The sequence below is a fragment of the Nonomuraea sp. NPDC050540 genome (assembly GCF_044457485.1).
Lineage (GTDB): Bacteria > Actinomycetota > Actinomycetes > Streptosporangiales > Streptosporangiaceae > Nonomuraea.
This window is the reverse complement of the sequence record NZ_JBITHA010000012.1, coordinates 222,759-278,183: the sequence shown is the minus strand read 5'-3', so window position 1 is coordinate 278,183 and position 55,425 is coordinate 222,759. Positions and strand designations below refer to the sequence as shown.

53 protein-coding genes (2 of these 53 running past the window's edge) are annotated in these 55,425 nt (G+C 72.8%); 32 read left to right on the top strand and 21 right to left on the bottom strand.

Annotated elements, in window-relative coordinates; translation table 11 throughout:
• On the top strand, window positions 1-131 hold the final stretch of the coding sequence (locus tag ACIBI5_RS35470; protein WP_397253184.1) for an aminotransferase class V-fold PLP-dependent enzyme. It extends 1,039 nt beyond the left edge of the window; the window shows 131 of its 1,170 coding nt (coding positions 1,040-1,170); the start codon falls outside the window, past its left edge; it ends in the stop codon at window positions 129-131.
• A gap of 273 nt (window positions 132-404) precedes the next feature.
• Here ACIBI5_RS35470 and ACIBI5_RS35465 read toward each other — a convergent pair whose 3' ends face one another.
• Genes ACIBI5_RS35465 through ACIBI5_RS35445 form a run of 5 tightly spaced genes read right to left on the bottom strand, consistent with a single transcriptional unit; the run spans window position 405 to window position 7,020 of the window.
• On the bottom strand, window positions 405-2,747 hold the full coding sequence (locus ACIBI5_RS35465; protein WP_397253182.1) for an Ig domain-containing protein: 2,343 nt from the start codon (window positions 2,745-2,747) through the stop codon (window positions 405-407).
• A gap of 21 nt (window positions 2,748-2,768) precedes the next feature.
• A complete protein-coding gene (locus ACIBI5_RS35460) occupies window positions 2,769-4,049 on the bottom strand; it encodes a Gfo/Idh/MocA family protein (protein ID WP_397253180.1) in 1,281 nt (426 codons plus the stop codon).
• Window positions 4,046-4,855: a carbohydrate ABC transporter permease gene (locus tag ACIBI5_RS35455; RefSeq protein ID WP_397253178.1), complete on the bottom strand. Its 810-nt coding sequence runs from the start codon at window positions 4,853-4,855 to the stop codon at window positions 4,046-4,048. Before ACIBI5_RS35455 ends, ACIBI5_RS35460 begins: the two co-directional genes overlap by 4 nt.
• Entirely contained in the window at window positions 4,852-5,751 is a 900-nt protein-coding gene (locus tag ACIBI5_RS35450) for a carbohydrate ABC transporter permease (RefSeq protein WP_397253176.1), read from the bottom strand. The genes ACIBI5_RS35455 and ACIBI5_RS35450 overlap by 4 nt, the downstream gene beginning before the upstream one ends.
• Window positions 5,752-7,020 carry an ABC transporter substrate-binding protein gene (locus tag ACIBI5_RS35445; protein WP_397253174.1) on the bottom strand — a complete coding sequence of 423 codons (1,269 nt, stop codon included), beginning with the start codon at window positions 7,018-7,020 and terminating at the stop codon, window positions 5,752-5,754.
• A gap of 54 nt (window positions 7,021-7,074) precedes the next feature.
• Here ACIBI5_RS35445 and ACIBI5_RS35440 point away from each other — a divergent pair, with 54 nt between their 5' ends.
• The 3 genes from ACIBI5_RS35440 (at window position 7,075) to ACIBI5_RS35430 (ending at window position 12,789) form a co-directional block, all read left to right on the top strand.
• Window positions 7,075-8,211, top strand: a complete 1,137-nt coding sequence (locus tag ACIBI5_RS35440; RefSeq protein WP_397253172.1) for an ROK family protein — start codon at window positions 7,075-7,077, stop codon at window positions 8,209-8,211.
• A gap of 179 nt (window positions 8,212-8,390) precedes the next feature.
• Entirely contained in the window at window positions 8,391-11,186 is a 2,796-nt protein-coding gene (locus tag ACIBI5_RS35435; protein WP_397253170.1) for an AAA family ATPase, read from the top strand.
• 127 nt (window positions 11,187-11,313) lie between these two features.
• Window positions 11,314-12,789 (top strand): trypsin-like serine protease, encoded by a 1,476-nt coding sequence (locus ACIBI5_RS35430; RefSeq protein WP_397253168.1) that lies wholly within the window; start codon window positions 11,314-11,316, stop codon window positions 12,787-12,789.
• A gap of 39 nt (window positions 12,790-12,828) precedes the next feature.
• Here ACIBI5_RS35430 and ACIBI5_RS35425 read toward each other — a convergent pair whose 3' ends face one another.
• Window positions 12,829-13,005, bottom strand: a complete 177-nt coding sequence (locus ACIBI5_RS35425) for a hypothetical protein (RefSeq protein ID WP_397253166.1) — start codon at window positions 13,003-13,005, stop codon at window positions 12,829-12,831.
• Between the two features lie 105 nt (window positions 13,006-13,110).
• On the opposite strand from ACIBI5_RS35425, the gene ACIBI5_RS35420 reads away from it, so the two are divergent.
• The 3 genes from ACIBI5_RS35420 (at window position 13,111) to ACIBI5_RS35410 (ending at window position 17,578) form a co-directional block, all read left to right on the top strand.
• Complete coding sequence (locus ACIBI5_RS35420) at window positions 13,111-13,554, top strand: MarR family winged helix-turn-helix transcriptional regulator (protein ID WP_397253164.1); 444 nt, start codon at window positions 13,111-13,113, stop codon at window positions 13,552-13,554.
• A gap of 122 nt (window positions 13,555-13,676) precedes the next feature.
• A complete protein-coding gene (locus ACIBI5_RS35415; protein WP_397253162.1) occupies window positions 13,677-15,011 on the top strand; it encodes a flavin monoamine oxidase family protein in 1,335 nt (444 codons plus the stop codon).
• Window positions 15,012-15,166: 155 nt separating this feature from the next.
• On the top strand, window positions 15,167-17,578 hold the full coding sequence (locus ACIBI5_RS35410; RefSeq protein ID WP_397253160.1) for an ExeM/NucH family extracellular endonuclease: 2,412 nt from the start codon (window positions 15,167-15,169) through the stop codon (window positions 17,576-17,578).
• A gap of 52 nt (window positions 17,579-17,630) precedes the next feature.
• Here ACIBI5_RS35410 and ACIBI5_RS35405 read toward each other — a convergent pair whose 3' ends face one another.
• Window positions 17,631-18,446: an NmrA family NAD(P)-binding protein gene (locus ACIBI5_RS35405; RefSeq protein WP_397253158.1), complete on the bottom strand. Its 816-nt coding sequence runs from the start codon at window positions 18,444-18,446 to the stop codon at window positions 17,631-17,633.
• Window positions 18,447-18,684: 238 nt separating this feature from the next.
• Here ACIBI5_RS35405 and ACIBI5_RS35400 point away from each other — a divergent pair, with 238 nt between their 5' ends.
• The gene (locus tag ACIBI5_RS35400) at window positions 18,685-19,353 is read left to right on the top strand and encodes a formylglycine-generating enzyme family protein (protein WP_397253156.1); all 669 of its coding nucleotides are present in this window, start codon (window positions 18,685-18,687) and stop codon (window positions 19,351-19,353) included.
• Here ACIBI5_RS35400 and ACIBI5_RS35395 read toward each other — a convergent pair.
• The 3 genes from ACIBI5_RS35395 to ACIBI5_RS35385 all read right to left on the bottom strand — a co-directional run bounded on the left by ACIBI5_RS35395 (window position 19,331) and on the right by ACIBI5_RS35385 (window position 22,011).
• Window positions 19,331-20,425: a glycoside hydrolase family 26 protein gene (locus tag ACIBI5_RS35395; protein ID WP_397253154.1), complete on the bottom strand. Its 1,095-nt coding sequence runs from the start codon at window positions 20,423-20,425 to the stop codon at window positions 19,331-19,333. The two genes, ACIBI5_RS35400 and ACIBI5_RS35395, sit on opposite strands and share 23 nt — an antisense overlap.
• A 136-nt stretch (window positions 20,426-20,561) precedes the next feature.
• Window positions 20,562-21,302, bottom strand: coding sequence for a GntR family transcriptional regulator (locus ACIBI5_RS35390; protein ID WP_397253152.1), 741 nt, complete (start codon window positions 21,300-21,302; stop codon window positions 20,562-20,564).
• Between the two features lie 10 nt (window positions 21,303-21,312).
• Entirely contained in the window at window positions 21,313-22,011 is a 699-nt protein-coding gene (locus ACIBI5_RS35385) for an HAD family hydrolase (protein ID WP_397253150.1), read from the bottom strand.
• Between the two features lie 117 nt (window positions 22,012-22,128).
• Between ACIBI5_RS35385 and ACIBI5_RS35380 the strand changes: the two genes are divergently transcribed.
• Both ACIBI5_RS35380 and ACIBI5_RS35375 read left to right on the top strand, forming a co-directional pair.
• On the top strand, window positions 22,129-22,374 hold the full coding sequence (locus ACIBI5_RS35380; RefSeq protein ID WP_397253148.1) for an SCO4226 family nickel-binding protein: 246 nt from the start codon (window positions 22,129-22,131) through the stop codon (window positions 22,372-22,374).
• 14 nt (window positions 22,375-22,388) lie between these two features.
• Window positions 22,389-22,751 (top strand): cupin domain-containing protein, encoded by a 363-nt coding sequence (locus ACIBI5_RS35375; RefSeq protein WP_379624162.1) that lies wholly within the window; start codon window positions 22,389-22,391, stop codon window positions 22,749-22,751.
• Window positions 22,752-22,808: 57 nt separating this feature from the next.
• Here the strand turns inward: ACIBI5_RS35375 and ACIBI5_RS35370 are convergent, their stop codons facing one another.
• On the bottom strand, window positions 22,809-23,447 hold the full coding sequence (locus ACIBI5_RS35370) for a TetR/AcrR family transcriptional regulator (RefSeq protein WP_397253146.1): 639 nt from the start codon (window positions 23,445-23,447) through the stop codon (window positions 22,809-22,811).
• A gap of 130 nt (window positions 23,448-23,577) precedes the next feature.
• On the opposite strand from ACIBI5_RS35370, the gene ACIBI5_RS35365 reads away from it, so the two are divergent.
• The 3 genes from ACIBI5_RS35365 to ACIBI5_RS35355 are packed head-to-tail and all read left to right on the top strand — an operon-like array spanning window position 23,578 to window position 26,353.
• Window positions 23,578-24,567 (top strand): sugar ABC transporter substrate-binding protein, encoded by a 990-nt coding sequence (locus ACIBI5_RS35365; protein ID WP_397253144.1) that lies wholly within the window; start codon window positions 23,578-23,580, stop codon window positions 24,565-24,567.
• Entirely contained in the window at window positions 24,564-25,598 is a 1,035-nt protein-coding gene (locus ACIBI5_RS35360) for an ABC transporter permease (RefSeq protein ID WP_397253142.1), read from the top strand. Before ACIBI5_RS35365 ends, ACIBI5_RS35360 begins: the two co-directional genes overlap by 4 nt.
• Window positions 25,595-26,353, top strand: coding sequence for an ATP-binding cassette domain-containing protein (locus ACIBI5_RS35355; RefSeq protein ID WP_397253140.1), 759 nt, complete (start codon window positions 25,595-25,597; stop codon window positions 26,351-26,353). The genes ACIBI5_RS35360 and ACIBI5_RS35355 overlap by 4 nt, the downstream gene beginning before the upstream one ends.
• A 2-nt stretch (window positions 26,354-26,355) precedes the next feature.
• Here ACIBI5_RS35355 and ACIBI5_RS35350 read toward each other — a convergent pair whose 3' ends face one another.
• Both ACIBI5_RS35350 and ACIBI5_RS35345 read right to left on the bottom strand, forming a co-directional pair.
• Window positions 26,356-26,592, bottom strand: coding sequence for a hypothetical protein (locus ACIBI5_RS35350; protein WP_397253138.1), 237 nt, complete (start codon window positions 26,590-26,592; stop codon window positions 26,356-26,358).
• A gap of 25 nt (window positions 26,593-26,617) precedes the next feature.
• Window positions 26,618-27,511, bottom strand: a complete 894-nt coding sequence (locus ACIBI5_RS35345; RefSeq protein WP_397253136.1) for an LLM class flavin-dependent oxidoreductase — start codon at window positions 27,509-27,511, stop codon at window positions 26,618-26,620.
• Between the two features lie 50 nt (window positions 27,512-27,561).
• Here ACIBI5_RS35345 and ACIBI5_RS35340 point away from each other — a divergent pair, with 50 nt between their 5' ends.
• From ACIBI5_RS35340 to ACIBI5_RS35315, 6 genes are all read left to right on the top strand, one after another.
• Window positions 27,562-28,041 (top strand): MarR family winged helix-turn-helix transcriptional regulator, encoded by a 480-nt coding sequence (locus ACIBI5_RS35340; protein ID WP_397253134.1) that lies wholly within the window; start codon window positions 27,562-27,564, stop codon window positions 28,039-28,041.
• Window positions 28,042-28,127: 86 nt separating this feature from the next.
• Window positions 28,128-28,490, top strand: coding sequence for a nuclear transport factor 2 family protein (locus tag ACIBI5_RS35335; RefSeq protein WP_397253132.1), 363 nt, complete (start codon window positions 28,128-28,130; stop codon window positions 28,488-28,490).
• Between the two features lie 133 nt (window positions 28,491-28,623).
• The gene (locus tag ACIBI5_RS35330) at window positions 28,624-29,931 is read left to right on the top strand and encodes an MFS transporter (protein WP_397253131.1); all 1,308 of its coding nucleotides are present in this window, start codon (window positions 28,624-28,626) and stop codon (window positions 29,929-29,931) included.
• Window positions 29,928-30,899: a hypothetical protein gene (locus ACIBI5_RS35325; protein ID WP_397253129.1), complete on the top strand. Its 972-nt coding sequence runs from the start codon at window positions 29,928-29,930 to the stop codon at window positions 30,897-30,899. The genes ACIBI5_RS35330 and ACIBI5_RS35325 overlap by 4 nt, the downstream gene beginning before the upstream one ends.
• Complete coding sequence (locus ACIBI5_RS35320; protein WP_397253127.1) at window positions 30,896-31,921, top strand: DUF917 domain-containing protein; 1,026 nt, start codon at window positions 30,896-30,898, stop codon at window positions 31,919-31,921. The genes ACIBI5_RS35325 and ACIBI5_RS35320 overlap by 4 nt, the downstream gene beginning before the upstream one ends.
• Window positions 31,918-33,441, top strand: coding sequence for a PucR family transcriptional regulator (locus ACIBI5_RS35315; RefSeq protein WP_397253125.1), 1,524 nt, complete (start codon window positions 31,918-31,920; stop codon window positions 33,439-33,441). Before ACIBI5_RS35320 ends, ACIBI5_RS35315 begins: the two co-directional genes overlap by 4 nt.
• Window position 33,442: 1 nt before the next feature.
• Here ACIBI5_RS35315 and ACIBI5_RS35310 read toward each other — a convergent pair whose 3' ends face one another.
• On the bottom strand, window positions 33,443-34,309 hold the full coding sequence (locus tag ACIBI5_RS35310) for a hypothetical protein (RefSeq protein WP_397253123.1): 867 nt from the start codon (window positions 34,307-34,309) through the stop codon (window positions 33,443-33,445).
• Window positions 34,310-34,464: 155 nt separating this feature from the next.
• On the opposite strand from ACIBI5_RS35310, the gene ACIBI5_RS35305 reads away from it, so the two are divergent.
• The 5 genes from ACIBI5_RS35305 to ACIBI5_RS35285 all read left to right on the top strand — a co-directional run bounded on the left by ACIBI5_RS35305 (window position 34,465) and on the right by ACIBI5_RS35285 (window position 42,125).
• Window positions 34,465-36,759 carry an ATP-binding protein gene (locus ACIBI5_RS35305; protein ID WP_397253121.1) on the top strand — a complete coding sequence of 765 codons (2,295 nt, stop codon included), beginning with the start codon at window positions 34,465-34,467 and terminating at the stop codon, window positions 36,757-36,759.
• A gap of 35 nt (window positions 36,760-36,794) precedes the next feature.
• Window positions 36,795-37,202 (top strand): hypothetical protein, encoded by a 408-nt coding sequence (locus tag ACIBI5_RS35300; RefSeq protein ID WP_397253119.1) that lies wholly within the window; start codon window positions 36,795-36,797, stop codon window positions 37,200-37,202.
• An 88-nt stretch (window positions 37,203-37,290) separates the two neighbouring features.
• Window positions 37,291-38,406 carry an epoxide hydrolase family protein gene (locus ACIBI5_RS35295; protein ID WP_397253117.1) on the top strand — a complete coding sequence of 372 codons (1,116 nt, stop codon included), beginning with the start codon at window positions 37,291-37,293 and terminating at the stop codon, window positions 38,404-38,406.
• A gap of 72 nt (window positions 38,407-38,478) precedes the next feature.
• On the top strand, window positions 38,479-40,506 hold the full coding sequence (locus ACIBI5_RS35290; RefSeq protein WP_397253115.1) for a hydantoinase/oxoprolinase family protein: 2,028 nt from the start codon (window positions 38,479-38,481) through the stop codon (window positions 40,504-40,506).
• Window positions 40,503-42,125 (top strand): hydantoinase B/oxoprolinase family protein, encoded by a 1,623-nt coding sequence (locus ACIBI5_RS35285; protein ID WP_397253113.1) that lies wholly within the window; start codon window positions 40,503-40,505, stop codon window positions 42,123-42,125. Before ACIBI5_RS35290 ends, ACIBI5_RS35285 begins: the two co-directional genes overlap by 4 nt.
• 22 nt (window positions 42,126-42,147) lie before the next feature.
• On the opposite strand, the gene ACIBI5_RS35280 is transcribed toward ACIBI5_RS35285, so the two are convergent.
• A complete protein-coding gene (locus ACIBI5_RS35280) occupies window positions 42,148-42,738 on the bottom strand; it encodes a TetR/AcrR family transcriptional regulator (protein ID WP_397253111.1) in 591 nt (196 codons plus the stop codon).
• 89 nt (window positions 42,739-42,827) lie between these two features.
• Here ACIBI5_RS35280 and ACIBI5_RS35275 point away from each other — a divergent pair, with 89 nt between their 5' ends.
• A complete protein-coding gene (locus ACIBI5_RS35275; protein WP_397253109.1) occupies window positions 42,828-43,628 on the top strand; it encodes a class I SAM-dependent methyltransferase in 801 nt (266 codons plus the stop codon).
• On the opposite strand, the gene ACIBI5_RS35270 is transcribed toward ACIBI5_RS35275, so the two are convergent.
• Window positions 43,618-44,826: an alpha/beta hydrolase gene (locus tag ACIBI5_RS35270; RefSeq protein WP_397253107.1), complete on the bottom strand. Its 1,209-nt coding sequence runs from the start codon at window positions 44,824-44,826 to the stop codon at window positions 43,618-43,620. The genes ACIBI5_RS35275 and ACIBI5_RS35270 overlap by 11 nt on opposite strands.
• A gap of 164 nt (window positions 44,827-44,990) precedes the next feature.
• Between ACIBI5_RS35270 and ACIBI5_RS35265 the strand changes: the two genes are divergently transcribed.
• Together ACIBI5_RS35265 and ACIBI5_RS35260 are read left to right on the top strand one after the other, a co-directional pair.
• Window positions 44,991-45,611, top strand: a complete 621-nt coding sequence (locus ACIBI5_RS35265) for an IMPACT family protein (protein WP_397253105.1) — start codon at window positions 44,991-44,993, stop codon at window positions 45,609-45,611.
• A 44-nt stretch (window positions 45,612-45,655) separates the two neighbouring features.
• Window positions 45,656-46,690: a DUF4037 domain-containing protein gene (locus tag ACIBI5_RS35260; protein ID WP_397253103.1), complete on the top strand. Its 1,035-nt coding sequence runs from the start codon at window positions 45,656-45,658 to the stop codon at window positions 46,688-46,690.
• A gap of 109 nt (window positions 46,691-46,799) precedes the next feature.
• On the opposite strand, the gene ACIBI5_RS35255 is transcribed toward ACIBI5_RS35260, so the two are convergent.
• The gene (locus tag ACIBI5_RS35255; RefSeq protein WP_397253101.1) at window positions 46,800-47,312 is read right to left on the bottom strand and encodes a hypothetical protein; all 513 of its coding nucleotides are present in this window, start codon (window positions 47,310-47,312) and stop codon (window positions 46,800-46,802) included.
• Window positions 47,309-48,109, bottom strand: a complete 801-nt coding sequence (locus ACIBI5_RS35250; protein ID WP_397253099.1) for a MerR family transcriptional regulator — start codon at window positions 48,107-48,109, stop codon at window positions 47,309-47,311. The genes ACIBI5_RS35255 and ACIBI5_RS35250 overlap by 4 nt, the downstream gene beginning before the upstream one ends.
• A 177-nt stretch (window positions 48,110-48,286) precedes the next feature.
• Between ACIBI5_RS35250 and ACIBI5_RS35245 the strand changes: the two genes are divergently transcribed.
• From ACIBI5_RS35245 to ACIBI5_RS35235, 3 genes are all read left to right on the top strand, one after another.
• The gene (locus tag ACIBI5_RS35245; RefSeq protein WP_397253097.1) at window positions 48,287-49,693 is read left to right on the top strand and encodes an MFS transporter; all 1,407 of its coding nucleotides are present in this window, start codon (window positions 48,287-48,289) and stop codon (window positions 49,691-49,693) included.
• A 95-nt stretch (window positions 49,694-49,788) separates the two neighbouring features.
• Window positions 49,789-50,112, top strand: coding sequence for an ArsR/SmtB family transcription factor (locus ACIBI5_RS35240; protein WP_379624212.1), 324 nt, complete (start codon window positions 49,789-49,791; stop codon window positions 50,110-50,112).
• Window positions 50,090-50,875, top strand: a complete 786-nt coding sequence (locus ACIBI5_RS35235; RefSeq protein ID WP_397253095.1) for an SRPBCC family protein — start codon at window positions 50,090-50,092, stop codon at window positions 50,873-50,875. The genes ACIBI5_RS35240 and ACIBI5_RS35235 overlap by 23 nt, the downstream gene beginning before the upstream one ends.
• A 246-nt stretch (window positions 50,876-51,121) precedes the next feature.
• Here the strand turns inward: ACIBI5_RS35235 and ACIBI5_RS35230 are convergent, their stop codons facing one another.
• Entirely contained in the window at window positions 51,122-52,297 is a 1,176-nt protein-coding gene (locus tag ACIBI5_RS35230; RefSeq protein ID WP_397253093.1) for an MFS transporter, read from the bottom strand.
• 28 nt (window positions 52,298-52,325) lie between these two features.
• Between ACIBI5_RS35230 and ACIBI5_RS35225 the strand changes: the two genes are divergently transcribed.
• Window positions 52,326-52,709 (top strand): MerR family transcriptional regulator, encoded by a 384-nt coding sequence (locus ACIBI5_RS35225; protein ID WP_397253091.1) that lies wholly within the window; start codon window positions 52,326-52,328, stop codon window positions 52,707-52,709.
• 142 nt (window positions 52,710-52,851) lie between these two features.
• Here the strand turns inward: ACIBI5_RS35225 and ACIBI5_RS35220 are convergent, their stop codons facing one another.
• Both ACIBI5_RS35220 and ACIBI5_RS35215 read right to left on the bottom strand, forming a co-directional pair.
• Window positions 52,852-54,375 carry a PH domain-containing protein gene (locus ACIBI5_RS35220; RefSeq protein ID WP_397253089.1) on the bottom strand — a complete coding sequence of 508 codons (1,524 nt, stop codon included), beginning with the start codon at window positions 54,373-54,375 and terminating at the stop codon, window positions 52,852-52,854.
• Window positions 54,372-54,851 (bottom strand): PH domain-containing protein, encoded by a 480-nt coding sequence (locus tag ACIBI5_RS35215; protein ID WP_397253087.1) that lies wholly within the window; start codon window positions 54,849-54,851, stop codon window positions 54,372-54,374. The genes ACIBI5_RS35220 and ACIBI5_RS35215 overlap by 4 nt, the downstream gene beginning before the upstream one ends.
• A gap of 132 nt (window positions 54,852-54,983) precedes the next feature.
• Here ACIBI5_RS35215 and ACIBI5_RS35210 point away from each other — a divergent pair, with 132 nt between their 5' ends.
• A protein-coding gene (locus ACIBI5_RS35210; RefSeq protein WP_397253086.1) for a TetR family transcriptional regulator crosses the window boundary here: on the top strand, window positions 54,984-55,425 show its 5' portion. It continues 209 nt past the right edge of the window; only the first 442 of its 651 coding nucleotides appear in the window; the start codon lies at window positions 54,984-54,986; the stop codon falls past the right edge of the window.

Sequence of the window (55,425 nt, the reverse complement as noted above, 5' to 3'; positions counted from 1 at the left end):
GCTTCCGCCACTTCGCGCAGTTCGACTTCGGCGACAAGGACGTCGACTGGTGCCTGCGCCTGTCGCCGCACTACTACAACACCGAGCAGGAGGTGGACCAGGTCGTCGCGGCCGTCGCCGGCCTCGTCTAGATGTACTGACCACGGAGGTCGGGTACGCGGGTGGCTGGTGGGTGGCCGCTGAGTGATCGCGTCCCGGCCCTGGTCGGCCGATACGGCGTAGTCGATCGCGTCGCAGCGCAGGCCGTCGCCGAACGGCCGCGGGGTGAACTCGTTGTGCGCCAGGCCGTGCCAGTCGCCGGTGTCCGGATCGACCCACAGGCCGGTCAGCCCGCAGATCCCGGCACTTCAGGGACTTTGCGCCCCGCGCTGTTGCCCTTTCCGGGGTGACCGCGACGACGCTCTCTAGCGGCGCACGGTCAGTTCATAGGTGGCCTTCGCGGGGGCAAGCCCTGCCGTGCTGTGGGCGGTGACGGTGAAGGTGGCCTTCCCGGTGTGCCGGGGAGTGCCGATGATGCCGCCCGTGTCCTGGTTGAGGGACAGGCCCTCGGGCAGGGCGCCGCCGGTGAGCTCGTACCTGATCGTGGCGGGGGTGTTGGTGGTGAGTCTCGCCGCGTAGAGCCGGTGGCGGGTGGCGGCGGGCAGGGCGGTGGTGGTCAGCGCCGGGGCCGGCACGGTGACCTGCTGGGGTGACCCGATGGGCCGGCCCGACGCGTCGAGCTCCTGCAGCGACCACTTCTGGCCGGCGGTGACGACCGAGAGGCGCCAGTTGGTGCTCTTGTCGAGGAAGCGGGTCTTCTGCTCCTCGGTGAAGGCGCCGAGGTTGCGCGCCGTCTCCCATTGGTTGATCGCGTCGAGCACCTTCCTGGCGTTCTCGCCGCCGGAACGGAGGCTGGACAGCGAGGTCTGGAACCCGGCCCCCGCGTTCAGCCCGGCGCCGCGTGCCAGCTTGCTCTCGATGCTCAGCAGCGGCTCCGATCCCTTGAGGCTGATCCAGCCGAGCATGCCGGGCAGGAAGTTGGCCCGGTAGAAGGCGTTGTTGACGAAGACCTGGTCCATGCTGGTCACGCCGACCTCGCCCCAGCTCGCCCGGGTGAGGGCGTCCCAGGTGTTGGAGGTCATGCGGCTGGTCTCGGTGATGTAGCCGTCCTTGGCCTTGAGCTGGCGGAAGTTTCCGTTGATCAGCCGGGCCTGGCCGTAGTTGCCCCATCCGGACTCCGAGGCCGACTCCACGCCGTCGTAGGAGTGGGACATGATGCCGGTGGTGTTCCAGGCCGTGGCCAGGCGGGTGGCGATCTCGTCGATGACGCCGAGGCCGCCGATGGCCCCCGCGTACGAGTTCATGATCATCCTGGCGGCCTTGTCCCCGGCGGCGTGGGAGGCGGCCGGCGAGCCGGCCTGCGCTCGCTTCAGGCCGCTCACGACCCACTCGTCGCCGTCCTGGCGCGCCTCGCCGTAGGTGAGGAGCTCATCGCCGATCCGCAGCGCCTTGAAGTGCAGGCCGGGGGCGAACGGCGCGCCGGAGTCGACGTACATCGTGGTGTCGGCGGCCGCCAGCGGGCGGGTCAGCCGGGCACGCTGGCCGGAGGCGAGCCTGCTGTCGGCGGGCGCGGGCTGGACGTAGCGGTCATCGAGGCTGATGAAGTCGGAGATGGTGTGGACGCCGAGCCGTACGCCTTCGGCCTTGGCCAGATCCACGGTCCGCTTCGCGCCCTCGTCGGAGCCGCCCATGCCCGCGTCGAACCGGTAGTGCCCGGTCGTTTTCCACGGCCCCACGGCGTTGGGCAGCGAGTAGAGGTAGCCGATCCCCGCCGCCTTGGCGTACGTGGCCGCCTCCTGGACGTTGTGCGTTCGCAGGTCGCTCAGGACGAGGAAGGACTGGCTGTTGGCCTGCGCCGTCTTCTGCCACTGACCGTTCTGCGTGGGGTACGGCAGGCCCTCGCCCTTGGCGATGTTCGCCAGGACCGTCGGGGTGAGCTCCGGCGCGGCTCCGAACAGCGCGATCTCCGACCCGGTCACCTTCCCCTCGTCGCCGGCCAGCGGGCCGACGGGAATGGGGTAGCCGCCGAGGTTATGCCGCTGCCGTTCCCTGGTGTAGTCGTAGGTGAAGGCCCGCAGCACCGAGCCCCAGCCGGTCCTGCCCGCCGCGCTCCACTCCTCGTGCGGCGCGACCTGCAGGTCGGAGGGGTTGCCGGCGACCTCGCTCTCCCAGCCGAGCTCCTGGTACTCCTGCGGCCAGGCGCCCTCGGTCCGGTCGGCCAGCGGCCGCAGGCCCACGGCGAACGCCTCGTCGCGGACCACGCCGACGGTCTCGCCGACGGTGCGCGTGATGGAGGTGGCCAGCGGGCCCCACAGCAGGGTCTGCACGTCTCCGTCGGCGCGGACGTCGGTCGCGGTGAGGGTGGTGTAGCCGGGCTTGGCCACGACCTTCACCTCGACCGTGAAACCCTCGCCTCTGAAGGTCAGCCGGTCGTGCCCGCGCCGGTGGACCCGGGTCGGCCGCAGCTGCCTGCCGTCGACCACCAGGCTGACCAGGGAGGCGGACTTGCCCGCCGCCAGGTAGTCGGTGCCGGTTCTGGTGTCGCGCAGCCCGGTCACGGTGCCGGCGCGGTCGAGCTCGATGCCGAGGTAGCCGGCGGTGATGCCCGGCGCGCCGCGGCCGGTGCCGGCCGCGGCGGCGTCCGTCATGATCAGGGGCAGCGCTCCGGCCGCCAGTACCGCGGTGGCCAGCTTTCCAAGATGACGCATGAACTTCTCCTTGCTGGGGGATCAGAGGTGTTCGAGCCGCCCCAGGCGGCGGGCACGTTCGGCGGCGAAGACGACCCGGTGGCTGTCGACGCTCTCCTGGATGCCGGACAGGATCAGGTCGGGGCGGCCCTCGTGCAGGGCGGTGACGAAGGATTCGATGAGTGACTCGTCGCCGCCCGCGTGGCCCTCGGCGGTGGTGGATCCGCCGCGTGAGGTGTCGACCGTGGTGGTCCGTTCGGACGCGAAGTCGTAGACGTGGATGAACCGGCCGTCGCCGGTGAGCTGGCCGAGCGTGCCGAAGATCTTGGTGTGGCGGTTCTCGAGGGGCGTGAAGGCCGTCATCGTGAACGAGGCCGTGGCGCCGCCCTCGAACTCCATCCCGACCACCTGGTGGTCGACGACGTCGTTGTCGCTGGCGTAGACGCACCTGCCGTACGGCCCTTCGGCCAGCGCCCGGGTGACGGCCTCCTCGGTGAGCACCCCGCCGGACATGACCCGGGTGAAGTACCGCTTGGTCCCGCCGTGCCGCAGCCCGTCGCGGTAGAGCGTGACCGCCGAGTACGCGCAGCTGTCGCGCAGCGGGCAGTCCAGGCACCGCTCGGCCGCCCCGGCGGGCCGGTTGGCCGCGGTGAAGTGCTTCAGCCCTCCGAAGGAGGAGACCGTGGTGACCTTGCGGCCCACCACGGCCGTCAGCCAGTCGATGTCGTGGCAGGACTTGGCCAGCAGGGCGAAGGCCGTCTCGTCGGCACGCCGCCAGTTGCCGCGGACGAAGGAGTGCGCGAAGTGGTAGAAGCCGATCGGTTCCAGGTGCTCCACGCTGACGATCTCGCCGATCCGCGGGAGCAGCTCGCGCAACGTCCTGGTGTACGGGGTGTAGCGCATGACGTGGCAGACCGCGATCGTGGCGCCCGTCCTGGTGGCCGCCTCGCCGACCGCGAGGACCTGCTCCTCGACCGGGGCGATGGGCTTTTCCAGCAGGATGTCGTAGCCCTGCCCGGCGAAGACCTCGGTGGGCTCCAGGTGGTCGGCGTCGAGGGTGGCGATGATCACCGCGTCGGCGACGCGGCCCTGGGCCGCCATCGTCCGCCAGTCGTCGAAGATCCGGTCGGGCTCGAGCGCGTGCCGTACACCGAATCGATCGCGGACGGCGGCGCGCGGCTCGGCCACGGCGACCACCCGCACCTTGTCCGGATGACGCGCGGCCAGTTCGGCGTAGGCGGCCCCGCGGGCGCCCGCGCCGGCCACGGCCAGCGTGACGGGCCGGTCGAGCCGCTTCCCGGCATGGTCCTTCAGGTTGATCATCCTTTGACCGCTCCCCCGGTGAGTCCCTTGACGAAGTGCTTTTGCAGCAGCAGGTAGAAGATGAGGATGGGCAGCGCCGAGAGCATCATCAGGCCGAACATGCCGCCGTAGTCCCGCTGGAACTGGCCGAGCGCCCGGTAGACGCCGACGGTGACGGTGGTGCCGCCGGCGGGGCCGAGGATGATCAGCGGGTTGAGGAAGTCGTTCCAGATCCACACGCCCAGGAAGATCAGCACGCTCGCGGTGGCCGGTCGCAGCAGGGGGAAGACCACCCGCCAGAACGTGCCGAACCGGCCGGCGCCGTCGATCGCGGCGGCCTGCTCCAGCTCGATCGGGATGGCCCGGATGAAGCCGGAGAAGACGAAGACGCCGAACGGCACGTAGTAGCCGACGTTGAACAGCACCAGTCCGCTGATCGTGCCCATCAGGTGCGTCAGGTTGAGCACCTGGGTCACCGGCACCAGGATCACCTGCGGCGGGATCATCAGCCCGGCCAGCAGGACCAGCAGCATGACCCGCGCGAAGCGCGAGCGGGTGCGGCAGACGTAGTGGCCGAGCATCGCGGAGACGATCGTCAGCAGCACGATCGACAGCACCGTCACCGTGACGCTGTTGATCAGGCCGTTCCAGAAGAGGCCGTCGGGGCGGGTCAGGGCCTGGGTGAGGTTGTCCAGCGTGGGCGGGATCGGCGGCGCCGCGGGGGAGGCCGTGATGTCCGGGCCGTGCTTGAACACGTTGGCGACCACCAGATACAGCGGCAGGAAGAAGGCGGCGGCCACGCCGATCGCGAGCACCTTGCGGATCACAGGTCCACCTCCCGGCGGTTGAGCACCCGCAGCACCACGCCGGAGACGATCGTGATGATCACCAGCATGAGGACGGCCATGGCCGACGACTCGCCCGTGCGGTTGGCGGTGAAGCCCACCTGGATCACGTTGAAGGCCACCGTCGCGGTGGTGCCGACGCCGGGACCGCCCGCGGTGAGCACCTGGATGTGGTCGTAGGCCTTGAATCCGGTGATCAGCAGCATGACCGTGTTGGTGGTCAGCGCGGGTGCCAGCAGCGGCCAGGTCACCTTGCGGAACCGGATCCACGCGCTCGCCCCGTCGATCGAGGCGGCCTCGTGCAGCGACTGCGGCACGCCCTGGAGCGCGGCCAGGTAGACGACCGAGCAGAAGCCGAGCATCTGCCAGCTGATGATCATTCCGATCGAGTACAACGCCAGATCGGGATCCGACAGCCAGCCGATCCGGGCGCCGAGCAGCCGGTTGATCAGGCCCTCGTCCTGCAACATCGCCATCCAGACGACGCTGACCACCACCGAGCTGAGCACCACGGGGACGAAGAACACGCTGCGCAGCGCGTTGTAGAGCCGGCCCTTGCGGTCCAGCAGGACGGCGACGCCGACCCCGGCCACGTTCGGCACGATCACGATGATCAGCGTGAGGATCGTGGTGACCTTGAGCGAGGTCAGGAAACCCGAGTCGGTCAGCAGCCGCAGGTAGTTGTCCAGGCCGACGAAGCGGGCCGTGGGAGTGAACAGGTTGGCGTTGGTCAGGCTGTACCCGAGGCTGAGCAGGATCGGCGCCAGCACGAAACAGGCGTAGACCAGCAGTCCCGGGGCGACGAAGCTCAGCAGGTAGGCCAGCCTGTCCCAGGGGACGGCCGCCTTGCGGGCGGCCGCGGGAGCGGTGCGAAACATCTACCGGCCGCCCGCCTTGGCCCACTCCTCGTCCAGGACCTTGGCCGCCGTGTCGCCGTCGGTCTCGCCCGCGATGATCTCCTGGGCGAGGGCGAAGACCTTGTCGCCGACGCCGGGCAGCAGGGCGTCGTCGCCCGTCTCGACGGTGAAGGCGTTGACGACGGTTCCGGACCTGAGCACGTCGAGGGTGGCGTTGTAGACCGGGCCCATCGGCGGCGGCTGGTAGCCCTTGACGGCGATGATCGCGGCGTCGGTCTTGACCAGCACCGCGTTGTTGCCCGGGTCCTGGTTGAACTCCAGCGCGAAGGTCCTGGCCGCTTCGAGGTTCTTGGACCTGGCGTTCACGATCGGCCCGCCGCCGGTGAAGGCGGGAACCACGACCTTGCCGTCGTCGGTCGGCCAGGCGAAGACGCCGACGTCGAAGGCGGGCTTGTTGGCCTCCGCGGAGGCGGCGAACCACGAACCCATCGGGTACATGGCTCCCTTGCCGTCCAGGAACGCCCTCTCGGTCGAGGGATAGTCGCGGCTGAGCCCCGCCTTGTCCACGTATCCCCGCTTGACCAGGTCGGCGAACTTCCGTGTGGCCTTCACGAAGAGCGGGTCGCTGAAGCGCACCTGCCCGGCCCGGCGCTTGAGCAGGAAGTCGGGCTGCCGGGCGTAGACGTCCGAGCCGACGAGCGCCATCCAGAGGTAGCCGGCCGCGAAGGCGTCCTTGCCGCCGCCGCCCACGACGAACGGGTTGACGCCCTTGTCCTTGAGCTTGCCGGCGATGTCGAGCAGGTCGGCGTACGTCTTGGGCGGCGCGCCGACGCCGGCCTCGGCGAACAGCTTCTTGTTGTAGTAGACCAGCGGCGTCGGCTGGGTGTTGTAGGGGAGCTGGTAGATCTTCCCGCCCAGCGGGTTCGACCGGGGGAAGTCGTAGTTTTTCAGCTCCTCGTCGCTCCAGGCGTACAGGTTGCCGCTCTCGGCGAACCCGCTCGGCGCGATGGCCTGCATGACGTCGGGCAGTTGCCCGGAGGCCAGGAGTTGCTTGGCGTAGGCGTTGCGCTCGCCGGCGCTGGGCGCCACCAGCTTCTTCACCGCGATGTCCGGATGCTTGTCGGTGACCCGCTTGATCGCCGCGTCCCAGTACTGCGGGGTCAGGTTGGGCGTCTCGAACGTGAGGAAGGTGACCTCCTTCTTCCCGCTGGGCACCGGCTGTTGGCTGCCCGCTGGGGCACACGCGGCGAGTGCCAGTGCGGCAGCGGTGAGGACCATGGCCTTCTTCATGGTGGATATTTTTAGTAGGTCTTCAAATAATTCACAATGCCCTACCATCAAATCGTGACCTTGACCGGACAGGACCCAGCCCTGCTGCGCCGCCTCAACGCGGCAGCCGTGTTGCGCGCTCTCCATGGCGCCGAGGAGCTCACGCTGACCCAGATCGTCAAGACGACGTCGGTGTCCAGGGCGACGGTGGAAGACGTGCTCGCGGGCCTGCCCGACCTGGTGGAGGAGGTGGTTCCCCCGCCGGGCGGCCCGCGCTCCGTCGGCCGTCCCGCCAAGCGCTACCGCTTCAGGGCCGAGGCGGGGCATGTCGTCGGCCTCGACATCGGCCCGCACAAGGTGCTGGCCGTCACCGCCGACCTCAAGGGCACGATCGTCGACACCCGCAGATCGGCCGTCACCCCCGGCACCGACCCCGCCGCCAGGATCGCCGCGGCCAAGGCGGTGGTGCGCAGATCCCTGCGGTCGGCGGGCGTCTCGTCCGTGCGCGCGCTCGGTGTCGGTACGACCGGTGTCGTCGATCCCGCGGCGGGCAAGGTCGTGCTCAGCGACCGGCTGCCCGCATGGACGGGCATGGACCTGCGCTCCGCCCTGGACGGCCTGGCCGGCGGCCCCGTCCTGGTGGGCAACGACACCAACCTGGCGGCCGTCGCCGAACGCTGGCGCGGAGCGGCGGCGGGCGCCGACGACGTGCTGTGCATCCTGGTCGGCAGGAGCATCGCGGCCGGCCTGCTCATCGGCGGCAAGCTCCACCAGGGCCGCAACGGCGCGGCCGGCGAGATCGGGGTGATGCGCGCCTTCGGCTGGTACACCGCGCTCGACCGTTTCCTGGCCTACGCCGGCCACGACCCCGAGCGCGAAGGCTCCGCCAGGAGCGCCGCCGAACGGGTCTTCGAGGCCGTCCGCCAGGGTGACGAGGAGGCCGCGACGATCGTCCGCGCCTTCGCCAAGGACCTGGCCAAGGGCATCGGCGCCGCGGTGCTCACCGTCGATCCCGAACTGGTGGTGGTGGGCGGGGGCATGTCGGGCGCGGGCGAGTTGCTGGCGGCGCCGCTGCGTGCGGAACTGGCCGGGATCTGCCTGTTCCCGCTGCGGGTGGAGGCCTCGACGCTGGGCACCGAGTCCGTCGCCCTGGGCGCGGTACGGCTGGCACTCGACCACGTGGAGGACGAACTCTTCGGCGTCCGGGCCTGAAAGCGGAGAAGGGCCGGCAGGGGTCCGCGACGCGCCATTCCCCAGGCGGGCACCAACCCCTAAACTCGGCATTTCACGGCCTGTTATCCGGCGTTGTCCAACCGAGCACGTGAACGGGACACGACATGACCGCAGCCTTGGGACAGTCGGCGGTGACGCGGATACGGACGAGGTCGCCCGTGCTCGTCGGACGGGAGCAGGAGCTGGGCGACCTGCTCGCGCTCGTGTCGGCCCGGCCCGCGGTGGCGATGATCGAGGGCGAGGCGGGGGTCGGCAAGAGCCGCCTGGCCGGGGAGCTGATCGCCCAGCCGGACCTCGCGAGCTTACGGATCCTGACGGGCTACTGCCAGCCGCTGCGCGAGCCGTTCCCGTTCGGTCCCGTGCTGGAGGCCGTGGACGGCCTGCGCGGCTTCACCCACCCCTTCCAGCGCGCCCGCCTCAGCCCGGTCACCGGCATGCTGCGCGATCTGCTGCCCGAGCTGTCGGAGCACCTGCCGCAGTCACCGGCCCCCACCGGCGACCCCCAGGCCGAGCGTCACCGGTTGTTCCGCGCGGTCCGCGAGGTGCTCGGCGCCGCGGGACCGGCGCTGCTGCTGATCGAGGACCTGCACTGGAGCGACGAAGGCACCCGCAACCTGCTGTCGTTCCTGCTGTCGAACCCGCCGGCCAACCTCGCCGTCGTGCTGAGCTACCGGCGCGAGGAGGTCGCGGGCGGCGTGCCGCTGGGCCGCGCCTACCGTCCGCCGCCCCGCGCGGGCAGCATCGTGGTACGGCTGCGCCCCCTGACCCTGGGCCACGTCCGCACCCTGGCCTCCTGCATCCTCGGCGGCTCCGTCCCCCTGGACTTCGCCACGCGCCTGTACGAGCGCACGGCCGGCCTGCCGTTCGTCATCGAGGAGACGCTCCGCGCGGTGCGCTCCTCGGCGGGCGGCCTCCCCCTGGACGGCGCGGCCGCCCGCCGCCTGCTGGAGAACGCCGAGGTCCCCGTGCTGCTGCGCGAGGCCATGGCCGAACGGCTGGCGAGCCTGTCCGGCGACGCCATCGCGCTGGTGCGGGCCGTGGCGGTCCTGGGCACACCCGCGACGCTGGAGCACCTGCGAGAGGTGTCCGGCCTCGACGACCAGCGCTGCCGGAGCGCGCTGGGCGCCGCACTCGACCGGGGAGTCCTGCACGAGATCGACGGGTGCGTGTACGGCTACCGCCACGCCCTGGCCCGCCAGGCCGTCTACGCCACCATGGCCGGATACGAGCGCCGCCGCCTGCACCTGCGGGTGATCGAGGTCCTGCGCCGCCTCGACCCGCCGCCACTGGTCCGCCTGGCCGACCACAGCAGTCATGCGGGCCTGGCCGAGGACGCGCAGCGCTACGGCGAGGCCGCGGCCGACGCCGCCGTCCGGGTCGGGGACATCGCCACCGCCACCCACCTGCTCCAGCGCCTGCTCAACGACCCGGGGTTGCCCGCCGGAGACGTCGACCGGCTGGCCATCAAACTCGGCGAGATCGCGCACACCGGCCTGGATCAGCGCGACCCGTCCACCACGCTCACCCGGCTCCTGGACGACCCGCGCCTGTCGGCCGCGGCGAGAGGGGAGGTGCGGCTGTTCCTCGGCTGGATGCTGATCCGCCAGGCCGAAGGGCTGGACGAGGGCCGTGCGGCGATCGCCCAGGCCGTGGACGAGCTGGAGGACCGGCCCGACCTGGTCGCCAGGGGGATCGCCTCGCTCGCCCTGCCCTACCTCGGCACCACGCCGCTGGCGCGGCTCCACCCCTGGACGCAGCGGCTGAAGGTGGCGCTGAAGAGGGTCCCCGAGGGGGAGCTGCGCATGTCGCTCCTGGCCAACTACCTGCCGTCCCTGGTGACCGTCGGCGACCCGGGCGCGCTGCGGGTACCGGACCAGGCCTCCGGCCTCGGCGCCCAGCGGCATCTGGCCCGCCTGCGCTGCAACCTCGCCGACTCCTGCGTCTGCACCGGCCGCTACGAGCAGGCCGGGCACCTGCTGCGCGACGGGCTGAACCTGGCCGCGCGGGTCGGCGCCACGTTCGTGACCAGCACCGGGCAGGCCACGCAGGCCCGGCTGGACTGGATGCTCGGCCGCTGGGAGGGCCTGGACGAGCGCACGCTGCGGCTGCTGGAGGAGTACCGCGACCTGCTGCCGGTCGCCAGCGAGCTGTCGCTGGTGCTGGGCTGGCTGGCGACCGCCCGGGGCGAGTGGGAGCAGGCGGAGAGCTGGCTGGCCGGCACCGGCATCGCCGTACCCCAGGAGTCCATCATCCCCGTCGTGCTCAGCGCGTTCGCCGCGCGCGCCAAGGCCCGCCTGGCCAGGGGCGAGCGGGAGCTGGCCGGCACGGACGTCGAGCGGGGGCTGCACGTCGCGCGGACCAAGGGCGTGTGGGCCTGGACGGGCGAGCTGGTCCCGGTGGCGGTCGACGTCCTGATGGAGAGCGGGCGGGCGGAACAGGCGCGTACCCTCCTCGCCGAGCTCGAACGCGGCCTCGCCGGGCGGCACGCGCCCCTGGCCGCCGCGGCCGTGCGGATGGCCGGCGGGCAGCTCGCCGAGGCCGGCGGCGACCTGGCCGCGGCGCGGGCGCACTTCGAGGAGGCCAGGCGGCTGTACGAAGAGCTGCCCGCGCCCTACTACGCCGCCCTGGCCGCGGAACGGCTCATCCTGTGCGGCGGGGCCGTGGAGGGACTCGCCGGGCTGGGCGACGTCTTCGCCGCCCTGGGCGCCACCTACGACGCCGAGCGGTGCCGCCACCACCTGCGCGAGCGCGGGGTCGTCGTGCGCCGCGGGCGGCGGGGCTACGGCGACACGCTCTCGCCCCGCGAGCAGGACGTCGCGCGGCTGCTGGCCACCGGCCGCACCAACAGGGAGATCGCGGGGATGCTGTTCCTGTCGCCGCGCACGGTGGAGACGCACGTCGCCCGCATCCTGCAGAAGCTGGGCAAACACTCCAGGACCGAGTTGCTTCAGTAGGTAGCCGCGGGCAAAGACCGGTACCGCTACCCACCCTGTCCCTGATGGTCAGCGGTGCGGGCGCGGGCTCAGCGTGGTCGGCAGACATCCCCATCTCCTCCCCCCAGGAGTGCGGAAAGGACCACACGTGACACTTCCCCGCCCGCGGATTCTGCTGCCGCTGGCCGTCGCGGCGGCGCTGATCCCCCTCGGCCCGCCCGCCGCCCACGCCGGCCCCGAAAACCCACCGGCCGCCAACTACGAGTCCGGCACCGTCCCCATCCCCGGCCCCGGCGGGCCGGTGGGCTTCTCCAACGGCCAGAACGCCACCGTCCAGGAGTACCCCGCCATCATCGCCGGGTTGCGCGAGGGCGGCTCACGCCCGCAGGGCCAGTCGTGCACGGGCTCGGCGGTCGCCCCCCGCAAGATCCTCATCGCCGCCCACTGCGCCGACGCCGCGGGCGAGAAGAGCTTCCTGTACGGCTTGGACGACCTCAACGCCGGCGGCGGCTTCCGCACCCGGGTGATCGAGTACAAGAAGCATCCCCGGTACGTCACCTTCGACCAGGGCTACGACGTGGCCGTCGTGACCGTCGCCGACGACATCCCGGTGCCCGGCGGCGTCTACGCCCAGGTCGCCACCTCCGCCGACGAGCGGCTGGCCGTACCCGGGCGCGACGGGGTCGGTTACGGCTACGGCAAGAAGGACTTCAACGACACCGCCCGCGACGTCACCCTCGACAAGGCCACGCTGCCCGTCGTGGACGGCGAACGGCTCTGCCAGGGCGTCGGCGCCGGGTTCAAGGCGGCCACCATGATCTGCGCCGGGTACGGCGACGGCCGGGTGAGCATCCTGCCCGGCGACAGCGGCGGCCCCCTGATCATCGACGGCAAGATCGTCGGCGTCGCGTCGTGGAGCCGGGCCGACTTCAAGTGGTACAGCGTCTACGGCCGCCTCACCAACGACATGGGCGACTGGGTCAAGGAGCAGATCGGCGGCCAGCAGCCGGGCGAGTTCGGCCTGTCGCTGTCTCCGGCGGGCGTCAGGACGACCCCCGGCCGGCCCGTCTCGGCCACCGTCGTCTCGACCGCCTCCGGCGCCCCCGAGTCCGTCACCCTGAGCGCCGCCGGGCTGCCGGCCGGGGCCAGGGCCGTCTTCCAGCCCACCTCGATCATGACCGGTGACACGGCCGGGCTGACCGTCGAGACCTCGGCCTCGACCCCCGTGGGGACCTCGCCGATCACGGTCACCGCCACGAACGCCGCGGGCAGGACCGCCCACGCCACCCTCACGCTCACCGTCGAAGGCGACCCGCCGACCGGGGAGGTGAAGGTGACGCTCACCCCGCCCGCGGCCTCGGTCCGCTCCGGCATGCCGGCCACGACCTCCGCCACCGCGACCGGAGGCGCGGGGAACCTGACCCTGTCACTGTCCGGACTGCCCGCGGGAGTCCACGCGCTGATGACGCCCACGACCGTTCCCCAGGGCGGCCGGAGCTCGATCACCCTCCTGACCGGTTTCTCCCGTGCGACCCCGCCCGGGACCTATCCCATCGTGCTCAGGGCGAGTGCCGCCGACGGCAAGTCCGGCACGGCGACCTTCACGCTGACCGTGAGAAGGTAGTCCCCCTGCCGCCCACGCCTCCGGCCCGGAGGCGTGGGCTCAGGAGAAGTGCATGACGATGGCCAGGCCGACGACGTGCATGAGCACCACGGCGACGAGCAGCGAGACGAACACGAACTTGGCCGGGCCGTGCTCGAAGTGCTTGCCCTCCTTGAGGGGAGGCAGCTTGGCCTGCCGCTCGGCGATGCGCTCCTCCAGCGGCTTGCGGTGAAACATGCGGGCGTCCCTCCCGGGGATCACGATCGATTTGTGCGGCATGGATTGGTAGGCTATTAATTTGTACACCAACTAATCTAGCGGTCGTCACCCGGAGGCGAGTCTGTGACAGACACAACAGATCTCCTGGCCCTGGACCGCCAGGTCTGCTTCGCCCTCAGCATCGCCTCGCGCAGCGTCATCGGCCTGTACCGCCCGCTGCTGCAGCCCATGGGGCTGACCCATCCGCAGTACCTGGTCATGCTGGCGCTCTGGCAGCACGAACCGCTGTCGGTCAAGGAACTGGGCGAACTGCTCCGCCTCGACCCCGGCACCCTGTCGCCCCTGCTCAAGCGGCTCCAGGCCCTCGGCTACCTCCGCCGCGAACGCAACACCAAGGACGAACGCGCCCTGGCGGTGACCCTCACCCCCGCCGGGCGGGCGCTCAGGGCCGAGGCCGAGAAGATCCCCCCGGCCATCGTCGAGCGGCTCGGCATGGACCTCGCGGAGCTCCAGCACCTGCACGGGGTCCTCATGCGCGTGATCGCGGCGACCGACCGGGAGCCGTAGGGTGTGATCAGTAGGTCGGCGCCATGGCGGTCGGTGGGCGCGCTGACGTGTTCGCCGTGCCGTGAACGCGTCCGCGTCCCGCGACGCTTTCGTGGCAGGGCATGACGCACCCAAGGAGTGCCATGACCGACCACCACACCTCTCAACGCGCCGACATCGTCGTCGTCGGCGCCGGAATGGCCGGGCTGACCTGCGCGAACGCCCTGCTCGGACAGGGCGCCGACGTCCTCGTGCTGGAAGCGCGCGACCACGTCGGCGGGCGTACGCGCACCGTCGAGGCCGGCGGCGAGAGCGTCGATCTCGGCGGCCAGTTCATCGGCCCCGGTCAGGATCGTGCCTATGCCCTCGCCGGGGAGCTGGGCATCGAGGTCTTCGCCACCTACAACGCCGGTGACCATCTGATGGAGACGGCCGCGGGGGGCGTACGGCCCTGGCGGGGGACCGTGCCCAAGCTGAGCGTCCCCGAGATGCTGGATCTGGCGCAGGCGATGGCCAGGTTCGAGCGGCTCGCCCGGACGATCGACCCCGATTCCCCCTGGAGCGGGTCCGGCGCCGCCGGGCTCGACGGGCAGACGCTGGCCGGGTGGCTGCGCCGTACCCACTGGACGAAGGGGGGACGCGAGCTGTTCACGGCGGCGAGCCGGCTGATGTGGGCCTGCGAGCCCGGCGAGCTGTCGCTCCTGCACGCGCTGTTCTACGCCAGGGCGGCCGGCGGGCTGAACGCGGTGATGGCCACCGAGGGCGGCGCGCAGCAGGACCGGCTCGACGGCGGCGCGGGCGAGATGGCGCGGCGGCTGGCCGCCCGGCTCGGCGACCGGATCCGCCTGGCCGCGCCGGTACACCGGATCGCGCGCGACGCCTCCCACGTCGTGGTCACGACCGGTTCCGGCCAGAGCGTGCGGGCGGACCAAGTGGTGGTGGCGATCCCGCCGACCCTGGCCGGGCGCGTCCTGTACGACCCGCCGCTGCCCGCCGCCCGCGACCGCCTCACGCAGCGCCTGCCCATGGGCGGTGCGATCAAGTGCGTGCTGGTGTACGGCGAGCCGTTCTGGCGCGCGGCCGGGCTCAGCGGGCAGGCCATCAGCATGCGCGGCCCCGTCGACGGCGTCGCCGACAGCAGCCCGAGAGCGGGCGGACGCGGCGTCCTGGTCGCCGTGCTGCACCGGCCGGCGTCACAGGCGGCGGTCCTGGAGCAGCTCACCCGGCTGTTCGGCGCCGAGGCGGGGCGGCCGATCGCCTGGGTTCAGCACGACTGGAGCGCCGACCCGTTCAGCCGCGGCGGGTACGCGGCGCTCTTCCCCCCGCACACCTGGACCCGGTACGGCCCGGCGGTACGCGAACCGGTGGACCGCATCCACTGGGCGGGCAGCGAAACGGCGACCCGCTGGTACGGCTACATCGACGGCGCGATCCGCTCCGGTGAGGCCGCCGCCGAGGCGGTGCTCGCCCGGCGGTAGCCACCACCCCGGCCGGCGCCCTACGGCGTCGGCCGGGTCCTGGGCGCCGACAACCTCCAGCCGGAGCCCGCCATACTCGGCACATCGTGTCAAAGACACAAACAACGATCTACCTGTAGAAATGCTCAGAATCGCTTTTCTACGAGGAGATCCCAATGACCAGACGTGCCATGGCGGCACTCGTGGCCGCCGCGCTGGCGGCCGGAGCCATCACCGGGGCCGCCCCGGCAGGAGCGGTGTCGACCGACGTCGTCATCGCCGAGGTCTACGGCGGCGGTGGCAACTCCGGCGCCGCGTGGAGCAACGACTTCATCGAGCTGTACAACCTGGGCCCGGACGCGGTGAACCTGAGCGGCTGGAGCGTGCAGTACGCCTCGGCCGCGGGCACGACCTGGCAGGTGACCCCGCTGAGCGGCAGCCTGCCTCCCGGCCGGCGCCTGCTGGTCCAGGAAGCCGCGGGAACCACCGTCACCGACAAGCCGCTACCGCCCGCCGACGCCACCGGGACCATCCCGATGAGCGCCACCGCGGGCAAGGTCGCCCTGGTCTCCAGCACCACCGCGCTGGTCGGCTCCGACGTGGTCACCGCCCCGGGCGTGATCGACTTCATCGGGTACGGCACGAGCGCCAACGCCTTCGAGGGAGCCCCGGCCCCCGCGCCGTCCAACAGCACCTCCATCAGCCGCGCGGCCACCCCCGTGGACACCGACAACAACGCCGCCGACTTAGCCGCCGGCGCGCCCACGCCCACCAACCTGGCCGGGCAGACCGGCCCCGGTGGCGGCGAGCCTACCCCGACACCGACGCCCACCGCCGACCCGTGCGACACCGCCGCCACGCACCAGGTCGCCGACGTGCAGGGCGCGGCGGCCGAGACCCCGCTGGCCGGGCAGCAGGTCCGCGTCGAGGGCGTCGTCACCCGTACCTTCACCAGCGCCACCGCGCGCTCGGGCTTCTTCGTCCAGGACGACACGCCCGACGCGAACCCGGCTACCTCCGACGGCCTGTTCGTCTTCGCCCCCGCCTTCGCCTCCACCGCGCTGAGCGTGGGCACGCGGGTCAGGGTCTCCGGCACCGCCACCGAGTTCGGCGGCGCCACCCAGCTGTCCACCGTCACCGCGGTCGACGTCTGCGGCACCGGCACCATCGGCGCCGCCACCCTCACCCTGCCGATCGCCGCCTCCGACATCTTCGAGCGCCTGGAGGGCGTCCTGGTGACGGTGCCCGGCAAGCTGACCGTCAGCGAGAACTACTGGCACGCCCGCTACGGCCAGCTGCTGGCGGCCACCGGCGGGCGGCTGTACATCCCGACCGACCGGCCCGGCGTCGACCCCGCCGCCGACCTGCGCCGCTCCGTCGTCATCGACGACGGCTCCTCCGGCCAGAACCCCAACCCCATGCCGCACTACCCGGCCGGCGACCAGCTCGCCCGCTCCGGCGACGGCGTCAGCGGCCTGACCGGCGTGCTCAACCAGGGCGCTTACGGCTCCACGAGCACGAACGTCAAGTACCTCGTGCACCCCACCGGCCCGCTCACCTTCACCCGTGACAACGCCCGCACGCCGGCCCCCGCCAAGGTGGGCGGCGACGTGAAGATCGCCACCTTCAACACCCTGAACTGGTTCACCACCCTCAACGCCGCCGGATACCCCAATCCGCCCTACAACCCCGGCTTCACCCCGCGCGGCGCCAACACGCTCACCGAGCGCGACCGCCAGCTGACCAAGGAGGTGGCCACGCTGAAGGCGCTCAACGCCGACATCGTCAGCCTCATGGAGGTCGAGAACCCCCGGCCCGACCTGGCGGGTACGGGCTTCCACCCCGCCGCCCTGGAAGCCCTGGTCGACGCGCTCAACGGGGCGGTCGGCGCGGGCACGTACAAGCTCATCACCCACCCGGGCCCCGGCACCGACGCGATCGCGGTCGCGATGATCTACAAGCCCGCCGTCGTGAAGCCGGTCGGCTCGCCCACGACCATCTCCGACCCCCGCTTCTTCAACGCCCGCCCGCCCCTGGCCCAGACCTTCCGCTCGACCAAGCTGCTGCTGTCGCTGCGCCCGTTCACCGTGATCGCCAACCACTTCAAGTCCAAGAGCTGCGGCGAGGCCACCGGTGACAACGCCGACCACGGCCAGGGCTGCTGGAACGCCCAGCGCGTCCTGCAGGCACAGGCCATCCTCGAGATGATCAAGAAGCAGGAGCTCGTCAACCCGCTCGTCGTGGGCGACCTCAACGCCTACAGCGAAGAGGACCCGATCCAGACCTTCGCCGCCGCCGGGCTGCGCAGCGTCAGCAAGCAGTTCGTCCCGCTGGCCGGCCGCTACAGCTACGTCTTCGGCGGCGCCTCCGGCGAACTCGACCACGTCCTCACCACCAAGCAGGTGATGCGCCGCATCGCCGGCGCCACCATCTGGCACGTCAACGCCGACGAAGACGTCTACTACGACTACAACACCGAGTTCAGGACGGCGGGCGACCTGTACAGTCCCGGTCCCTATCGCGCCTCGGACCACGACCCCCTGCTGCTCGGCCTCGACCTGTTCGGCCTGGTCGGCGGCAAACGCTAGATCGTGCTCAACGAGGGCGGGCCCGCTCCGGGCCCGCCCTCGCGGTCGTCCGTCATCCCGCCCGGAAACGGTCCACGTGCTCGTCGGCCCACTGGGCGAACGTCCGCGCCGGACGGCCGGTCACCCGTGTGACCGTGTCGTCCACGGTCGTGGAGGTTTCGCCGGGCGCGGCGTACCAGCCGATCACATACTCGGCGTCCGCCCGGGACACGCCGGTGGCCGTCAGCCTGCCGATCGCCTGTTCGTGCGTGATCGGCTCGAAGGCGATGTCACGGCGGATGGCCCGGGACAGGATCGCGATCCGCTCGCGAGGCGTCAGCGCTTCGGGCCCGGTCAGGTTGTACGAGCGCCCCGCGTGGCCGTCATCGAGCAGTGCGACGGCCGCCACGGCCGCGATGTCGGCCTCGTGCACCAGCGCGCTGGGAAGGTCGTACGGTTCCCTGACCACTCCCTCGGCCCGGATCGATTCGGCCCAGGCCAGCGTGTTGGACATGAACTCCTGTGCTTCCAGGCGCGTCCACTCCACACCCGAGTCCGCCACCGCCCGCTCGGCCGGGCCCACCGCCCCGCCCCACAGCACCGTGATGCGCCGAACGCCCGCGGCCACCGCCCTCCGGACCAGCTCGGGCCCGGCCTCGGCCGTCCCCGCGGTCACCGTGACGTGCAGCCGCTCGACACCCTGCAGTGCGGCGTCCAGGTCCTCCGGCGCGTTGTGCGTACCGGCCACCAGCTCCACTCCGGCCGGAAATCTTCCCGCGTTCGCCGCCGGGTCCCGGGTCAGGGCCCGGACCGGTTCTCCCCGGCGTACCAGCTCTGCCACCACGTGCCGGCCGGTGTTCCCGGTGGCACCCGTCACCAAGGTCGTCACAGTCACGTTCCTCAGGTCGCCCTACCTGGACGAGCCTAGAATCTCAACCGAACTTGAGGTCAAGCCGTCCTTGAGGGCGCGTCCGCGTTTCGGCGAAGCCGCTCTCCGCCCTGGGCCCTGGCGGCCCTGTGCGTAGCACTGAAGCCGACGGCCAGATCCCTCCGGCGGGCAGGTCGCGGTCATCACGAAGTTTCCTATAATGGTCTGACTAAGGGAAGTATGGGGAAGGAGTGGTGGAGTGTTTCGGGCGATCGCGGCGGGTGAGATCGTGCTGCGGAACGAGGCCACGCGGGCCGCCTGGACGGTGCGGTTGCCCGCGTTCGAGCTGGCGGTGCATCCGGTGACGCGGGATCTGTACCGCTCCGTCGCCGGCGGGCCGGCGGGGAGGGAGCCGGTGACCGACGTGTCGTGGCGGGACGCGCTGCGCTTCTGCAACCGGCTCTCGGCCGACGCGGGCCTCACGCCCTGCTACGTCATCGGCGACGACCCCGACGCCCTCGACGTGACCCGTGACGAGGCCGCCGACGGGTACCGGCTGCCGAGCGAGGCGGAATGGGAGTACGGCTGCCGCGCCGCCACCACCGGCGAGCGCTACGGCGAACTCGACGCCATCGCCTGGCACCGGGGCAACTCCGGCGGCGCGGCCCGCGAGGTGGCGACCAGGCGGCCGAACGCCTGGGGCCTGCACGACACGATCGGCAACGTGTGGGAATGGTGCTGGGACCTGTTCGACCCGGTGGTCTACGGGCCGTACCGCGTGTTCAGGGGCGGCGGCTGGCAGGACACCCCGCGGGGCTGCCGCGCCTCCGCCCGCCGCAAGTCGCACCCGTCGCTGCGCATCGACGACCTCGGCTTCCGCCTGGCCCGCGGCCCCGGACCCGGGCTCAGCCGGGCGTGCGCTGGTTGAGGTAGGGGTCGCGTCCCACTTCGGCGAACGACTCCACCACCCCCGGTCCCTCCAGCCGGAAATCGCACCCGTCGGGCGACTCGGGGTTCAATACAGCGTTCCATTGCAGGAGCGCCTTGATGTTGGGCATCGCCTTCAGGGCCGCGGGGATGCCGCGGAACCAGTCGGCCTTGGCCGTGGGCCTGCGCGGGTCCACCTCGGTGCCGTACTCGCCGATGATGATCGGCTTGTCGTCGAACCCGTTGGCCTGGAACCAGTCGTAGGTGGGCCTGAGGGTCTCCTCGAAGCTCTTCCACGCCGCCCCGCGGCAGGTCGCGAAGTTGTACGGGTCGTAGCTGATCCAGTCCACGTACGCGTCGCCCGGATACAGGGCCTTCCACTGGTCCTTGTACTCCATGAACCCGGTCACGGCCCACACCCAGATCACGTTGGTGACGCCGAGCTTCTGGAAGCGGTCGTGGATGTGCCGGTAGGCGGCCACGTACTCCTTGGGGGTTCCGCTGGTGGTGCGCCGGTCCATCTCGCCGTCGAAGCCGATCATGACGGGCTTGCCGTACTTCTTGATGCGCTGAGCCTGTTTGTCGATGACGGAGGCGTCCATGGTGCCGGAGGCGATGTCGCGCCACAGCAGCGTGCGCTCCGGGCTGCCCCAGATCTTGGCCTCCCAGCTCAGCAGCAGGATGCGGTCGCGGCCGAGCGCGACCTCGTCCTCGCGCATGAACGTTCCATTGGGGCCGGTGGACATGTCGTGGTAGCTGAAGACGATGTCGAGCTTGCGGCCCAGCTGTGACTCCATGTTGCCGACGGCCTGGCCGACGGGGGTGCGGTTGCCCGGCGGGGCGATGTACATGCCCCAGTACGCGCCGCACGGCGGCACGAGCTTGCCGGTGGCGGCGCAGGTGGCGGCGGGGGAGGGGGGTGCGCTCGTGCTGGGAACGGCGGGGGCCGTGCTCGGGGCGGCGGTGGGGGGTGGGGTGGTGCTGCAGCTCGCGGCGAGCAGTACCAGGAGGCTTGCGGAAGCCGTCCATCCGGCTCTCGCGAGGCCGCGCCGTCCCGCGGAAATAGGCGACAAGACCAGCCGCTCCTACTCATCGTAGTAGTTTATTATTAAAGCATATAGCAGGACTTCAACCCCGTGATGACGACTATAGGAGCGCGTCGGCCCGGCCGTACCTGCAGATTTGCTGTGAATCTACGATGATCAACAGTCAGCGCTCGATCAGCGTGACCTCAAGGGAGTAGAGCGAGGCTCGGTAGACGTGCGAGCCGTGCTCGACGGCGCGGCCCTGGTCGTCGTAGGTGGTGCGGACCATCGTCAGCAGCGGCGCGCCCCGCCGCTCGCCGAGGAGCTTGGCCTCGGCCGGGTCGGCCGCCCGCGCTCCTATGCGCTGGTTGGCCACCCGCATGCGGACCCCGGCGCCGCGCAGCAGCTCATACAGGCCGCGGCCCTCCAGGTCGGCGGCGGTGAGCCTGGCCAGGCCGATCGGCAGCCAGTTGTGCAGGACGGCCAGCGGCTCGCCGGAGGCGAAGCGCAGGCGCTCCAGGTAGAGGATCTCCGTGCCCGCCTCGACGCCGAGGATGGGCGCGATCTCCTCGGCGACCGGCCGCGGCTCCAGGGCCAGGACCTGCGTGGCGGGCTCCTGCCCGGCCCTGCGCAGGTCGTCGTAGAGGCTGGTGAGCTCGACCGAGCGCTTGACCTGGCCGTGCACGACCTGGGTGCCGACGCCGCGCTTACGCACCAGCAGGCCCTTGTCGACCAGGTACTGGATCGCCTGGCGGATCGTCGGGCGCGACAGGCCGAGCCGGTCGGCGAGCAGGATCTCGTTGTCCAGCCGCGATCCGGGTGCCAGATCCCCGCGCCGGATGGCCTCGGCGATCTGCTCGGCCACCTGGAAATACAGGGGGACGGGGCTGGATCGGTCCAGATCGATCGCCAAGGGTGCGGACATGCTGATCAGATTATCCGAGGTCAGAATGTCCTGACAAATAGCCGGGAAGCTCGCTCAGCGTGGCGATCCTCGCGAACCCCTCCGGAGCCGTCTGCACGCCCAGGCGGTCCAGCCACAGCGAGCGCATCCCGGCGGCCGCGGGGCCGGTGACGTCGTTGACGAGGTCGTCGCCGACGAGCAGGACCGCGCCGGGCTCCAGTCCCAGGCGGTCCGCGGCGGCCAGGTAGGCGGCGGGGGCGGGCTTGAAGTGCCCGCCGAGCACGTCGCCGCTCAGCACCGGTCCGAGCTCGCCGAGCCCGATCGCGCGCATCTTGTCGATCTGGACGGGGCTGCTGCCGTTCGTGAGCACGCCGAGCCGGTAGCCGCCGAGCCGCGCGAGGGCCGCGTGCACGTCGGGGTAGGCGCTCCAGCCCGCGCGATAGTGCCGGGTGAACGCGGCGAACGCCGCGTCGAGATCCTCCGGTACGGCCAGCCCCAGCGCATGGCAGATGCCGAGGATCCGGCGCCGCCGCTGCTCTCGCAGGTCGCACCGCCCGGCATGCCAGGCCGACAGGTGCACGTCCTCCAGTTCCGCCCACACCTTCGCCGCCCGCCCGGGCGACGGCAGGCCGGGCGCGCGGTCGGCGATCCAGGCGGCGATCCCCGCGTCGGCGGCGGCGCGATGGTCCATCAGGGTGCCGTCGAGGTCGAAAAGGATGCCTTTGATCACCCGCCCATCCTTCCGTACGCGGCAGAACCGATCTCTACCGGGCTTCTTTGGCAAACCATGAGGAACCGGTGCCACGAGTCCGACCTACGCTGGATGGATCCGTAGTCAGGAGGAACCATGAAGTTCATGGACGTCCACCACGGTATGCAGGGCATCACGGCAGAGAAGCTGCGCGAAGCCCATGACGCCGACCTGGCCATCCAATCGGAGGAGAAGGTCTCCTTCGAGCAGGCCTGGGCGGACCCCGACTCGGGGCTCGTCTACTGCCTGTCGGACGCGCCGGACGCCGCCGCCGTTCAGCGGATCCATCAGCGCGCGGGCCATCCGGCCGACGAGATCCACCCCGTGCCGCTGACGATCTGAGGGGGCGAAGGAACATGATCGAAGTCAAGAACGTCGACAAGCCCGACGAACGCCGGGACTTCCCGCGCGGCCACCTGGAGGTGTGCAACCTCAGCGGGCTCAGCTTCGGCATCGCGACCATGGAGCCCGGGTGGAGGTGGTCGGAGTCCGTCAAGCCGATCGCCGGCACGGAGCTGTGCGAGGTCCACCACAACGGCTACGTCGTCCAGGGCCGCCTGCGCCTGCGCATGGGCGACGGCACCGAGGCCGAGGTTGGGCCCGGCGACGTGTTCGTCTGCCCGCCCGGCCACGACGCCTGGGTGGTCGGCGACGAGCAGTTCATCGTCTACGACTTCGCGGGCGGCGCCGCGGAGTACGCCAAACGCGAAGGGAGCTAGTCCGGCCATGGCTGCGGCGGGGCGCGGGCCCCGCCGTACGGACGCGGGAAAGCGGCGTCAGTTCTTGGGGACCCAGCGCTCGCGCAGCTCCGGCGGCGTGGGCGGGTCGCCCGGCAGCGGACGGGCGGCGGAGGGCAGGCGGATGGCGTCGAGCACGAGGGCGAGGTAGCGGCGGCGCAACTCGGCGGTGCGGGCCTCGTCGCCCAGGCGGACCGAGGCCAGTTGCTCGAACAGCAGGGCCACGTCGGAGTTGGTCACGTCGGGGCGCAGCGCGCCGGCCTCGCGGGCGCGGTCGGGCACGGCGTGCGACAGCTCGCCCCCGCGCACCGACAGCTCGAACAGCTCGGGGGTGGGCTGGAAGGTGCCGGCCAGCGAGATGGTCAGCGAGTGCGTGTCGGCGTCGACCACCTCCTCCATGAAGCGGGCGAAGGCCTCCCACGGGTCCATGCCGGGGTCGAGGGCGCGCTCGCCGGCCTCGTTGTAGGCGCGCATGCCGTCGGCGCAGAGCTTCTGCAGCAGCGCGTCCTTGCTGGGGTAGCGCCGATAGAGTGCGCTGATGCCCACACCGGCGCGCTCGGCCACGGCGGCGATCGGCGCGGAGGGGTTGGCGGTGAAGACCTCCTTGGCCGCCTGGAGGATCACCTCGTCGTTGCGCGCCGCCTGCTTCTTGCGGCCGCTCATCGGTGTGCTCGTCATCTTCCCACTGTAGCATTGGAACGGAGAATTCCGTTCTATACTGTAGGTCTTAATGTCACGACAAATGGTTGACAGTGGAGCGTGGCAGGACTAGAACCGGGGCAAGCCGTTGGTCTTGGAGGTTGAAGCCATGAAGCGAACCCGGATCGTGGTGGCCGTGCTCGGCGCCCTGGCGCTGGCCGGATGCTCGGGCGGAGGCGGGGCGGGCCAGAGCGCCGCGAGCTCCCCGGCCGCCGAGGCGCCGGCGGCCACCGGCGGCGCCGCCGGCACGTACGCGGTGATCACCCACGCCGCAGCCGGCGACAAGTTCTGGGACGTGGTCAAGAAGGGCGCCGAGGCCGCGGGCAAGCAGTACGGCGCGAGCGTGACCTACCAGGGCGACGGCGACGCGGGCAAGCAGTCGCAGCTCATCGACCAGGCGGTCTCGCAGAAGGTCGACGGGATCGTGGTCTCCATGGCCAACCCGGACGCGCTGAAGGAGTCGATCGGCAAGGCGGTGGCCGCGAAGATCCCCGTGGTGACCATCAACTCCGGCGCCGAGTCCTCCAAGGCGTTCGGCGCGCTCACCCACGTCGGCCAGTCGGAGGACGTGGCCGGGCGGGGCGCGGGCGAGCAGCTGAAGGCGGCCGGGGTGTCCAAGCTGCTGTGCGTGATCCACGAGGCCGGCAACGTCGGGCTGGAGCAGCGGTGCAAGGGCGCCGAGCAGAGCCTCGGCGGCACCGTCGAGCGCCTGCAGGTGGACGTCAGCAACCTCGCCGACGTCACCTCCAAGGTGGCGGCCAAGCTGCAGTCCGACACCTCCGTCAACGGCGTGCTCGCGCTCAATCCGGCCGTGGCCGTCGCCGCCCGCGACGCGATCAAGGACGCCGGCTCGCAGGCCAAGCTGGCCACCTTCGACCTGTCGCCCGACGTGATCGCCGCGATCAACGCCGGGGAGGTGCTGTTCGCCGTGGACCAGCAGCAGTACCTGCAGGGCTGGCTGCCGATCACCTTCCTCAAGCTCTACAAGGACAACCTCAACACCGTGGGCGGCGGGCTGCCGGTCAACACCGGTCCCGGCTTCGTCACCAAGGACAACGCGGCGCAGGTCGAGAAGCTGGCCGGCGAAGGCACCCGATGACCGCGGTCAAGCCCGACGAGCGGCTGGCCGACGTCGGCCGGCTGCGGCGGGCGCTGATCCGCCCCGAGCTCGGCGCGGTCGTCGGCGCGATCGTCGTCTTCGCCTTCTTCGCCGCGCAGTCGCCGGTCTTCCGCTCGCCCGCCGGCATCGCCAACTGGCTCGATCCGGCCGCCACGCTCGGCATCATGGCGGTCGCGATCGCGCTGCTGATGATCGGCGGCGAGTTCGACCTGTCGGCTGGCGTGCTGACCGGCACCACCGGGCTCATCCTGGTCACGCTGGCCACCGAGTACGGCGTGAACGTCTGGCTCGCCATGCTGATCAGCCTGGCGGTGGCGCTCGGGATCGGCTTCCTCAACGGGATCGTCGTGACCCGCACCAAGCTGCCCAGCTTCATCGTGACGCTCGGCTCCTTCCTCATGCTGCAGGGCCTCAACCTGGGCGTCACCAAGCTGATCACCGGCACCGTGCAGGTCAGCGGGCTGCGCACGGCCTCGGGCTTCGAGTCGGCGCGGGTGATCTTCGCGGGCACGATCCAGATCGGGCAGGTGCACTTCCGGGTGGCGATCCTGTGGTGGCTGGCGGCGACGGCGCTGGCCACGTGGGTGCTCATGCGTACCCGCGCCGGAAACTGGATCTTCGCGGCGGGCGGCAACGAGCAGGCCGCCCGCGCGGTCGGCGTGCCCGCCGCCCGCACGAAGATCGCGCTGTTCATGACGACGGCGCTCGCCGCGTGGCTGGTCGGCTCGATCATGGCGCTGCGCTACACGTCCGTGCAGGCCAACATCGGCATCGGGCAGGAGTTCATCTACATCATCGCCGCCGTCATCGGCGGCTGCCTGCTCACCGGCGGGTACGGCTCGGCCATCGGGGCCGCGATCGGCGCCGTCATCTTCGGCATGGCCGACAAGGGCATCGTCTTCCTGGGCTGGGACGCCGACTGGTTCAAGTTCTTCCTCGGCGCGATGCTGCTGCTGGCCACCCTCGCCAACCGCCTGGTACGGCGCTACGCGGAAGAGGTGAAGCGGTGATCCTGCAGACCAGGGCGATCGGCAAGGCGTTCGGCTCGGTGCTGGCGCTGCGCGAAGTGTACATGGGCGTGACCGCCGGGCAGGTCACCTGCGTGCTCGGCGACAACGGCGCGGGCAAGTCCACGCTCATCAAGATCCTGTCGGGGGTGCACCGCCACGACGCGGGCGAACTGCTGCTGGACGGCGTGCCGGTCACGTTCGCCAGCCCGCGCGCGGCGCTGGACCACGGCATCGCCACCGTCTACCAGGACCTGGCGATGATCCCGCTCATGTCGGTGTGGCGGAACTTCTTCCTCGGCTCCGAGCCGCGCAAGAGCTTCGGCCGCTTCGACGTGGCCAAGGCCAAGCGGGTGGCCCGCGAGGAACTGCACGCGATGGGCATCGACATCCGCGACGTCGACCAGCCGGTCGGCACGCTGTCGGGCGGCGAGCGGCAGTCGGTGGCGATCGCGCGGGCGGTCCACCTGGGCGCCCGGGTGCTCATCCTCGACGAGCCGACTTCGGCGCTGGGCGTCAAGCAGGCCGGGGTGGTGCTGCGCTACATCGCGCGCGCCCGTGACCGGGGGCTGGGCGTGGTGTTCATCACCCACAACCCCCACCACGCCTACCCGGTGGGTGACCGCTTCCTGCTGCTCAACCGCGGCACCAGCCTCGGCGAGTACGCCAAGGCCGACATCACCCGCGAGCGGCTGACCTCGCTCATGGCCGGCGGCGCCGAGCTGGAGCAGCTGGAGCACGAACTGCGCCGCGAGTGAGCTCAGTCCTCGTGGGGCAGGTCCCGGTCCAGGCGGGAGGTGGACAGGTCGGAGCCCCACAGCAGCTCGCGGCGGACGGCGCGTTCGGCGTCGCCGGTGTCGTGGACCGGCTGCGGCGGCTCGGGCGCGCTCTCGGCGTCGGCCACGCGGGTGGCGTCGGCGTGGTCGGCGCGCTCCGGCGCCGCGCCCGCCCTGGCGGTCTTCTCCATCCGCCCGGCGGCCTCGTACGCATCGCTCATAGGGGCAACGCTAGGGTGCGGCGGTTCAGCGCCGGGCCAACGGCGTGCCAAGAAGAGCGGGTTCGCGCAGGGCGGGGACGACCTCGCGGGCCAGGCGTTCGACCTGCTCGTCGCGGTCGTCGCCGGAGGGCATGAGGGTGAAGGAGGTGAAGCCGATGCGCTGGAAGCCCCGCAGGGCGTCGATGAGGTACGCCGGTGAGCCGGCCAGCGTGCCCGGCTCGGCGGTGGGCCTGTCCTCGACGCGGACGGCGAGGTTGTAGGCGCAGGTGATCTCCTCGGGGGCGCGTCCCGCCTCGTGCGCGGCGGCCAGCAGGCGCGCGCGCATCGCGGTGACCTCCTCGGGGCCGGCGAAGCCGTAGGAGGGGATCCAGCCGTCGGCCAGGCGGCCGGTGACGGCCAGCGCGCGGGGGCCGAAGGTGCCGAGCCAGATGGGGATGCGCCGCGCCGGCTTGGGTTCGAGGCGGGCGGCCTCGGTGCGGTGGTAGCGGCCCTCGAAGGTGAAGCTTGGCTCGCTCCACAGGCCGCGGATGATCTGGACGGCCTCGGCCAGCCCGTCGACCTTCTCGCGGGCGGTGGGCACGCGCATGCCGTACGCGCGGAACTCCTCGTCGGAGTAGCCGCCGCCGAGGCCGAGGATGAGGCGGCCGCCGGACAGGCGGTCGAAGGTCTCGGCCATCTTGGCGACCATGGCGACGTTGCGGTACGGCACGCCGAGCACCCGGGTGGCGACCTTGATCCGCGTGGTGGCGGCGGCGATCCAGGACAGCATGGTCCAGGTCTCGAAGCTGTCGTAGGTGGTGCAGGGGTGGTCGGCGGAGGAGACGTAGTCGAAGCCGAGTTCCTCGGCGCGGCGGGCCTCGGCGACGGGGTCGGCGCCCGGTGCGGCCGAGGTGGAGATGTTCAGGCCGAAGGTTGACATGACAACAACCGTAGGCGGGGAGATGGTGACATGTCAACTACACTGGGGGCATGACAGAGGACGCGCGATGGCTCGACGAGGCGGAGGCACGGGCGTGGCTCGGCTACCGGCGGATGTTCCTGCTGCTCAACCGGGAGGTCGCGCGGGATCTGGCGCACGAGTCCGGCCTGTCGGAGGCCGACTACGACGTGCTGTCCAACCTGTCGGGCGCGCCCGGGGCCAGCGTCCGGCTGACCGAGCTGGCCGCGCACCTGAAGTGGTCGAAGAGCCGGCTGTCGCACCAGCTGACCCGCATGCAGCAGCGCGGCCTGATCTCCCGGCGGGAGCACCCCTCCGACGCGCGCGGGGCGGTCATCGTCCTGACCGAGGAGGGCCTGCGGACCATCGAGGAGGCCGCCCCCGGCCACGTGGCCTCGGTGCGCCGGCACTTCATCGACCTGCTGACCCCGCGGCAGCTGGCGGCGTTCGGCGACATCGCCTGGTCCGTGGTCGACCGGCTGGACGAGGCCGCCGCCACGCGGCAGCCTTAGAAATCTACATTGTAAAGGCGTCGGCGCGGTGCTTCCGCGTGCTCTAACGTGACAAAGCACGCAAAACTCAACCAAGGAGCTGCATCGTGGCACGCGACGCCGTCTGGGCGGTCATCACCGGCATGTACGACGCCTACACCCGAGGCGACCGGGACGGCATCGACCGCCGTCTGCACCCGCAGGCCACGATCTTCGACTCCGACCACCCCGGCCTGATCACCACCCGCGAACAGCTCAACAAGGTCCGCGACGCCCGCCCCGACGAGGGCCGGGTCACGCTCACCGCCTCCGACGAGGTCGTCGACGTGTGGGGCGAGAGCGCGCTGGCCCGCTACGTGCTGCGCGTCGCCTACGAGAGCGGCGCCCCGCAGATCGTGCGCACCACCTCGGTGCTGCGCCGCGAGGGCGGTGAGTGGCGCATCGTGCACGTGCACGAGAACACGCTCTGACCTGCGGGTATGCTAGGGCTCCAGGGCAGGGTGCACACCGCCGGCCGTACCTGACGTGCGGCGTGCACACCGACGCGGACAGGGGGCGTGCCTAGGGTGCGGCCAACGTCGCGCCCCCTTCCGAGGAGCATCCATGACCGCTACCTCCGCGCGAACGCTCCCCATCGGGGCGGCGTTCGACCGGATGCCGTTCACCCGCCGGCACGTGCTGATCGCGCTGGCGCTGTTCGTCGCGTTCGTCATCGAGTCGTGGGAGCAGCTCGCGCTGATCTACGTCGCGGGCGATCTGGGCGGCGCCTTCGGCATCGACGAGGCGGGCATCGGCATCGTGCTGTCGGCGGTGGCGTTCGGCATGATCCCCGGCGTGCTCATCTGGGGGCCGGTCGCCGACCGCGTCGGCCGCAGGCCCACCGCGTTCTGGTCGCTGCTGGCCTACGGCGTCATCGCCTTCGCCTCGGCCTTCGCGCCGAACCTGCCCACGCTCGTCACGCTGCGGGTGGCCTCCGGCCTGGCGCTGGCCGGCGTCTACACCATCACCTTCCCCTACTTCCTGGAACTGCTGCCCACCCGCCACCGCGGCCGCGCCGCCGTCTACCTGTCGATCGGCTGGCCCATCGGCATCCTGGCCGCCATCGGCGCCTCCCTCGCGTTCGGCGCCATGGGCTGGCACGTGGTCGTCATCGCCAGCGCGGTGGCCGGGCTGTGGGCGTTCGCGATCCGCGCCTGGGTCCCGGAGTCGCCGTACTGGCTGGCAGCCCGCGGCCGCCAGGACGAGGCACGCGCGGTGCTGCGCCTGCTGTCCAGCCCCGACGCCGACGCCGAGTTCACGGTCGCGGCGCGCCGCCCCGGCAACCCCCTCGACCTGTTCCGCGGCAAACTGGCGAAGATCACGATCGTCATGCTGCTGCTGAACTTCGCCTTCAACTGGGGCTACTGGGGCCTGCAGACGTGGCTGCCCACCCTGCTGCAGGAACGCGGCCTCACCCTCGACGCCTCGCTCGGCTTCGCGGCGCTGAGCGCGCTCATGATGATCCCCGGATACGTGAGCGCCTCGCTGCTGACCGGCCGGTTCGGCCGCAAGAAAGTCTTCCTGGTGTACGTCGTGGCCGCCGTGCTGGGCGGGCTGTGGTTCGCGCTGGCCGGCAGCACGTGGGAGCTGTACGCGGGCAACTTCGTGCTGTCGTTCTTCAGCCTGGGCGCCTGGGGCGTGTGGAACACCTGGAACGGCGAGTTCTACCCGACCGCGCTGCGCGGGACCGGCTACTCGTGGGCGACCGCCGCCCAGCTGGTCGCCACCACCGCGGCGCCGTCGGCCGTGGGGGCGCTGCTGGCCGGGGCGACCGGGTTCACCACGACCATCCTGATCATCAACGCGTTCATGGTGGTCACGGCGCTGCTGGCCGTACCGCTGCCGGAGACCGAAGGCCGCGAGCTGGAGTGATCGTCGGCGTCGCACCCGGGCGGCCCGCGACCACGGTCGCGGCCGTGCGCGACGGCGCTCTGGTGTTCTCCCGGCAGCTTCCTGCCGCGGCCGGGCCGCCGTTCGGCGGCCTGGCGAAGCTGGCCGGCGGGCTCGGCGCGCGGGCCGTGTGCGTGGCGCTGGACCTGGAGGAGGCCGAGCTCGCGCCGGTGGCGGCGATCCGGGTGGGCGGGCCGTGCCCCGAGGTGCTCGCGCCGCACCCGGCCCACCCCGGCGGGGCGGCGACGATCGTGCGGGGCGGGCACAGCCTGACCGGCCGCCCGCTGGCGCCGCTGGACGTCGAGGCGGTACGGCGCTTCGCCGCCTCGTGCGGGCTGAGCGACTTCGCGGTGACGGCGACCGGCTCGCCCGTGCTGGCCGACCACGAGCTGGCGGTGGCGGAGATCGTGGCGGCCGAGGTGCCGGGGGCGCGGATCACCCTGTCGTATGAGTTCGGCCGGGCGGGGCTGCGCGAGCGCGAGGAGGACGCGATGCTCAACGCCGCCCTGGGACCGGCGGCCGTGCGGGTGGCGCGCGAGGTGGGGCAGGCGCTGGACGGGCTGCCGCTGTACTTCGCCAGGACCGGGTACGGGCTGGTGTCGGCGCACTACTTCCGCCGCTATCCGCTGATCTGCCGGTTCGGGGCGACGGCGAGCCTGGCGCGCGGCCTGGCCGTTCTCGGGGGCGAGGGAGAGGAAGGGGCGGCGCGGGCGTTCGGGGCGGCGCTGGGGCAGCCGGTGGCCGAGGTGGAGCGGATCGTGCAGGCGCGGGGGCGGGCGGAGCTCGACCGGGTTCTGCGCGACGCGCGCGACGAGGCGCTGACCCGGGTGGTGAGCGCGGGGGCTGCGCCCGGGTCGGCGGCGATCGCGACGCTGACGGTCAACCCGCTGTCGTACCTGCCGCACGGGCTCTACCGGGTGCGGGCCTCGGCCGGGGGAGCGACGCCGTGATCGGGCCCGGGCAGCTGGCGCGGTTCGCGGCCGGGTCGCGGTTGTTCGCGACGGGGGCCGCGGAGCCGTCGTACCGGCTGATGCTGGACTGGGCGGGGTCGGTGATCGGGACGGGTGTGCCGGTCGTGGCGGCCGGGGCGCTGGCGGGGGAGACCGTGTGCGTGGCGGTCTCGCTGGTGGGCTCGACGACGGCGCTGGGGGAGCAGCTGCCCGCGGGCGATGAGCCGGTGCGGGCGGTGCGGGCCCTGGAGCGGCGGCTGGGCGCGGCGGTGGGCGCGGTGGTGGCGCTGAACCTGGCCGCGGAGAACGCGCTGCTGCCGCTGGTGGCCGCGGCGCTGCTGGGGGTGCCGCTGGTGGACGGCGACGGGACGGGGCGGGTGTTTCCGCTGGTGGAGCAGACCACGTACACGCTGGGCGGGGTGAGCGCGACGCCGCTGGCGCTGGCGGGGGGCGGCGGGGAGCTGGTGGTGCTGGAGACTGCGCCTGACCGGGTGGAGGCGGTGGTGCGTCCTTTGGTGCTGGCGATGGGCGGGTGGGCGGTGGGCGCGTGCTATCCGATGAGCGCGCGGGAGCTGGCGGGGGCGATGGTGCCGGGGACCGTGGGGCGGCTGCTGGAGGCGGGGGCGCCGGGGGCGGATCGGGCGGTGGCGGCGCCGTACGGGATGAAGACCCTGTGCCGCGGCGTGATCGCCGCGGTGGAGGGGAGCAGCGGGCACGGCGCGGACCTGGAGCTGCCGTCGCTGCCGTCGAGCATCGTGGTGGAGGAGACGGGCGGGTTGCGGCGGCTGGTGCGGCTGGAGGCGCACAACGAGATCGTGCTGGCGCTGGCCGACGGCGCGCCGGTGGCGATGGCGCCTGACCTGATCTGCCTGGTGTCGGCGGTGGATCAGCTGGTGGTCGACGTGGACAAGGCGGCGCCGGGTATGGAGGTCGAGGTCATGGTGGTGCGGGCGGCTCCGGTGTGGCATACCGAGCGGGGGCGGGAGCTGGGCGGGGTGCGGGCGTTCGGGGTGCCGTTGTGAGGGCGCGGGGGTGGGAGTCGCCGGTGACGGTGGCCGAGCTGGTGGACGCGGGGCCGCTGGCGGGGGCGCACATGTACGGCAGCGGCGCCAACCCGGTGCATCAGGTGCGGATCGTGGACGAGCTGGGCGTGTTCGCCGATGTGGTGCCGCACACCGCGGTCGTCCTGATCGGGGCGGCGGCCTCGGGCGGGTGGGCGGTGGAGATGGCGATGCGGCGGGCGTGGGAGCAGGCGGCGGCGTGTGTGATCGCGCCCTCCAGCGCGCTGAGCTCGGGGTCGGGGGAGGTGCTGGCGGAGCGGCTGGGCGTGACGCTGATCTTCGTGGACGGAGATCCGCTGGTGACGGCGGTGGAGGTGGCTTCCGCGGCCTCGCGTCCCGAGGCGGCGCGCACGCAGCTCGTGGCGCGCTGCGCCACGAGGATCGCCGAGGCGGGGGCCTCGGCGCGGCGGGTGCTGGGGGTGCTGAACGCGGAGCTGCCGGGCACGTCCGTCGCCTTTCTCGATCGGTACGGCACGCGCCTGGCGGGCCGGGCGGCCGGGCTCACCGACGGCGGCCCGGGTTCGGGCGCCGGCGGGGAGCGGGTGCTGGTGGACATGGATCTGCCCGACGGGCTGGGGCGGCTGGTGGCCTCCGGGGCGGTGCGTTCGCCGGGCTGGCCGTCGGTGGTGCGGACCGTGCTGGGTCTGGCGGTGGCGGCGCTGAGTGCGTGGGCGGCGGGGGAGCGGCTGGTGGCCGGGCGGGAGTTCGCGGTGCAGGAGGCGCTGGCCGAGCGGTTGCTGGCGATGCCGGAGGCTCTGCTGGACGGCCTGCCCGGGGGGGAATCTGCGGGCGGTGCGGTCGCGGACGAGGTTCCCGGGGCGGCGGGGGATGTGCGGGAGGCGCTGGGCCGGGCGGCGGCGCTGGGGTGGGCGGTGCGGGGGCCGGTGAGCGGGTTCGTGGTCAGGCCGGTGGGGTGGCAGGCGGAGCCGGCGGAGCACACGCTGGTCAGGGAGCTGCTGGTGGGGGCGTTGGGGGCGGTGCCGGTGATGCGGCGGGGTGAGGGGTGGGCCGGTTGGGCGGAGCTGGAGCCGGGGGCGCTGGCCGTACGGCTGGGGGAGTGTGCGCGGCTGCTGCCGCGGGCGGTCGCGGCGGGGGCGGGGCGGCAGGTGGAGCGGTTCGGCGCGGTGGGGGAGTCGCTGCTGGGGGCCGAGGCCGCGGCGTTCACCGCGCGGGCCGGGGCGGTGGCGCGCGCGGACCGGATGGGTCCCGCGGAGCTGCTGGCGGCGCTGCCCGCGGGGGTGCTGCGGGCGCCCGCCGAGGTGGTGCTGGGGCCGTTGCGGGCGGCGGACAAGGACGGGAGCCTGCTGGCGACGCTGGCCGCGGTGCTGGACGGGGGCGGGGCGCTGCGGGCGGCCGAGCGGCTGGGGGTGCACCGCAACACGGTGACGACCCGGCTGGAGCGGGTGCGGGTGGCGGGCTACGACCTGGAGGACCCGGCGACGCGCCTGGCCCTGCATCTGGCCGTGCACGTCAGCCGGTGATCTACATTGTAAAGGCGCGGAGGTGGAACGGCATGCGGTACCAGCGCCCGTCCACCGCGGCCGAGTCGACGAGCACGATGGAGCGCTCCACCAGCCGGGCCACGGCCTCGGCGGCGTCTGCGGCGTCGGCGGCGCGGTGGCCGGTCAGGGCGCGCTCGGCCTCCTCCAGGCCGAACGCGGTGTCGAAGGCGGCCAGGCGCTGCCAGGCCTGGGCGTCGAGCGGCTGGCACTGGCGATGGCTCCAGGCGGCGGCCGCGCGCATGCTGGCGTGCCGGGCCGGGTGCGCGGGGCCGGCGGGCAGGCTGTGGAAGGCGCCGTTGTCGAGCATCTCGGCGAGCTTGCCGGACTCCAGCAGGTGCTCGGCGGCGATCTCGATGGCCAGAGGCAGGCCTTCGAGGCGGGCCAGGACGGCGGGGTCGGCGCGCAGGCCGCCGGAGCGTAGGTGGAAGAGGGTGGCGGCGTCGGGCGCCGACAGGGGGCCGGCGACGGTGACGTGCTCGCCGGGGATGCTCAGCACCTCGCGGCCGGTGACCAGGACGCGCAGGTCGGGCAGGGCGCGCAGCAGGCGTTCGACGAGGGCGACGCAGCGGTCGACGACGTGGTCGCAGGTGTCCAGGACGAGCAGGCGGGGCGGTTCGCCGCCGTCCCAGGGCAGGCGCTCGCCGCTGAGGATCGTCTCGTGGACGTTGGAGGGGTCGAGGTCGATCAGGCGGGCGGCCGGGTCGAAGCCGGCGGCCACCGCGCGGGCCAGTGCGCTCTTGCCGACGCCCCCGGCTCCGGTGATGGTCACCAGCCGTTCGCGGCCGAGCAGGTGGAGGATCTTGTTCCGGTGTTGATCACGCCCGACGAGGGCGTCGCCCGCACTCACGCTCTGAGTGTTCTGGATGCGGGGGGCGTGGCGCCTCGGGCGGGCGTACCTATCCGCATACCTAAAATCGGGGCTGGATCTTCTAGGTATACCCCCTTACGAATTGTCATCCGGCGCGTACGCTGAGGCAATCGAGGCGGATCCGGGAGGGGTCGATGGCACCGGCGATGGACTTGCGGCGCGGGGGCCTTCCCGTGCAGGTGACCGGGTTCGTCGGCCGGACGGGTGAGCTGGCGATGGTGGCCAGGCTGCTGGGCGAGGCCCGGCTGGTGACGCTGGTGGGCCCGGGTGGCGTGGGCAAGACGCGGATCGCGTTACAGGGCGCCCATGAGGCGCGTGAGCGTTTCGCCGACGGGGTGTGCCTGGTGGAGCTGTCGGCGCTGGTGGACGCGGGGCTGCTGGCGCACACGGTGGCGGCGGCGCTGGGGCTGCCGGAGCAGGACGCGCGGCCGGCGCTGGATCATCTGGTGGACTGCCTGGCGGGGCGGCAGGTGCTGCTGGTGCTGGACACGTGTGAGCATCTGGTCGAGGCGTGCGCGATGCTGGCGGAGGTGCTGCTGCGGGAGGCGCCGGCGGTGACGATCCTGGCCACGACGCGTCAGCCGCTGGACGTGGCCGGTGAGCACACCTTGTCGATCCCGCCGCTGCCGGTGCTCGATCTGGGCTCGGGCCAGGACGCGGTGGCGTTGTTCGCGCAGCGGGCGGCGGCGGTGGTGCCGGGGTTCACGGTGAACGAGGACAATCACGCGTCGGTGGCGGCCCTGTGCCGGCGGCTGGACGGGATTCCGCTGGCGATCGAGCTGGCGACGGTGCGGTTGCGGGCGATCCCGCTGGAGGGGTTGCTGGCGCGGCTGGAGGATCGGTTCAGCCTGCTGACGGCGCGGCGCAGCGCGTTGCCGCGGCATCAGACGCTGCGCACGACGATCACGTGGAGCCATGATCTGTGCGATGGCGACGAGCGGCTGCTGTGGGCGCGGCTGTCGGTGTTCGCGGGGTCGTTCGACCTGGCGGCGGCCGAGGCGGTGTGCCAGGACGAGCAGTTGCCGGTGGGGCGGATCATCGAGCATCTGGTCGGGCTGGTGGACAAGTCGGTGCTGCTGCGGATGGAGGGGCGCCAGGACCGTTACCGGCTGCTGGACACGTTGCGGGAGTTCGGGGCCGAGCAGCTGGCGCTGATGGGGCAGCAGGAGAAGGTGCGGCGGCGGCATCTGGACTATTTCCGGTCGCTGGCCGAGCGGTTCTCGCGGCGGGCGTTCACCGGGGATCAGCTGGCGCTGTATCACGAGCTGGACCAGGAGCGTGCGAACGTGCGGGCGGCGCTGGAGTTCGCGCTGGGTCAGGCGGGCGGGGAGCGGGCGGCGTTGCGGTTCGCGGTGTCGCTGTGGCCGTACTGGTTGTGCGGGGCGCGGCTGGCCGAGGGGCGGGTGTGGCTGGAGCGGGCGCTCGACCGGGTGCCGGCGTGGGTTCCCGAGCGGGCCGAGGGGCTGGGGCATCTGGGGTTCTTCGCGTTGCAGCAGGGGGCGCAGCGGGTGGCGTTGCCGTGGATCGAGGAGTCGCTGGCGATCGCGAAGGAGCTGGACGATGAGCGGCTGCGGGCGCTGGCGATCCAGCATCTGGCGGTGCACCGGCTGCTGAGCGGGCGGCCGGATGAGGGGTTTCCGCTGTTCGACGACGCGTGTGCGCGGTTGACGGCGCTGGGGGACCGTACGGGGCTGGCGATCGCGCTGATGGAGAAGGGGGCGTTGCACGCGCTGTCGGGCGATGGGAAGACGGCGCTGGTGGTGACCGGCGAGGTGCTGGAGCTGCTGGGTGAGGGGTCGGGGGAGTGCTGGTTGCAGGGGTATGTGTTGTTCCTGCGGGCGCTGGCGCGCTGGACGCTGGGTGATCTGGCGGGGTCGGTGCGGGAGGCGCGGCTGGCCGTGCGGATGAAGTACGCGCTGGGTGATCATCTGGCGGTGGCCGACTGCCTGGAGCTGCTGGCGTGGCAGGCGGCCGATCAGGAGCGGATGGTGCGGGCGGGCTGGCTGCTGGGGGCGGCCGATCGGGTGTGGCAGCAGTTCGCCGCGCCGCTGGCGGGTGCGCCGTTGCTGCTGCGCCATCACGACCGGGCGATCGCGCTGGTGTCGAAGAGCCTGGGTGCTGAGCGGTATGCGGCGATCTTCCGGCAGGGGTCGGGATTGTCGCCGGGGGACGCGGTGGAGCTGGCGGACCTGGATGTGGACGCGATCCCGGTGCAGGCGCCGCGGCGGGCGGCGATGGAGCTGTTGTCGCCGCGTGAGCGTGAGGTGGCGGGGCTGGTGGAGGAGGGGCTGACGAACCGGGAGATCGCCGAGCGGCTGGTGATCTCGAAGCGGACGGCGGACGCGCACGTGGAGCACATCCTGGCGAAGCTGGGGGTGTCGTCGCGGGTGGAGATCGCGGAGCTGGTGGCGGCGGGCAGTGGTTCCTGAGGGCGCGGTGGTTTCTGAGGGCGGAAGGGGTCGGGATGGACGTGGCGGTGCTCGCGCATGACGTGATGCCGTACGTGAGTGCGGCGGTCAGCGCGTACGGCGGGGCGGTGCTGGCCAAGACGCAGGAGGCGGCGGCGCAGTCCACGGTGGGTCTGGGTACGAGGATCCTGCGGCGGCTGTTCGGCGGCGCCGAGGCCGGGGCGGCGGGGCGGGAGGCGATCGAGGAGCTGGCGGCGCATCCGGGCGACGCCGATTACGTGGCGGCGCTGCGGCTGGCGATCCGCCGGGCGCTGGAGGCCGAGCCGGGGCTCGCGGGTGAGATCGCGGCCATGGTGCCGGCGCCGTCGGTGACGGCGTCGGGGGAGCGTGCGGTGGCGGTCGGCGGCGCGAACTCGGGCCTGATCGTCACCGGCGACGACGCGAAGGTGGAGTACCCCCGCTGAAGCAGGCGATGGCCGGACAGTGTCTTGTTGCGCCTTCCGAACCGTATGGTGTACGGTACAGCGTACCGAAACTTTGGAGGAGTACGCCTTGACCCTCATCCAGCCCTTCACCCTCGCCGTCCCCGCCGCCGACCTGGACGATCTGCGCACGCGGCTCGACCAGGTGCGCTGGCCCGACGAGGTGCCCGGCCAGGGCTGGCGCCTCGGAGTCCCGCTGGCCGAGCTGAAGGACCTCGTCGCGTACTGGCGCGGCGGCTACGACTGGCGCGCGGCCGAGGCCGAGATCAACGCCCACCCGCAGTTCACCACCGAGATCGACGGCCAGAACGTGCACTTCCTGCACGTGCGCTGCCCGCGCCCCGACGCGCTGCCCCTGCTCATCACCCACGGCTGGCCCAGCTCGCCGGTGGAGTACCTGGACGTCATCGCGCCGCTGGCGCGCGAGTTCCACCTGGTCATCCCGTCGCTGCCGGGATACGGCCTGTCCGGCCCGACCCGGGAGATGGGCTGGGGCGCCACCCGCATCGCCGGAGCCTGGCTGGAGCTGATGTCCCGCCTGGGCTATGAGCGCTTCGGCGTGCAGGGCGGCGACTGGGGCACGTGGATCTCGCGCGAGATCGGCGTGCTGGCGCCCGAGCGGGTCGCCGGCATGCACGGCAACGGCCTGATCTGCTTCCCGCTCGGCCTGCCCGGCGAGATGGAGGACCTCACCGCGACCGAGACCGAGCGCATGGCCTTCCGCGAGGCCTACCCGCACGAGCAGTACGGCTACAAGCTCATCCAGTCCACCCGCCCGCAGGCCTTCGCCTACGGCATGGCCGACTCCCCCGTGGCGCTGCTGGCCTGGTTCGCCAGCGTCTACCACGAGTGGAGCGACGGCGGTGTCGACCGCGACCGGCTGCTGACCACGACCATGATCTACTGGCTGACCAACACGGCGGGCTCGGCGGCCCGCTCGTTCGTCGAGACGCCCGACACCGAGCAGGACACCACGGTGGAGTGGGAGCTGAAGCCCGCCACGGTGCCGACGGCGATCTCGGTCTTCCCGCGCGACATCCTGCGCCCGATCCGCCGCTTCGCCGAGCGCGACAACAACGTCGTGGCGTGGATCGAGCACGAGCGGGGCGGCACGTTCGCCGCGCTGGAGCAGCCGCAGGCCTACGTCACCGACGTGCGGGAGTTCTTCACCCAGCTCCGGGCATGACGCCCGGAATCCGGCCCTGCGCTGTGCACCCCGCACAGCGGAGCGGGCCGGACTCCGCATACGGTGCGGGGCATGACGTATCGAGTCGCGATGGACATCGGCGGCACCTTCACCGACGTTGTCTGCTACGACGAGCGCAGTGGTGCCGTCGTGGCGGCCAAGGCCCCCTCCACCCCCGGCGACCTGGCCGAGGGCGTGTTCAACGCCCTCGGCCGCGTCGTTGCCGATCCCGCGCGCATCTCCTTCTTCGTCCACGGCACCACGCAGGGGCTCAACGCGCTGCTGGAGCGCAAGGGCGCCCGCGTGCTGCTGCTGACCTCCGGCGGCGCCCGTGACGTGTACCAGATAGCCCGCGGCAACCGCGAGCGCATGTTCGACCTGCGCTACCGCAAGCCCGTCCCGCTGGTGCCGCGCGCCGATGTCATGGAGGCCGCGGGCCGGCTGGACTGGCGCGGCGAGGAGCTGACCCCCCTGGACGAGCCCGCGGTACGGCGCGCGGCCCGCCGGGCCCGCGAGGAGGGCTTCGACGCGGTCGCGGTGAGCCTGCTGTTCTCCTACGCCAACCCCGCCCACGAGATCCGGGCGGGCCAGATCCTGCGCGAGGAACTCGGCCCTGACGTGCTGGTCGTGCTCAGCCACGAGGTGGCGCGCGAGTGGCGCGAGTACGAGCGCACCTCCAGCGCCGTGCTGGAGGCCTACACCGGCCCGGTCGTGCGCCGCTACCTGGCCGGCATCCAGGACCGTTTCGCCGGGCGCGGGCTGGGCGTGCCGGTGCACGTCATGCAGTCCTCCGGCGGCCTGGTCAACGCCGGGTACGCGATGCGCCGCCCGCTGCAGACGCTGCTGTCGGGCCCGGTCGGCGGCACGATGGGCGGAGTGGCGGCGTCGCGGCTGCTGGGCGGCGGGAACGCGATCTGCGTGGACATGGGCGGCACCTCCTTCGACGTCTCCCTGGTCGTGGGCGGGCGGCCCGACGTCAGCGCCGAGGCCCGCATCGAGGGCTACCCGGTGCTGATGCCGATCGTGAACCTGCACACCATCGGCGCGGGCGGCGGTTCGCTGGCCTACGCCGAGGCGGGGGCGCTGCGGGTGGGCCCGGAGTCGGCGGGAGCCGTACCCGGCCCCGCCTGTTACGGCCGCGGCGGCACCCGGGCCACCGTCACCGACGCCAACCTGGTGCTCGGCCGGGTCGATCCGGCCTGGTTCGCCGGCGGCCTGATGACCCTCGACACCGGCGCGGCGGAGAAGGCGATCGCGTCCCTGGCGGGTGAGCTGGGCATGGACCCGCTGCGGCTGGCCGAAGGCGTGTGCGAGGTGGCCAACGCCAAGATGGCCCAGGCGATCCGCACGCTGACGGTCGAGCACGGCGTGGAGCCGAGGGAGTTCACGCTGGTGGCCTTCGGCGGGGCCGGGGCCATGCACGCGGCGTTCATCGCCCGGGAACTGGGCATCACCGACGTTGTCGTGCCGCGCTTTCCCGGCGCGTTCTCGGCGTGGGGGATGCTGGAGGCCGACGTGCGCCGCGACCTCACCCACCCGTTCTTCCGGCCCCAGGCCGGGGTGGACGGCGGCGAGATGGCGGCGCGGCTGCGGGAGCTGGAAGGCCAGGCTTTGCGGGAGCTGGCCGGGCAGGGCGTGCCCGAGGACCGGCGCCGGGTCGAGCACGCGGTCGACATGCGCTACGAGGGCCAGGACTACACGCTGACCATCCCCCTGCGCGAGGCCGCCGAGCCGGCCGGGCCCGGGTTCCTCGCCGCGCTGGCCGCGCGCTACGCCGAGGCCCACACCGGGCGTTACGGCCACGCCACGCCCGAGGCCGCGGTCGAGCTGGTCATGCTGCGCAGCACCGGGTTCGGCACCTTCCCCAAGAGCACGGCCGCGCCCCGGGCGGCCGGGCGGGCGCAGGCGCCGGCCGTACGAGATGTGATCTTCAACGGCGCGGCGCGCCGCACGCCGGTGCTGCGCCGCGCCGACCTGGACGGCGAGCTGGCGGGGCCGGCGATCGTGGTCGAGGAGACCGCGACCACGGTCATCCCGCCCGGCTGCCGGGTCACCGTCGACGTCAACGGCTTCCTCCTGATCAAGGTGAATTCTCTGTGATCGACCCCGTCACCACGGAAATCATCCGCTGCGCCCTGCTTCAGGCGGCGGAGGACATGAACACCACCCTCATCCGCTCCTCCTACACCCCCGTCATCTACGAGGCGAAGGACTGCGCGGTCGCGCTGCTGGACCGTGAGCACCAGGTGCTCGGCCAGTCGTCCGGGCTGCCGATCTTCCTGGGCAACCTGGAGGTGTGCACGCGCGAGACCGAACGCCTGCACGGACGGCAGGTGTGGCGCGAGGGCGACGTGTGGGTGCTCAACGACTCCTACATCGGCGGTACCCACCTCAACGACGTCACCGTCTACGGGCCGATCTTCGCCGGTGGCGAGCTGGCCGGGTTCGCCGCCTCGCGGGCGCACTGGCTGGATGTGGGCTCGAAGGACCCCGGCGGCTCCATGGACTCCACCTCGATCTTCCAGGAGGGACTGCGGCTGGGCCCGGTGAAGATCTACGAGGGCGGGCGGCCGTGCCGCGACCTGCACGAGGTCATCGCCCGCAACGTACGCTTCCCGCACGCGACACTCGGCGACATGCGCGCCCAGGTCGCCTGCGCGATGACCGGTCAGCGGCGGCTGTCGGAGATCGTGGCGCGCTGGGGGGTGGAGACGGTGATGGCCGCGCGCGATGAGATCTTCGCCCAGACCGAGCGGCTGGAACGGCAGGCGATCGCGGCCCTTCCCGACGGCGTCTACACCGCCGGCGGCCACCTGGACAACGACGGCATCACGCTGGAGCGTCCGCTGCCGGTCAACGTCACCGTGACGGTCGATGGCGAGCGGATCGCGGTCGACCTGACCGACTGCGCCGACCAGGCCACCGGCCCGGTCAACTGCGGCGCGGCCCAGGCGGTGGCGGCGGTGCGAGTGGCCTACAAGCTGCTGGTCAGCGGCGAGGTGCCGCTGAACGGCGGCTCGTTCCGCCCGCTGGAGGTGGTGACGCGGCCGGGCAGCATGCTGGCCGCCCGCTCCCCGGCCGCCTGCCAGTACTACTACTCCCACCTGGGCCTGCTCATCGACCTGGTGGTCAAGGCGCTGGCGCCGGTGCTGCCGGAGCGGGCCGCGGCCGCCTCCTACGGCGACTCGCTCATCGTGCAGTTCACCGGCACCGATCCGCGCACCGGCGCGATGTACGTCTCGCAGGAGGCGACCGTCGGCGGCTGGGGCGCCTGGGAGGGCGGCGACGGCGAGTCGGCGCTGATCAACAACGTCAACGGGTCGCTGCGGGACATGCCGATCGAGGTCCTGGAGACGTTGTTCCCGGTGCGGGTCACCCGCTACGCGATACGGCCCGGCACCGGGGGCGCGGGGCAGTGGCGGGGCGGCAACGGCGTGGTGCGCGAGTACGAGTTCCTGGGCGACACCTCGCTGTCGCTGTGGTTCGAGCGCTCGGTCACGCCGGCGTGGGGCCTGGCGGGCGGCGGCGCGGGCGCGCCCCCGCGCGTGGTCCTCAATCCGGATACGGCGGGCGAGCGCGCCATGCTGAAGGTCAACGCCCTGCCGGTGGCGGCCGGTGAGGTGTTGCGCTGCGAGTCGGGCGGCGGCGGCGGTTACGGCCCGCCCGAGCGGCGCGCCCCAGAGGCCCGCGCCGAGGACGCCACCCAGGGCATGACCTGACGGCGTGGCCTGAGGGCGCGGGTCACCCGGCGGTGACGCCGCTCAGGACGGAGGCCACCATGGCGCGCACGGCCTCGTCCGTGGGCGGGGGGCCGGTGCGGTCGGCGTAGAGCAGGTGGCCGGCGCCGATGAGGGTGGGCGCGAGCGTGCCGGGGTCGGCGCCGGCGGCGAGGCGGCCCAGGTCGCGTTCGGCGGCGAGGTAGGCGGCGAGCATGGCGCTCGCCTCGGTGAGCAGCGGCAGCCCGTTCGGCGTGCTTTGGCGCAGGCGGGCGCGCAGGTCGTCGCGGAAGGTGACGAGACCGACGATGGCGACGGCGACCGCGTCGAACAGTTCGCCGAGCGCGGCGGCGAGGTTGCCGGCGACGGTCGCGGTGCCCGCTTTGGCGCGCAGGGCGGCGGCCTGGGCGTCGAGGCGGGCGATGCGGTCGCGGACGAGGGCGGCCAGGAAGTCGTCGAAGTCGGCGAAGTGGCGGTGCAGGACGCCCTTGGCGCAGCCGGCCTCGGTGGTGACGGCGCGGCTGGTCAGCCCGTGCGGGCCGGTGCGCAGCAGGATGCGCTCGGCGGCCTCGAACAGCTGCTCGCGCGCGTCGCGCAGGGCCACTCCGGTGGGCATCGCGGGTCTCCTCCCGAGGCGGGGCCGCTCGGCCACGCTGCGGGCGAACGACCTTGTTTGAGTGGGCGAGCGCCCACTAGTGTGGGCGTATGCCCACTATAACGCCGGGGCGGGAGCCCCATGAGCATCGCGAGATCGCCGAGTCCTTCGGCAACGACGCCGAGCGCTACGACCGCGCCCGCCCCCGCTACCCCGAGGCCCTGATCGAGCGCGTCGCCGCCGCCGGCCCTGCCGTCCTGGACGTCGGCTGCGGCACCGGGATCGCCGCCCGCCAGTTCCAGGCGGCCGGGCGCCGGGTGCTGGGCGTCGAGCCGGACGCCCGCATGGCCGCCACGGCGCGGCGGCTCGGCGTGGAGGCCGAAGTGGCCACGTTCGAGGAGTGGCAGGCCGGCGGGCGGGTGTTCGACGCGGTCGCCGCCGCCCAGGCCTGGCACTGGATCGACCCCGTCGCCGGCGCCGCCAAGGCCGCCTCGGTGCTGCGGCCGGGAGGCGTGCTGGCCGTGTTCTGGAACGTCGCCCAGCCGCCGGCCGAGCTGTCGCAGGCGCTGGCCGACCTGCACGCGCGGCTCGTGCCCGACTCGCCGTTCGACCCGCGGGCCTGGGCCACGCGGGCCGAGCCGTACGCGCCGATGATGGCCACGGCCGTGGAGGGCATCGCCGAGGCGGGCGGTTTCGGCGAGCCCGAGCGGTGGCGTCAGGACTGGCAGACGCCGTGCACGCGCGAGCAGTGGCTGGACCAGCTGCCCACCTCCGGCATGTTCACCCGCCTGGCGCCGGAGCTGGTGGCCGACCTGCTGGAGGGCGCAGGCGCCGCGGTCGACGCGCTGGGCGGCACGTTCACCATGCGCTACACGAGCGTGGCCGTGCTGGCCACGCGCCTCACGGGGTGAGGAAGCCGCGCAGCAGGCGTAGGTAGGCGGCGGGCTGGTCGTGGGAGATGCCGTGCCCGGCGCCGGCGACCTCGACCAGGCGGGCGGCGGGCAGGGTGTCGCGGTAGGCGGCGGCGATGTGCGGGCGGACGTAGTCGCAGGTGCCGCGCAGGATCAGGGCGGGCACGCGGACCTGGCGCAGGCGGGGCCGGGGGTCGGGCACGCGCAGGGTGTCGGCGACGGTGAACTGGTTGGCGTAGAAGCCGGGCGCGTTGCCGTGCACGGGGGCGGGCGGGGCGCCGGGGCAGGTGGTGGCGTCCTTGCCGGTCAGCAGCAGTTCGCGCATCCGGGCGTCGGCCTCGCGGTCGGGGACCAGGGCGTGCGCGGCGGCCGGGGCGTTGTCCAGCAGCAGGGACAGGGCGATCATGCGCGGGTCGCCGAGCAGGTCGTCGCGGCGGCGCGATTGCTCGGGGGTCAGGCGCTTCCACGGCTCGCCGACCTCCCCCGCGGCCGGCGCCCACAACGCGCCCGGGGAGACGAACACGGCCTTGGCCACCCGGCCCGGGTGGGCGGCCAGGTAGGCGGCGCTCAGCGTGGCGCCCCAGGAACGGCCGACGAGGATCAGCTTCGGCGCGCCGAGCAGGCCCCTGATCGCCTCCAGGTCGGCGACCTGGCGGGCGACGGTGTAGCCGGTCACGTCGGCCAGGCGGCTGGAGCGTCCCGCGCCGAGCTGGTCGTAGGCGTAGACGTCGAAGCCGTCGGCGGCCAGGTCCGCGGCGCCTTCGGGCAGGCCTTCGCCGGCCGTTCCCGGCCCGCCGTGCAGGAAGATCACCGGGTACGGCCGTGCCCCGCCCCGGCGGTGGGCGTAGGCGATGCGGGAGCCGGTGGGCAGGTCCCAGTAGCGCACGTGCGCCGGATCGGCGGCGGCCGGCGGCACCGGCCAGGGCCGCAGGACGAGCGCCCAAGCCCCGGCCGCCGACAACGCGGTGACGGCCAGGGCGAACCCGGCGGCCGCCCCGCGGGTCGGCAGGCGTACGGCGAGGCGGCCCAGCAGGAAGGCGGTGAGCAGGCAGGCCGTGACGGCGCCCGCGTACAACAGGGGCGGGGACGCGGTGACGGCGGCCAGGGCCAGGAAGGCGCAGGCGGCGGCCGCGACGGCCAGGATCGAGGCCAGCAGCGCGGCCAGGACTCCCGCCGTGCGGCGCAGGAAGGTGAGCATGGCGACCAAGATGCTCGTCGCGGGGGTGGCGCGGCATCGGGAGCGACCCCGGCCTTGGCCCTGAGAGCGCGCCCGCCGGCTCCTCCGGCAGGACCCGTGCGATGCCCGCCGTGCGGCGGGGTCCCAGCAGTTGATCTACTTTGTAAAGGCGATAGGCTGGGAGAATGGCTCAGCCGTACCTCACCCTCACCACCCTCATCGAGCACGAGAACGAGGTACGGCGCTCACGCTTCATCTGCGCGATCGCTCCCGCGGCGAGTGCCGGGCAGGCGCAGGCGTTCGTCGCCGAGCGGCGGCGGCTGCACCCCTCGGCCACGCACAACTGCTCCGCCTACGTGATCGGGCAGAGCGTGCAGAAGGGCGACGACGACGGCGAGCCGGGCGGCACGGCGGGCACGCCGATGGTGCAGGCGCTGGTCGGGCGGGGTTTCAGCGATGTGGTGGCGGTGGTGACGCGCTACTTCGGCGGGGTGCTGCTCGGGGCGGGCGGCCTGGTGCGGGCCTACGGCTCCGCGGTGACCGAGACGCTCGACCGGGCCGAGCCGGTGCGGATGGTGCCGGCCCGGCTGATGCGGGTCGCGGTGGCGCACGACCAGGCGGGCCGGGCCGAGAACGATCTGCGTGCTTCGCGGTATGCCGTGCGTGAGGTGGCCTATGGGGCGTCGGTGGTGTTCTCGGTGGCGGTGGGCGCCGATGAGGTGGCGGCGTTCGAGGACTGGGTGGCGACGCTGACGGCCGGGCGGGCCCTGGTGGAGGCCGGGCGGGCCCTCCACGTGCCGGGCTGAAATATTGGGGTGAGCTTTGGGGGCGGGTCAGGCAGAGTTGACGAATGATGTCCGATTTCGTACCTGGTCTTGAGTTGTCCCGCGCCTTCTACGGCGAGGTCGTGGCTCCGCTGGTCGGGGCCGTTCCGCACAGTGCCGCGCTGATCGGCCCTGGTTCTGAGGTGCTGGCGTTCGACACCGAGCGTTCGGCCGACCATGACTGGGGGCCGAGGGTGCTGGTGTTCGTCGAGGGCGGGGATGTGGCGGCGGTGCGGGCCGCGGTGGCGGCGGGGCTGCCGGAGCGTTTCGGCGGGTATCCGACGGTGTTCGGGTACCGGGGCCGGTCGGGGCCGGGGGTGCGGGTGTGTGAGCTGGGCGCCTGGCTGGAGGAGGTGCTGGGGTTCGATCCGCGCGGCGGGGTGTCGGTGATGGACTGGTTGTCGGTGCCGTGGCAGCGCCTGGCGGAGGTGACCGGTGGGGAGGTCTTCCACGATGGGCTGGGGGAGCTGGAGGCGGCGCGGGAGGCGTTGAGCTGGTATCCGCGGGATGTGTGGCGGTATGTGCTGGCGTGTCAGTGGATGCGGATCGCGCAGGAGGAGCCGTTTCCCGGGCGGTGCGGTGAGGTGGGGGACGAGCTGGGTTCGGCGGTGGTGGGGGCCGGGCTGGTGCGTGAGGTGATGCGGCTGGCGTTGTTGCTGCGGCGGCGCTACCCGCCGTATGCGAAGTGGCTGGGGAGCGCGTTGGCGCGGGTGCCGGGGTCGGCGGAGCTGGGTGAGGCGCTGGCGGTGGCGGTGGGGGCGCGTTCGTGGCGGGAGCGGGAGGCGGGGCTGGCGCGGGCCTACAGCCGGGTGGCGGCGGTGCAGAACCGGATGGCTTTGGCCGAGCCGTTGGATGCGCGGGTGCGGGGGTTTCACGACCGGCCGTTCCTGGTGATCGGCGGGGAGCGGTTCGCGGGGGCGTTGCTCGCGGCGGTGTCGGATCCGCAGGTGGCGGCGTTGCCGGTGGTGGGGTGTGTGGATCAGTTGTCGGATGGGGTGGCGGTGGTGCGTGGTCCGGGGGTGGCGCGGGCGGTGACGGAGGCGGCGTTGCGGGCGGCCTGAGCTTCCCGGCCTTTCCGATGCTTCCGGCCCTCGGCCCTCCGCCCTTGCGCTCTTGGGTCTTCAGATCTTCACGCCTTCAGGGCTCTGGGCCGGGCTTTCGGGTTGGGGTTCAGGCTGGGCGGACGGGCTGGCGCAGGAGGGTGCGCGGGTGGGGGTCGTCGTGCGGGGTCAGGTAGATCTCGTGGTGGAGGCCGTTGGGGTGCAGGTGGTGTTCGCGCATGTAGGCGTTGATGCGGTCGAGGGTGCGGGGTTCGTCGCTGTAGGGGCCTTCGTGGAGGAGTTCGACGCAGTCGCCTTCGGTGTGGGTGGCCAGCCGTACGCGGTCGACGGGGGCGCCTGAGGGGCGGGCGGCTTCGCGGGCGCGTTCGAGCTGTCCCGGTTGTGGTACGGCGTGCAGGGCGATGAGCAGGTGCCAGCGCCACTGGTCGCGGGGGACGGTGAGCGGGGGCCGGTCGTCTTCGACCCACCATTGGCCTTCGAGGGGGCCGTGGCCGGTGGTGAGGGTGGTGGCGAGGGTGTGCAGGGCGTGGATGGCGCCGGCGTGTTCGGGGCCGCCGGGTGCGCCGATGCCGGTGACGTTGAGGCAGGTGACGGGGCCGTGGGTGGTGCGGGTGGGGGTCATGGGTGGTCCTCGGGGTCGATGGGGATCATGAGGTGGGTCAGGAGGCGGTCGGGCGGGGTGGTGGCGGGGTCGGAGACGTAGACCTCGCGGATGGGGCCGGTCAGGGGGTGTCCGCGTTCGGCGCACCAGGCCAGGACGGCGTGGGCGGTGAGGGAGATCTGGTCGTAGGGGCCGGTGTGGGTGGCGCTGGCGAAGGTGCCGCCGGGCAGGAGGGCGCGTTCGAGTCCGGGGGTGGGTGGTGGGGGCTGGCCGGGGGTGAGGGCGAGGGTGGCGGTGATGTCGATGTGGTCGTCGAGGTCGATGGGGAACAGGGCGGTGAGCTCGGGCGGTCGCTGGCCGGGGGCGGCGGCCAGCAGGCGCGCGATGGCGGTGGAGGTGGCGCGGGGGATGTCGGCGGGGCCGGTGGCGTGTTCGCGGGTGAGCAGGACGGTGCGGGTGGGTTCGGTGGTGAGGTGGACGGGGGCGCCGGGCAGGCCGTCGGTGATGAGGCGTTCGAGGGAGGCGAGGGTGCGGCGGCGGCGGTCGAGTTCGGCTTCGAGGTCGTGGCGTACGTGGTCGAGTGCGGCGGTGGCTCCGGCCAGGACGTCGGCGACGGTGGCCAGGGGGACGTCGAGGGAGCGCAGCAGGCCGATGGTGAGGGCGTGGCGGGCTTGGGCGGGGTGGTAGTAGCGGTAGCCGGTGTCGGGGTCGACGTGGGCGGGGGTGAGCAGGCCGAGTTCGGCGTAGTGCCGGAGTTGTTTGATGCTCAGGCGGCTCAGGCGGGCGAACTGCCCGATCGGCATGAGGTCTGCGTCCACGTGTTCCAGGATGGTCTCTCCGGTGGGGGGAGAGTCCATCCGGGGGTGTTTTCCGGTGGTGGCGTTTAGGCTGAGGGTCGTGAGGATCCTCGGTTGAGGCGTCGCCCCGCTGTTGCCGGGCTTTGAGGATCGGGCCGGTTCGCCGGTCGCGCCTTCCTGACGTTTGGGAGGCGTGTGATGGGCGGCACCGTTCGCCGTGTGGTCGTCGTGGTGGTGGCCGGGGTTGCGGCCAGCATGGCGCTGGGGGAGTTCATTCCGTTCCTGCCGGTGCTGGGGGTGCGGTTCGGGTGGCCGCTGACCGCTGTGGGCTGGGTGTCGTCGGGGATCACGCTGGTGGCGGCGTTGGCGTGCCTGCCGCTCGGGGTGGTGATCGGAGGCCGGCGGCTGGAGCGGGTGTTCGTGGTGGGGCTGCTGGTGCTGGGTGTGTCGGGGGTCGTGGCCGGGTGCGCGGGTGGTGCGGGTGTGCTGGTGGCGGCGCGGGGCGGTCAGGCGGTGGGGTACGCGCTGGTGGTGATCGCGGGGCCGGTGCTGCTGGCGCGGATGCCGCTGGAAGGTGGGCGGCGGGTGGGGCTGGCTTTGTGGGGGTTGTGTGTGCCGGCGGGGCTGGCGCTGGTGGGTGGCGTCGCCGCGGTGGTGGGGGCGTCGGGGTGGCGGATGGTCGTGGTGGTGGGGGCGTCGGGGTGGCGGATGGTCGTGGTGGGTGTGGGGGTGCTGGCGTTGGTCTTGGGGGTGGCGGCCCACGTGATGTTCGCGTACACCATGCCCGCGTACACCATGCCCGCGCACGTCATGCCCGCCCAGGTGACGTCCGCGCACGTGCTGCCGGGCCGCGCGACGCCCCTTGCCGCCCGCGCGACGCCGGTGGCCGGGTGTGCCTTACGGGGTGGCGGCTTTGCGAGCATCTGGCCGCGTCGACGGGGGCGGCGTGAGGGGGCCGGGTCGTGGTGGCGGGTGGTGGGGGTGGCTGCTGGGTTCGGGTTGATCGCGCTGGTCGGGGTGAGTGTGGTCACCGTGCTCGCGTCCTATCTGGCCTTCCGGTACGGCCTGCCCGCCGCGTCCGCGAGCCTGCTGACCGGGCTGGTGGCGGCGGCCAGTGTGCCGGGCAGCGTGGTGGCCGGGGCGATGTTGCGGGCGGGGGTGCGCCCGGCCCGGCTGCTGGTCACGGCTGTGCTCATGGCGCCGCTGGCGCCGGCCGTGTTCGGGCAGGGGCCGTTGTCCCTGGCGGTGGTGGGTGCGGCGGCGATCCTGGCGGTCAACGGCCTGGCGGTCTCGGCCATCTTCGCCGGCCTCCCCGACCTGAGCACCGGCGACCCCGACCGGGCCGGGGGCAGTCGCGATCTGGCCGGTGGCACTCCGGGCGTGGACGTTGCCGGCCCTGGCCTGGGGGATGGGACCACCGCCGGGACCGCGCGGACGGTGGCCGCGGTGACCCAGGCCGGAAGCGTGGGCACCCTGATCGGCCCGCCTGTCTACCTCTGGACGGCCGGGACCGCGGGCTGGCCCGCGACGATCGGGTTGACCGCCGCGATCGTGTGCGCCGGAGTCGCCTGCGCGATCGCGGCGCTCACACCGACCCGGCATTGATCTGGGTGGGTCGGCCGGGCTGGGCCTTCCCCGCCTTCTGACCACCCCTGAACATGCCGTTTGCGTTATATAACTGGCAACGTATACTTGTGGGCATGTTCGACGTTCTCGCCGAGCCGGTCAGGAGGCAGATCCTCGACCTGCTGCGCGAGCGGCCGCGTCTGGTGGGGGAGCTGGCCGAGCGTACCGGGCTCAGCCAGCCCGGCACCTCCAAGCACCTGCGCGTGCTGCGCGAGGCGGGCCTGGTCGCCGTCCGCAAGGACGCCCAGCGCCGCTGGTATGAGCTGCGCCCGCAGCCCCTGGCCGAGATCGACGCCTGGCTGGCCCCTTACCGAGGCCTGTGGACGGCGAGCTTCGACGCGCTCGAAGCTCACCTGGAGACGATGGAGGACCGTGATGCACGACCGCCTGAGCAGTGACGGCGCCCGCACCAGCCTGCACATGGAACGCCGCCTGCCGCACCCGCCCGAACGCGTGTGGCGGGCCCTGACCGAACCCGCGCAGGTGCGGCAGTGGTTCCCGGCCGACATGCGGGTCGAAGGCGAGCGGGTCGTCTACGGCTTCGGCCCCGAAGGACGCGTGCTGGCCTTCGACCCGCCCCGCCTGTTCGCCCACACCTGGGGCGAGGACGAACTGCGCTGGGAGATCCGCCCCGACGGCGAGGCCAGCGTCCTGACGCTCACCCATACCTTCGGCGACCGGTTCGGCGCGGCCAGCTTCGCCGCCGGGTGGCACACCTGTGTGCGGGCGATGGCCGCCGTCCTGGACGGCCGTCCCGTGGCCGCCGCCCGCGACAGCGCCGCCCTGCACGAGGACTTCGTCGCCCTGCTCGGCCTCGACGGCGCCCGCCCGCACCGGCCGGGCCTGCGCTACGAACGCCAGCTCACCCGCCCCGCCGCCCAGACGTGGCGGCATCTGTCCGGCGACGGCGCGCGCCTGGGCTCGCCGCCCCCGCCCGCGTTCGTCCCCGCCGGGGTGAGCGCGGGCGCGGTCAGCGCGCTGGAGGGCGGCAAGCTGCTGGAGTACGGCACCTCGGCCGGCACCGTCCGCTGGGAACTGGCCGAGGGCACCGGCCAGGGCCCCCGCCTCATCGTCACCGACACCGGGACGGCCGAGGCCGCCACGTGGCGCGCCCACATCGAACACCTGGCCAACACCTTGTCCGACCAGCCCCTCACCTGACAGACCTGGGCCGAGCCGGCCGCGTGTCCGTGGCGGACTGCCCACGTGCCCACCGGTGGATGGGTGCTCGTCCGGGTCCGTCGCGGGTGCCCGTCCAGGTGGTGGCCGGGCGCCGTTGCGGCGCCCGGCCCGTGCGACGTGAGCGGCGATCCCCCCGGCCTGCGCGCGCCGTCGTCGGCGGGTGGGGTGTGGGGCGGCTTGCCGTAACGGAGGGAAAGGCCTGTACGACAGCGCGCGGCCGGTTCCTCAAGCGATCGTTTCACTCACCGGCGAGCGCGGCCGCCGGTCGCGGCCGATCACCGATGTCGCGGCCAGCGCCGCCGCCACCAGCGCCAGCGCGGTCCACGGCAGCACCCACGCGCCCGCCGACTCCAGCAGCAGCCCGCCCGCCAGCGACCCGGCCGCGATGCCGGCGTTGTAGACGGTGGTCTGCAGGGCGGTGGCGACGTCGGCGTGGGGGGCGCCGGTGCGTTCGATGAGGGCGCTTTGCAGCAGCGTCGGCACCCCGCCGAACGCCAGCCCCCACACCGCGGCCGCCACCAGCACTACCGGGGGCGACGTGCCCGCGGCCCCGAGTCCGGCCATCGCCGCGCCCACTCCCGCGAGCGCGGACACCAGCGCCGCCCGCGGCCGCCCGTCGATGAACACCCCCGTCAGCCACACCCCCGCCACCGTCGCCGCCCCGAACACCAGCAGCACCCCGCCCGCCTCCATCGCCGCCCGCCGGGCGAGCGGCGCGAGGTAGGTGTAGACGGCCTGGTGGGCGAGTAGGACGACCAGCGTCACCGACAGCCAGGCCCGCACTCCTGGCAGGGCCGCCACCGACCGCAACGGCAGCCGCCGCGCCGCGGCCTGGCCCGGCACGGGCGGCACCGCGCGCGCCACCCACAGCGCCAGCAGCGCAGCCGCGACGGCCAGCACTCCGAACGCGGCCCGCCACCCGGCCGCCTGCGCCAGCGCGCTGCCGGCCGGTAGTCCCGCGCACAACGCCAGCGTGATCCCCGCCGAGACGATCGCGATGGCCCGCCCGCGCCGCTCGGCGGGCACCAGCCGGGCCGCGTACCCGATGAGCATCGCCCACAGCGTGCCGCCCGCCACCCCGGCCAGCAGCCTCAGCGCGAACGTCAGCGGGTACGACGATGACAGCGCGGTCGCGGCGTTCAGCAGCGCGAAGCAGCCCAGCACCGCCAGCAGCACCGGGCGGCGCGGCAGCGAACGCACCGCCGCGGTGATCGGGATCGCCGACAGGAACGAGGTCAGCGCGTAGCCGGTGACCAGGAAGCCCGCCTGGCCGGGCGATACCGACAGCTCCCGGCTGAGCTGGGGCAGCAGGCCGGCGGGCAGGAGTTCGGTGACGACGGCGGTGAAGGCCGCGCACGACAGCGCCGCCAGCGCCCCCGCCGGAAGCCGGGTGGTCGACATGCGGCTATCGTGAAACCTTCACATCAGTGTGAAGGCAAACGTGGGGGCGGGCATGCGGATCGGCGAGCTGTCGCGGCGCACCGGGGTGCCTGCCCGGATGCTGCGCTACTACGAGGAACAAGGCCTGCTGGAACCCGGACGGGCCGACAACGGCTACCGCCTCTACGGCGCGACGGCGATCTACCGGGTGCAGCAGATCCGCGGCCTGCTCGACTCCGGCCTCACCACGGAGATCATCCGCCGTATCCTGCCGTTCCTGGACGCCGGCGACATCCACCTGCACCCCCACTGTCTCACCCCGGAACTGGCCGCCCTCCTGCAGGCCGAGGCCGACCGCATCACCGCCCGCATCGACTGCCTGGCCCGCAACCGCGACGCCCTCCTGCGCTATCTGTCCGCCGTCCGCGGCTGACCCCCCCCCTTGTTTTCGCCGCGGTACGGCGCGCGGCGGCGGACAACCGGTGGAAGGCCCGCGGGCCGCCTCGCCACGGTCGGCCGGATGCGCGTCGTGTGGCTGTGCGGGCCGTCCTGGCCGGACGCGTGCGCCTGCGCTCTCACCCCGCCGCAGGTGGCAGTGCGGGTGCTGCGGGCCGCGTGGCGGGCGGGCCGGTGAGGAAGGGGGTCAGCAGGCCGGGCAGGGTCTGTTCGGCGAAGCGCACGCCCTCGCCCATGAACACGTCCTTGACGTGGTAGACGCCGCGCCCGCCCGGGGTGGTGGCGCTGAGCCGGCACAGGGTGGAGCGGCGGTGCCAGGCCCATCGGGTGAAGGTCCAGCCGATGATCCCGCCGCGGCGTAGCGCGATGGTGCGGCGTTTGAGGGTGCCGTGGCGGGTGACCAGGTAGGGGCCGGTCAGGCCGTGGCCGAGGTTGCGGTAGGCGTCGCGCGCCAGCAGGAGCCCGCCCGCGCCCGCCGCCGGCGTGGCGATCCAGGCGAGCGTGAGCAGCGGCGGCCACAGCCACGCCCCCAGCGCCGCCAGGAGCGCGCCCAGCGCGGCGGCGGCCAGCAGCGCCCAGCGCACCCGGCGCGCCAGCGCGAGCCGGGGGTGGGCCAGGAGCCGGACGGTGCGGGCGGGGTTGTCGGCTTCGCGCAGGACGGCGGCGGCGACCCGGTGGGCGTGGGCGATCGGCGCGGGCGGCAGCAGGGCGCTGGCGTTGAAGGCGCGCATCTCCTGTTCGGCGCTGCCGGAGCCGGTGACGACGGCGTAGGTGGAGGCGGCGCCGGCGGTGCGCAGCAGCAGCGGTTCGGCGATCTCGACGCCGTGCAGGCGTTCCTCCTGCAGGGTGGCCGAGCGGGTGACGAACAGGCCGCGGGTGGCGCGCAGGCCGCCGTCGGGTTCGCGCACCAGGCGGAAGTTCCACCACGTCTCGGTGGCCAGGGCCAGGGTGGCGGTGATGCCGGCCAGCAGGAGCCCGAGCGCGGTCAGGGAGCCGACGAGCAGGAGGTCGGAGCGGCCGAGCCAGTCGATGAGGCGGGGGATCAGGACGGTGTCGGGTTCGTAGCCGAGCAGGTCCAGGCCCTGGTAGGTGGCGCCGAGCGCGCCGACGCCGAGGGCGGGGGTGGCGACCGACAGTGGCGCCAGCCGCAGCCAGCGCCGCTGCCCGAGCGCGATCGTCTGCTCGCCTGCGGCGCCGTCGCGGCGGATGAGGGCCGCGCGCAGCGCCTGGGCCTGGCCTCGGGGCAGCGCGTTGAGGGTCAGGGCCGCCTGCTGGTCGGAGGAGGTACGGTGGCCGGTCTCGACCTTGACCACCGCCAGGGAGAACACGCGCTGCAGCGGGTTGGCGCTCAGCTCGACGCTGCGCACGCGGGCGCGGGGGATGGAGCGATGGCGGCGCAGCAGGACCCCGGTGCGCATCTCGATGTGCTCGTCCGTCAGCCGGTAGCGGGTCTTGGCCCACAGCAGCGCCTCGTAGGCGATCCCGGACAGCACCAGCGGGACCGGCGCGCTCAGCCACCAGGGGGCCTCGCGCCACCACAGCACCGCCAGCGCGGCCACCATCACCCCGGCGCACCAGGCGGCCGCCACCCAGATGATCCGCACGTCCAGCCGCCGCCAAGGCGGATCGGTGTGGGGGTTCACGCGGCGTCGCCGCCCCGGGCGCGGGCGGCCAGATCCTCGGCCAGCAGCCGCGCGTCCTCGTGGTCCAGGCCGTCGATCGTCAGCGCCCCGGCCGCCGAGGCGGTGGTCACCACCACGCTCGACAGCCCGAACAACTGCTGCAGTGGCCCGCGCAGCGTGTCCACCGTCTGGATGCGTTCCATCGGCGCGATCCGCCACTGCTCGCGCACCCATCCGGCCCGCGTGAACACCGCCTCCCGCGCCACCTCCCACCGGTGCACCCGCATCCGCCACGGCGGCATCACCAGGATGTAGAACAAGCCGGGAACGGCCACGATGGCGGCCGCCAGCAGCAGCCACCGCCGGGCGGGCGTGATCAGCAGCGCGAGCAGCACCAGCAGCAGCACCGGCGGCAGCACGCTCACCACGGCCTGGGCCAGCCACCAGCCGAACGCGCGTTCGTCGGGGCTTCGGCTGGGCGGTCGCAGAGTGTCCATGACGACCACGGTAGGGCGGGCGGGTGGAGGGCGGAATCCGGCTGCACGCACCCCCCGGGGTGGAGGTAGGTACACCCCGGGCGGAAATATTGGAGTGCATGGCAAAAAGAGAGTGTGGTTGGATTTCTTCCCGTGAGTGAAGGCCTGCGCGAACGCAAGAAGCAGCGCACCCGCCGCCACCTGTCCCAGGTGGCCATGGCGCTGTTCGTCGAGCGCGGCTTCGACGCGGTCACCGTCGCCGAGGTCGCCGCGGCCGCCGAGGTGGCGGTCAACACCGTCTACAACTACTTTCCGGCCAAGGAGGACCTCGTCCTGCCGCCCGAACAGGCCTCACCGGGCCGCCTGGCCGCGATCGTGGCCGCCCGCCCGGCCGGGGTGAGCGCCGCCCGCGCCGTGCTCGACCACCTGCGCGAGGAGGTACGGCGCCGCGACCGGAACCTGGGCCTGAGCGAGGGGTTCGCCCCGGTCTACCTCATGATGCGCGCCGCCCCCACCCTCACCGCCCGCCTGGAGGAACTGGGCCGCCAGATGAGCGAGGAACTGGCCGCCCGGCTGGCCGACGAACACCCCGGCG

Coding starts and splice junctions, on each gene's coding strand:
- ACIBI5_RS35465 (WP_397253182.1), bottom strand. CDS start 2,747: ATGCGTCATCTTGGAAAGCTGGCCACCGCGGTACTGGCGGCCGGAGCG.
- ACIBI5_RS35460 (WP_397253180.1), bottom strand. CDS start 4,049: ATGATCAACCTGAAGGACCATGCCGGGAAGCGGCTCGACCGGCCCGTC.
- ACIBI5_RS35450 (WP_397253176.1), bottom strand. CDS start 5,751: ATGTTTCGCACCGCTCCCGCGGCCGCCCGCAAGGCGGCCGTCCCCTGG.
- ACIBI5_RS35445 (WP_397253174.1), bottom strand. CDS start 7,020: ATGAAGAAGGCCATGGTCCTCACCGCTGCCGCACTGGCACTCGCCGCG.
- ACIBI5_RS35425 (WP_397253166.1), bottom strand. CDS start 13,005: ATGTTTCACCGCAAGCCGCTGGAGGAGCGCATCGCCGAGCGGCAGGCC.
- ACIBI5_RS35415 (WP_397253162.1), top strand. CDS start 13,677: ATGACCGACCACCACACCTCTCAACGCGCCGACATCGTCGTCGTCGGC.
- ACIBI5_RS35410 (WP_397253160.1), top strand. CDS start 15,167: ATGACCAGACGTGCCATGGCGGCACTCGTGGCCGCCGCGCTGGCGGCC.
- ACIBI5_RS35390 (WP_397253152.1), bottom strand. CDS start 21,302: ATGTCCGCACCCTTGGCGATCGATCTGGACCGATCCAGCCCCGTCCCC.
- ACIBI5_RS35380 (WP_397253148.1), top strand. CDS start 22,129: ATGAAGTTCATGGACGTCCACCACGGTATGCAGGGCATCACGGCAGAG.
- ACIBI5_RS35375 (WP_379624162.1), top strand. CDS start 22,389: ATGATCGAAGTCAAGAACGTCGACAAGCCCGACGAACGCCGGGACTTC.
- ACIBI5_RS35370 (WP_397253146.1), bottom strand. CDS start 23,447: ATGACGAGCACACCGATGAGCGGCCGCAAGAAGCAGGCGGCGCGCAAC.
- ACIBI5_RS35365 (WP_397253144.1), top strand. CDS start 23,578: ATGAAGCGAACCCGGATCGTGGTGGCCGTGCTCGGCGCCCTGGCGCTG.
- ACIBI5_RS35360 (WP_397253142.1), top strand. CDS start 24,564: ATGACCGCGGTCAAGCCCGACGAGCGGCTGGCCGACGTCGGCCGGCTG.
- ACIBI5_RS35350 (WP_397253138.1), bottom strand. CDS start 26,592: ATGAGCGATGCGTACGAGGCCGCCGGGCGGATGGAGAAGACCGCCAGG.
- ACIBI5_RS35345 (WP_397253136.1), bottom strand. CDS start 27,511: ATGTCAACCTTCGGCCTGAACATCTCCACCTCGGCCGCACCGGGCGCC.
- ACIBI5_RS35340 (WP_397253134.1), top strand. CDS start 27,562: ATGACAGAGGACGCGCGATGGCTCGACGAGGCGGAGGCACGGGCGTGG.
- ACIBI5_RS35330 (WP_397253131.1), top strand. CDS start 28,624: ATGACCGCTACCTCCGCGCGAACGCTCCCCATCGGGGCGGCGTTCGAC.
- ACIBI5_RS35305 (WP_397253121.1), top strand. CDS start 34,465: ATGGCACCGGCGATGGACTTGCGGCGCGGGGGCCTTCCCGTGCAGGTG.
- ACIBI5_RS35300 (WP_397253119.1), top strand. CDS start 36,795: ATGGACGTGGCGGTGCTCGCGCATGACGTGATGCCGTACGTGAGTGCG.
- ACIBI5_RS35290 (WP_397253115.1), top strand. CDS start 38,479: ATGACGTATCGAGTCGCGATGGACATCGGCGGCACCTTCACCGACGTT.
- ACIBI5_RS35280 (WP_397253111.1), bottom strand. CDS start 42,738: ATGCCCACCGGAGTGGCCCTGCGCGACGCGCGCGAGCAGCTGTTCGAG.
- ACIBI5_RS35275 (WP_397253109.1), top strand. CDS start 42,828: ATGCCCACTATAACGCCGGGGCGGGAGCCCCATGAGCATCGCGAGATC.
- ACIBI5_RS35270 (WP_397253107.1), bottom strand. CDS start 44,826: ATGCTCACCTTCCTGCGCCGCACGGCGGGAGTCCTGGCCGCGCTGCTG.
- ACIBI5_RS35265 (WP_397253105.1), top strand. CDS start 44,991: ATGGCTCAGCCGTACCTCACCCTCACCACCCTCATCGAGCACGAGAAC.
- ACIBI5_RS35260 (WP_397253103.1), top strand. CDS start 45,656: ATGATGTCCGATTTCGTACCTGGTCTTGAGTTGTCCCGCGCCTTCTAC.
- ACIBI5_RS35255 (WP_397253101.1), bottom strand. CDS start 47,312: ATGACCCCCACCCGCACCACCCACGGCCCCGTCACCTGCCTCAACGTC.
- ACIBI5_RS35245 (WP_397253097.1), top strand. CDS start 48,287: ATGGGCGGCACCGTTCGCCGTGTGGTCGTCGTGGTGGTGGCCGGGGTT.
- ACIBI5_RS35240 (WP_379624212.1), top strand. CDS start 49,789: ATGTTCGACGTTCTCGCCGAGCCGGTCAGGAGGCAGATCCTCGACCTG.
- ACIBI5_RS35235 (WP_397253095.1), top strand. CDS start 50,090: ATGCACGACCGCCTGAGCAGTGACGGCGCCCGCACCAGCCTGCACATG.
- ACIBI5_RS35230 (WP_397253093.1), bottom strand. CDS start 52,297: ATGTCGACCACCCGGCTTCCGGCGGGGGCGCTGGCGGCGCTGTCGTGC.
- ACIBI5_RS35215 (WP_397253087.1), bottom strand. CDS start 54,851: ATGGACACTCTGCGACCGCCCAGCCGAAGCCCCGACGAACGCGCGTTC.